Raw genomic sequence first — 57,671 nt, 5'->3', positions numbered from 1 at the left:
GAGAGTCACTCCACCCCTTTACGGGAAACCAGCCTAACATGGAAGCGAAAAGATACTGACCCACGATGATATAGACCAAGAGACTAATAGACATCATCACGGTGCTGATCACCATTAAGGATTGATCGATGAATGAGCCTCTTAACACCGACACCAATAAAGCCAAACATACGGCAGTAAGAGTTTCGATAATCATCATGGGAATGAGCAGAATCAAGGAGGGCGTGAGACGAGTTTTAAAGATGTGGGCAACACTTTCATGGGTAGCCCAACTGTCGCCAAAGTTACCGGTAACGATTTGCCGTATAAAAATCTCTAACTGAATATATACAGGTTGATCTGTACCCAATTGATGGCGAATGTTGGCAATATCCTCAGCACTGGCCATCTTACCGGCGAGGATATAGGCAGGATCTCCTCCCACCGCATTAAATAGAAAAAAAACTAGCAGTATGACTCCCAACAAAGTGGGAATCATTTGCAGTACCCGTCGGACTATAAAGCCAGCCATTAGTGATGATCCCCTTGGCTATTGATATCCAAATAGGACCACGTGGAAGGCAATATGGGGTGAGCCTTGTAGCCCAGGACCCAAGGTTGAATAAGCACATTGCGAATATGGCTGGTACTCACTTTGGTGACACCATTAATTTCCAATAAACGGGCAAGTTGTCGATAAAGTTGGTCACGTTCAGGGGAATTAGGTAAAGCCTCGCTTTTCTCATAGATTTTATCCCACTCACTATCCTGGTAACAGGAAGCATTGTTTTCATGAGTATGTGGACCGTACCAAAGCTGCATAAAATTGTCACCATCCGGATAATCAGCAATCCAAGCCGATAAACGCATAGCCACCCGACAGGATCGCTCGGCCCGAATAATTTCAGGGAACTTAAGTTTCTCACTGACAAAACGAATACCGATTCGATCTAAGGATTTCTTCATGATCTCTTCAAGATCGCGATCTTGCGATGTGAGACTCGTGGTGTATTTCACGTAGAGAGGGCTACCATCAACTTCTAGACGATAACCATCCTTATCTTTTCTAAAGCCCATTTTATCCAATAAATCGTTCGCTTCTCGGGGATTATAATTAATCAAGCTTTGATAAGTGGCATCGTGCCCCGCCACCCCTTCAGGAATGGGGAACGCTTCTCTAAAGGCTTGCCCCTTGTAAATGACACGGATCATTTCATCGTCATTCAACGCCATTAAAATAGCACGTCTTAAGGCTATGCGCGATAAAGACATCCCGCCTAGCATAGGGTCTTGCACATTAATAAAATAATAAGCAATGGAAGGATCCACCAAACGCTGCAATAGAATACCTTGGCGCTTGAGTTGCGGTTTTAATTGATCACCCGACAGTACCTTAGGGGCAAATTGGCCGGGTACACCCAACACATCAAGCTCCCCCTTTAAAAAACTCAAATAAGCGGATTGTGACTCCTCAACAATTTGAATATCAATTTTATCAATTTGCGGAATAGGTTTTCCGGTCATTTCTTTGATTAAGGGTTGATCCAAAGGATCTTGGGAGGTGAAGTGCCATAGCTCATGTCTGTAATTGGGGTTTTTGACGAGGGTCATGGAAGCTGAACGAATCCACTCGCCTAACATATAAGGGCCTGTACCAACGGGATGAGAGGCGCTATCACCGTGATAGGCCTCAATCACTTCACGGGCCACAATACCAAACATAGGCTGCGCCATGGCATGACCAAAATTGTAATCCGTACCGGTTAAATGGATTCTGATTTGATAAGGCCCCACTATTTCTAAGCCAGCCACTGGGGCATCATAATCAAAATGACCTGTTTTTTTCGCTGCATCAGCTAAGGCATTTAAGCCAACAATTTTATGGTCCACCAAAAACTTATAGGGCGATCGATTTTTAGGGTCCATAAAACGTTTAATGGTATAGGCCACGTCCGCCGCATTGACTTCACGCCTGTGGTTCTTAAACACTGGGTCCGGCGCAAAGATGACGCCTTTTTTAAGGGTAAACAACCAAGTTTTACCCTGATTGGTAATTTGCGGCATTTGCGCGGCCAGTCGTGGCACGAGTTTAACAGGCCGAGCTAAATAATCATAGGTTAAGAGCGATTCAAAAATTTGTTCTTCAATGGCTGCCGTATTAAGGTCAGAGGTCATGACTGGATCAAAACCGGTTTCTGCCGCTGACATGGAGAGATGAAATACCTTCAAGTGAGCTGGGTAAGCGTTGATGTATAGAGCTATACCTAGGAAGAAAAAACTGCTCTTAGTAACTAATTGTCTTAAATGGTTTATCATAGCCTCTATTTTACAAGGAGGTTACATGGGATTTCTACAAAATAAAAAAGTTTTAATCACCGGTTTATTAAGTAATCGCTCCATCGCCTGGGGCATCGCTAAGGCCATGCAACGGGAGGGCGCTGACATTGCCTTAACCTATCAAGGGGATGCCGTCCGTGAGCGCGTTGAAAAGCTTGCTAAAGAGTTAAACATCACAATGGTACTTCCCTGTGATGTAGCTCAAGATCAAGACATAGACAACATGTTTAGCGCCCTAGGAGAGCATTGGGACGGACTCGATGTGATTGTCCACTCCATTGCTTTTGCACCGCGGGAATCTTTATCCGGTAATTACTTAGAGAACGTCAACCGTGAAAGTTTCCGTATTGCCCATGATATTAGCTCCTACAGTTTCGCCGCCTTAGCCAAAGCGGGCTTACCGCTCATGAAAAATCGGCAAGGATCACTCGTGACCCTCTCCTACCTTGGTGCTGAAAAGTCTATTACTAACTATAATGTGATGGGACTTGCTAAAGCCAGTCTTGAGGCCAATGTGCGCTATATGGCGCAAAGCCTTGGCCCCCAGGGAATTCGTGTTAACGCAATTTCAGCCGGTCCCATTAAAACACTGGCCGCAGCCGGTATTGGGGACTTTAATAAAATATTGAATTTTGTAGAAGCCCATGCACCCATGAGACGCAATGTGACCATTGAAGATGTGGGCAATACCGCTGCTTTTTTAAGTAGTGATCTTGCCCTTGGCATTACCGGCGAAGTGATTCACGTGGATGCTGGGTTCTTCTCAACCATACCGGGTATGGTTGAATAACAAAATGTCTTAGGAGGGATTCGACTGTGTATTCAAAATCGATTGATTAAGAATACGCAGTGGTTTCTTACTTTCAACCCCGTCTATAAATGACTCAACAATTCCTTGTGCATAATTTTTATCCAGAGCAGCACTGATTTGTTGCGTTTTTTCGTTGCTAAAATTGTCATGGTATTGCACACCATTTAACTGCAACAATGTATAGCCCTGATCTGTTAGGACACCAAGGTAATAGGGGAAATGATTAATGGGCGCTGAGTAAAGGGCTCTGACTACCGCTTGCGGTAAGTGATTGATCGCCTCAGAACGACTTTGCGACAGCTCTTTAGACCAATTAACTTCAACTTCTTGCCCTTTCCCTTTATTGAGTAGAGTCACCGAGTGTTGTCCTAGCTCAGTTAAGGCTTTGTCTTGAGCCTCGCGTTCCAACATAGTTTGAATGGTGGTTTTAAGATCACTTAAGGGCCGATCATGGGCGCTTTGATGACTGATAACACGTGCCGCAATCAACACATTGGGAGCCACCTCTATGGCTTGGGTATTTCGCCCATCCTTAATGCTCTCTGCGTTAAAAATAGCTTTTAAGAATTTAGGTTGGTTAAGGTAGGCTGAAGCATCCTTAGATCCAAAGGGCGTCAGCCAAGGAGAGGTTTCTAAGGTGAGTTTAAATTTATCGACCACGGGGTTAAGGGAGGTGGACTGCTCATAAACCATATTACTGAACTGATCTGCGATCTCTGCAAAATGTTTTTGTGCATGTTCTTTTTTCAGCTCGGCCGTAATAACTGGGGTAACCTCCTCTAAAGACTTAATTTTACCCGGTTTAATGGCTGTTACCAGGAGGATATGATAACCATAGGGCGTTTCAATAGGGTCTGAAACTTGATTGAGGGCTAAGGCAAAAGCGGCACGGTCAAATTGTGCCACCATAGTTCCTTGCGTAAAGAAACCAAGATCCCCCCCCTGTTTAGCAGAAACGCTGTCATCAGACTCTTTCTTGGCAACCTGAGCAAACTCTTTGATGTGAGCTCTTAAATAGATGGCGGTTTTTTTAGCTTTTTCCAGCTGTGTTTCTTTGATCTGTTGACTGGCATGGCTTGGTACGCTAAAGAGAATGTGGCTCACTCGTCGACTTTCTTTAGTTTGCCAGCGCTGGGCATTAGCTGGATCCTTGTAAAAGCGCTCGATTTCCTCTTTAGTGACCGGACTCTGATTAACGATGTCCGCCATGGATAGCACCACATAATTCAGTTTCACCTGTTCAGGCACTTGGAATTGCTCTTTGTGCGATTGGTAATACGCGCTCACCTCTTTATCGCTCACACTGGGCATTTGCGCTAAATCTTTAACCGTTAACTGAGCCGTTGCATAGCTTCTTTGTTGCCCAGTGAGCCGCATAAAAGCCAGCACAGAAGTATTGGGAACCCATTGGGTGGCGCTAAAGGTATCTCTCACTAAACCCACTGCCAAGTCTGCTCGCACAGCGTTTTCAAACCTAACGGGCGTCATGCCCCGATCCCGTAATAGCGCTTCATATTTCTTTGGTGAAAACTGTCCGTTATCCATGAAATAGGGTATCTGTGCAATGTCACTGGCTAATAATTGGTTGGGCACCTGTAAATGAATATCCTCAGCATAGCCTTGCATCACATGACGAATAGAGAGGGCCTGCAATACGGAAAATCGCAACTGTTGAGAGTCTGTAACGGATGAATTGTCTGGGCTTTGTTCAAGTTGGCTTTTTAAAGTTTGATTAAACTCAGAGAGAGTAATAGATTGTCCGGCAACCTTAGCAACCACATCAGCCCCTGAAGAACCTTGATTAAAATAATAGTTAATCCCAAACAAGGCAAAGGGAACCATGATCAGAACCAGTAATAATTTAGCTACCCAAGTTTGAGACAAATCTCTGAATTTTTCCAACAACATGACGTACCTAACCTAATAATTAATGATCAAAATTTACTCTGTCAGTATAACGGTTGCCACAGGGAGTCGCAATGAATCGCTGTTTTTATCGATCCTATACTCGCTGACGCAGAAGAACCAGAGAATACTTACCCATACTAGGGATCTATACAAAAAAAAACCCCACTTTCGTGAGGCTTTTTTGAATCACAACATGTTTTTCAACATTTGGTAATTCGTGGCGGAGTGGACGGGACTCGAACCCGCGACCCCCGGCGTGACAGGCCGGTATTCTAACCAACTGAACTACCACTCCTAATAAAATTGCTGGTGGGTGCTGAGGGGCTCGAACCCCCGACATTCGCCTTGTAAGGGCGACGCTCTACCAACTGAGCTAAGCACCCAGCAAAGTCTGCTAGTTTAACGCATCTTTAAGCGCTTTACCAGCCCTAAACTTAGGAACTTTTGCTGCTTTAATTTTAATGGCATCACCGGTGCGGGGATTACGTCCAGTACGTGCAGCACGTTTACCAACATAAAAGGTTCCAAAACCCACTAAAGTCACCTGACCACCTTTTTTCAAGGATGTTCTGATAGCTGCAATAGCCCCATCTAGAGCGCGTCCGGCGGCAGCTTTTGAGATATCTGCAGCATCAGCAATATGATCGATTAATTCTGTCTTATTCACCTGGTGTCCCCTTCTTATTTAAAAATTCAGAGATAAATATAAAAACTTCGCCAATTAATTATTCAAGTGCATAAAAAAAAGCACAAGATACTTTATAGAAGGGTATTGAATGATTGTCAAATGAAATTTTTTAAAACCCTCTTAAAATACGTATGAATCCTTATTTTCACAAATAACATATAGTATTTATACACCAAATACCACAATTTATCCTTAAAAGACCCTACAACCCTAGAGAAAGGAGTTCTACTTATACAAAATATAAAATTCTTGAGGGTAATACTGATGATAAATTTTACAAGTAATGGGTCAGCAACCCATCACCTCAATTACCCAAAGGAGTCATTGAATCACTCCGCGATAATAACAATTATTTTTGCACAGGCATAGCATTGAGCCAAGCAAGCCACAACTCATGCCCCTTTAACGAGAAGGAACTCACTTGTGCCACTTGAGGCGTATCAAGACCGGATACTTCCTTAACATCAATGGACATCATAAAACTCAATAACATGACCATATACAACGAATAAACAAAAGATTTTTTAGCCCAGCTGCGATGAGGTAATTCATCTCGCTTTAAAATACTAGCCCGCATCCAAAGAGTCGACATCAGAAGAATACTGAATAAATAAAACAGTCCTACACGGTGTATAAAGAACAAGGAAATACTCAGTAAACATAACCCTAATACGTACCAAGGAGTCATAGACTTAATATGTGCAATACCTGACTCACCAGGGGATACTACGGGAATATTGGCTCGCCTGTAATCATTCAAATGCATAATTCCTAAGGCTTGTGCATGAGGGATTTGCCACAAACAGTACATTAAGAACAACAGCAGCGCAGTAACATCCAAATGGTGGGTAGCACAAGTATAGGCAATTAAAGGAGGCATGGCTCCAGAAATACTTCCTCCCCAAGTCCCCCAGCATGTTCTCTTAAGCCATAAACTATAAAACACCACGTAAGAAAACAAACCAAAAATAGCCAGAATAAGACCCAGAGTATCCCCCACGTTATACAACAAAAATAAGCCAAGGAGACTTAATAAGGTCGCTAAAGCCAGGGCCCAAACTATAGAAATTCTGCCCTGTACCAAGGGACGCGATTGGGTTCTTTGCATCAATCCATCAATGTCTCTGTCTATACAATTGTTATAAACACATCCACCAGCTATAAGACAAGACAACCCGATTAAAGTGATGACAAAAGCCAAGGGATGGAGTGCACCCCCTGTTCCCAGAAAGAAAGCCCCTGAAGCAGATACAAGATTACCCAGGATGATGCCAGGCTTGGTGAGGCTAATGAGATCTTTGAGTATCACTGTTTTCCTTTACGCACCAGGCATCATGAGTTTATGCATGTTGTACATAATCCATAATGAACCCACCACAAGTAAGGCAATGACAACCACTGTATAAGCAAAGGACATAACATTCCAGCGTTGTTCTGAACTGCCATCTAAGTGCAAGAAATAACGCAGTTGCACATAAATTTGTATGACCGCACAAATAATCACCGCAATAATCTCAGGTATTCCCTTAAGTAGCCCTGACATCACTGCACCAAAGGCTAGCACTGTCAGCAACAGGGATAGAGAAAAACCGACCACATAAGACTTTGCTGACAGTGGATGTACATCATGTTGTAAATCGCTATGAGACATTTCACGCTACTCCCATTAAATAAACAATGGTAAATACACCAATCCATACCACATCAAGAAAGTGCCAAAACAAACTCAAACGCAACAGTCGTGATCTCACGCCAGGTGTAATACCCTTTTGTAATAGCTGAACAACCATAACGGTCATCCAAATGAGACCCACTGATACATGTAAACCATGGGTACCCACTAAGCCAAAGAATCCTGACAAAAAGCCGCTTCGGTCAGGACCATTGCCCTCAATAATTAAACGGCTAAACTCATTGATTTCCATGAGAATAAAGCCCAAACCAAAGATCATAGTAGGGATCAACCACAATACCGTTTCTTTCACTTTGTTACGGGACAGATTAATCATGGCAAAACCGTTAAAGAAACTAGAGAACAATAGCAACATGGTCTCAAGAAACACATAACGCAACTCAAAAATCTCATGCCCCGTAGGGCCACCTGCGTTGTTATTTTTTAACACCGCATAGGTGGCAAATAGGGAGGCAAACAAAACACAGTCGGTCATGAGATATAACCAAAAACCAAACAACTGATTATCTAACGCACTATGGGTGTGTTCTGCGTGTCCGTGCTCATCCATTACAGTAGTGTCTGACATAACTTCTATCCTTGTGTGGCTAAATCATGTTGAGTCCGTTGATCCACTGCTTGCCCAGTCATTTTTTGATAAGCTTCCGCCTCAAACAGTGCGACCTGTTGTGGTGATAGCTCATAATCCACATGGTCATCACTGGAACGCATGACTAGCAAGGATAAGATGGCGAATAATGAACCTACCACTAACCACCACATGTGCCAGACCAGACCAAAACCTAGGGTAAAGGTGAATAGACCTATAAATACCCCAATTGATGAATTACGTGGCATATGAATCGGAGCAAAGGGAGCTGTAGCTCTTGGGTTTATGCCATTTTCTTTCATATAGGTAAAGGCATACAAATCTTCCACCACAGGTGTCTTAGCAAAATTATAGAAGGGAGGGGGCGAGGGAATAGACCACTCTAAGGAATGACTACCCCATATATCACCAGTGGTATCACGCAAAGCCTGTCTTTGACGAATACTGACAGCTAATTGCATAATCTGGCTAAAAATACCAAAGGCAATCAGGAACGTACCCAACAGGGCCACTAGCAAATAAGGCTGCCAGTAAGGATTATCATAATGCGACATACGCCGTGGCATACCCATAAAACCTAAAGCATATAAAGGCATAAAGGCTAAATAGAAACCGGCAATCCAAGACCAGAAAGAACGTTTACCCCATTTTTCATCCAACCGGAAACCAAACATTTTGGGAAACCAATAGTTGTAACCGGCAAAATAACCAAACAAGGCACCCGGGATCAACATGTTGTGAAAATGAGCCACAAGGAATTCACTATTGTGTAACATGAAGTCAGCGCCTGGTACAGCCAATAAAACACCGGTCATGCCACCCACAGCGAAGGTAATAATAAAACCAATACTCCACATCATGGCAGTGGTAAATTCAATGCGGCCACGATACATGGTGAACAGCCAGTTAAATACTTTCACTCCAGTTGGTACAGCAATAATCATGGTAGCAATACCAAAGAAAGCATTCACGTTGGCGCCAGAACCCATGGTGAAGAAATGGTGCAACCAGACCACAAAAGAAAGTATGGCAATGGCGATGGTAGCGTAAACCATTGATGCGTAACCAAATAATCGTTTGTGTGAGAAAGTAGAAACCACCTCGGAGAAAATACCAAAGGCAGGCAGTACAACGATGTACACCTCAGGGTGACCCCAAATCCAGAAGAGATTGGCAAACATCATCTGATTGCCACCCAAATCATTGGTGAAAAAATGCATATCTAAGTAACGATCCATAGCTAATAGAGCCAAGGTTACTGTGAGCACTGGGAAAGAAAAAATAATTAGCACAGTGGTCACTAAAATCGTCCAGGTAAAGATTGGCATTTTCATGAGCGACATGCCAGGTGCACGCATGCGTAGTATGGTTACGAAGAAGTTAATCCCAGTAACCAAGGTACCAATACCACCTAATTGCAGACTCCACATCCAATAATCCACCCCAGTGGAAGGACTAAATTTAAGTTCTGAATAGGGAGGATAACCCGTCCAACCTGCTTGTGAGAAATCTCCTACCGCCAAGGACACCATGACAAGTAGTCCACTGGCAACAGTTAGCCAAAAACTAACTGAATTCAAGAAAGGATAAGCCACATCTCTGGCACCAATTTGTAAGGGCACTACATAATTCATTAGCCCAATAAAAAAAGGCATCGCCACAAAGATAATCATAATAGTACCGTGAGCACTGAAGATTTGATCATAGTGTTCCGGGGGTAAATAACCTTGCCCCAAACCTTGAGCAAGGGCTTGATGAGTTCTCATCATTATGGCATCGGCAAAACCACGTAACATCATAATGACTGAGAAAATGATATACATAATACCGATGCGTTTATGATCCACACTGGTGAACCACTCATTCCATAAATATGCCCAGCGACGCTGGTAAGTAAGCCAAGCCACCAGCAACATACCAAGCACCGAAACAGTACCCACCGTGGCCATAATAATGGGATTTTGATAAGGAATTGCCTCAAATGTTAAACGTCCAAATAAAACAGATGTTGTAGTCATAATTATTTTCCTCTAGTGACCTTGTGCTAAATTCACCAACCGGTTTGGTGAGCAGTAACTTGCCATAGCTTTTAGTGTGGAGGCGTCATTTCCCATGTATTTCATGATGACACTCTCAAAAAGATAAGGGGTTACGGTTGCAAAATACATTGGTTTAACGTGATCGCTCGGCACCTCAAGGGCACGCAACTGAGTCACGTTAAGATCTGTTTTTTCTGAATGCACTTGGTTAACCCAAGCATCAAATTGGTTATTACTGGCCACTTTTACGGGGAAACTCATAGCTGAAAACCCTTCACCGTTGTACATGGCATCCATACCGCGATAAACACCTTCTTCATTAGCCAGTAGGTTTAAGTTAGTTTGCATCCCCGCCATGGCATAGATTTGACCGCCTAACTGAGGAATAAAGAAAGAATTCATCACCGCATCGGAGGTGATTTTAAAGTGAACTGGAGTATTGGCTGGAATAACCAATTCATTAACCGAAGCGATTCCTTGTTGTGGATAAATGAATAACCATTTCCAATCCATGGACACCACTTCAACCTCAAGGGTTTTGTTAGCACTAACAAGGGGTTTTTCAGGACTTAATTCATGACTAGTCCGCCAGACAAGGGTCCCCAAAATTAAAACTATGACAGCAGGAACGCTCCACACTACCCATTCAACGGTATGGGAGTTATCCCATTTGGGTTCGTATTTGGCATTTTTATTGGAAGCCCTGAAACGCCAAGCGAAGGCAATAGTCATTACAATCACCGGAATGACCACTAACAGCATCAGACCAAAGGCCGTCAATATCAAGTGTTTTTCTGCGGCGGCAACCGGTCCCTTAGGATCTAATACAGCCCAATTACTGCCCCATACGCCCGAGTCAGCGGCAAAACTAGAGACGTTATATAAGCTAACACTCGCACCCACCATCCAAGGAATCAATTTCTTCATGTTTTTTACACATCCTTCAGGCAAAATTAAAACTATTCTAATACTGCGGCGCAAAATAATGGGTAATTATTTATGAATAAATATTCTTTTTTTATTAAGAAATTCTTATACATCGTATTCTTTCATCGCCTCAGCCAATAAAAAAGGGGCAGTTAAACCACCCCCTTAAAAATACTACCTAACCATTTATTGTTATTATTATTTGCAAAACTTATTTAATTTACACAGTGCCTATCGCATCCTGTCACACCCACCACATCCTCAAGATTAAATGGTGAAGAATGAGGAAGTAAATGATAAGCAGGCATACTATTTTTCCAAAAAGCAGTTATTTTATGTTGCTGCGCAACATCAAGATCCCCCATAAATAATTGAGTTCTGGCTAACGCATAATGCGCTCTTCTTTCAAAATCATCCATCACATCAAGCTGGGTTTGAATAAGATGTTTATCATCTAATTTCAACTTGCTATCCTGATAGACCTGAGGAACTTGGCTTAGTTCAATCATGCTTTGTGACCATACATCCCACATTGCATATTGATAGGGTCTAAGGTGTAAATCATTTTTTAAATGATTAATGGCACCCTCTAGTGAATCGGGATTTGTTGGCTGACTAAAAATGGATTGATTAACTGTTTCTGCCCGTGCGGAAAAACTTAAAGCTAAAAATAGTGATACTAAAAGAGAAGTAATTATTTTATACATGATTATTAACCTCAATAGATTAAACTCATTCTAATAGATCAATTAATTTAATTTTTGTTCCTGAGTTTCAAGATTAAATTGAATATTTATTTCGTTTTTAACCTGCAGGGCTCCCCCTAAAACGGCAAATGGTTTGATGCCAAACTGAGTCTGAGAAAGGGTAGTCTGTCCTGTTATAAAAGTATGGTGAGAATCCTGCCTAATATGGTAAGAAATGATCTTGCGACGGGTAACGCCATGCAGGGTAATCAATAGACCCACATAACCTTTTTGGCCAGTCAATGTTTGAACATGTATTTTTACATAGGGGTATTGATCGGCAAACAACACTTTATTTAACATATTATTTCGTGTCCCCTCAATGGCTAACTGAGAAATCCCCAAAGGTAAATGCATCCTCGCTCTATAGACATCTTCATCCACGGCCATTTTTTTTAAACTAAAACCAAAGTCACCTACCCCCTTAGTCTCATTGATGGCCCCTGCCAAGTCGTGAACCACCACTACGTGATCGTGCCCTAAACGAGCAAGAGCGCCTTCTTTGAAGACACTCACTACTATAAAGGAGTGCTGGGTATTGACCCATAACACTTTATCCCCTGCCCTTTGCCATTGCTGGTAAGGTACAGAATTAAAAGCGTTCAGCGAACTCCTATTAGCCAGTTGTTGCTCTGAAACACTGTGCTGCGACAGTGAAGAACAGGCAGTCAGAAATAATGTACTAAGCAGCATCAAATAGCGCATCAATGTTCTCCAAAAATTTAGCGTATGATATAAAAGTTACCACATAACTTACAGAAAAGATGCCCAATACCATGCATGACAACAACCATTACGAAGAAAAGCTGCAAGCCTTACAGATTGAATTGGTTAAATTTCAACGTCATCTCATCAAAAGTAATGAAAAAATATTGGTTATCCTTGAGGGGCGAGATGCCGCCGGTAAAGATGGGGCCATCAAACGAATCACTGAACACTTAAGTCCGCGTGATACCCGAGTAGTGGCTCTATCTAAGCCCTCTGATCGGGAAGAAAAACAGTGGTATTTTCAGCGTTACGTAACCCACCTTCCAGGCCCTGCGGAGTTTGTTCTCTTTAATCGAAGTTGGTATAACCGCGCTGGAGTTGAACCTGTCATGGGTTTTTGTACCCATCACCAACATGAGGAGTTTCTCAATACGGTACCAGCCTTTGAAGATATGCTAGTTCGCTCAGGTATATGCTTATTAAAGTACTATCTTAATATTTCAAGGGATGAACAGCAACGCAGAATGCTCGAGCGCCACAATAATCCTCTCAAGCAATGGAAGGTGAGCTCCATCGACGAGACGGCAGTGAGCAAATGGAAAGAATACAGTGAAGCCCGAGATAGTATGCTTGCTCGTACCCATCATCAATCAGCCCCTTGGACGGTAATTGACTCTGATGACAAAAAAAGTGCCCGTCTAAACCTCATTCGCCACATTCTAAAGAACTTAGACTACCCTGAAAAAAAACACCACTTACTCTTAACTGATCCCTTAATTGTCCGTGAGTGGGCTATTGGAGAGAGCTTACAGCTAAAAAGTTAACCGGCTTTTTCTTGATTGCGCGAGGTCAACCAACCAATAAATGAAAGCAATGATAAGCCTCCACCAATTAAAAGAATGCCTATAATTTCAAGATATTTAAAGGTTTCATTTAAAATCAAACGGGAAGACAAAATAGCAATGACAGGCGTACCCAGTACAGACAAACTTGCCTCCCAAGCTGGAACACGATCTAAAATATAAATCCATAGCCACCAACATAATCCTGTACTGGTCACGGACATAAAAACCAGCAGATAAATATAGTGAAAGGACCATTGCGTAGTCCCCTCAGGCACCCATAACGCAAGCATGGTGAGAGGTAAGGCACCCACCACCATTTGCCAAGTGGTTAAATTTACCAAGTCAACCCGACTTTTCTGGCGCAATAATTTAACCTGTATCGTGCCCACTGACCAGCACATAGCGGCCACTATGCCCAATACCTTACTCAAGGCCGAAGCTTGCATATTCCACGGCTCAATAATAAAAAGGAGTCCCACTAGGGTGAGAATGGCAGCTAGCCATTGTGCACCTTTGATCATTTCACCTAAAAAAATACGCGCCAACACCAAAGTCCAAATGGGCATGGTAAAAATTAACACTGAGGTTTTTCCCGGTCCTCCCTCAACCAAAGCCCAAGTTTGAAAGGCCATAAAGCCCGCCACTTGTACCAAACCAATGAGAATTGTCGCTCGCGGTTCAGCGCAGCCGATTGGACGGCCAGTTAATTTTAATAAAACAAATAAAGCCAATGCCCCACCAATACAGCGTTGTGCAGCAAAAGCGAAGGGAGGAGCCATACTCAAGGCTTCCTTAGCGAGTACCCAAGTGTAACCCCAGATACTAGACAGGACTATTAACGCCACAATGGGAAACCAAGAACGCTGAGTCATTATTAATCGCTTTAAAAAATCAATGATTTTAACATCTTTCCCCCAATGTAATGTCATCAAGCTGTAACAATACTTTGGAATTATAGTAAAAATTATTAGAGAAAATTATGCCTACACAAGCACCCATATTAAATGGCTTTGAAAGCCAAACCACCACTCTTAACCCTGACATCGCCCCTAATGGGGAGCGCTATGACACGGATGATGACTCCCTTGATGATATGTACGCTATTCCCGATACGGAGATAGATGATTTTTCACGCGGCGGCAAGTAATTGCTTTTTTTACATCTGGAGCCGTAGTGTAAACTTTTCTTCATACATGCTGGGCAACGATAAGTACCCACCCTCTTCAATCCTACTACAAATATACTGCGACATACACGGCAACTCTGTCCCTTAATTTGTTCTGAATCAATGAGTTTAATTAACCACCAAGCTCGGTCAAAGCTTAAGGTCTTTTTTAAACCAGTGCTGTTCCAATTTGAGTACCATAATTGGTAAGCCAATAATAAAGTCGCAGCACGCACAGGTTGATGATGTTCATTAACACTCATGTAGTACTGTAAAAAAAGTGAAGACTGTAAATGATTGAGACCAATGAGATACCATTCAACAGAGGAAGGAATGGGACCGCGCGCCGGAGCCTCTCCGGTACTGTCTACATAAAATTTACGTAACAGCCATGGTGAGAGCTGAGTTAATTCACTCACAATAGGAACTCGCGCTCCCACTAAAAACAACTGCTGGGCAGAATGATACCGTTCCAACTCTGTATGTAACTCGCGACTAGTAGCCATTGCGCATTTCCTTCTCGCCAATTAACATGGCTTGAGCTAGAGCCACCTGTTCACCACTGGCATAATGACTTAATTCCTGCCATACGCGGGGATTTCGCCAACGAAGCCCTACCAATAATACGGGGGTTGACACTAATTGACGTATTTCTTTAACCGATAGTGTTAATAGAGTTTGAGCCACCGCCTTTTGAATACCCAGTTCATACAACGCCCGATTATAATTATCTCTTAGCATTTCACGAGCAAGACCTAACATTTCTGAATTTAAATCAACCATCGAACGCTCATAACCATCCATCATTCTCTCCCTCAAATATTTATGGTCAAAAGACTATAACAACAGATATTTAGGAAGAGAAGGTCTTAAAAAAACCTTAATAAATAGAATAACTGCAACAGATGATGCCTAGGGGAAAGCCGAGGATATCCTAGGAACAATGTCACTAAAAGTGACGACAATGATCCTAGGGTTAGTGAGACACATTATGACAAATTAAATCTTTGGTAAGGTTACTCCTCGCTGACCTTGGTACTTCCCACCTCGATCTTTGTAGGAGGTTTCACATACTTCATCTGATTCAAAAAAGAGTACCTGAGCCACGCCCTCATTAGCATAAATTTTAGCGGGCAATGGGGTCGTATTAGAAAACTCAAGTGTCACATAGCCCTCCCACTCCGGCTCAAAGGGCGTTACATTCACAATAATGCCGCATCGCGCATAAGTGGATTTACCTAGACATACCGTGAGAACATTACGCGGAATTCTAAAATACTCAACCGTTCTGGCAAGGGCAAAAGAATTAGGTGGAATAATACAAACCGGCGCTTTCACATCCACAAAAGAATTGGCATCAAAGTTTTTAGGATCAACAATAGTAGAATTAATATTGGTGAACAGCTTAAACTCATCGGAGCAGCGAATATCGTAGCCATAGCTTGAGGTACCATAAGATACAATTCTCTGGCCATTATGTTCTTTCACCTGGGCGGGTTCAAAAGGCTCAATCATGCCATACTCGCTCGCCATACGTTTAATCCAACGATCTGATTTTATACTCATCTCGCAATACTCGCCTTAGGTCTTTTGAATCACGATTTTAGGAAACCTGGTTGTCCTGTCCTCAGTTTTTTGCGCTATTTTAATAGCTACTTTTCTGGCAATAGCACGATAGTGGTTAGCAATATCGCCCTCAGGATCTGCCACCATAGAGGGTTTTCCCGCATCGGTTTGCTGACGAATACGAATATCTAAGGGTAAAGCGCCCAACAATTCAGTACCAAAATCTTTCACCATTTTAGCTGCTCCCCCCGCACCAAAAATGGATTCCTCATGACCGCATTGACTGCAGCGATGAGTACTCATGTTCTCCACCACACCAAAGATAGGGACGCCCACCTTTTCAAACATCCGGTAACCCTTGCGTGCATCCAGTAGTGCGATATCCTGCGGCGTGGTAACAATCACCGCACCGGTCACCGGTACCTTTTGAGCTAAGGTGAGTTGTACATCACCTGTACCAGGTGGCATATCCACAATTAAATAATCCACATTATTCCAAGCCGTATCGCGAATTAATTGCTCTAGGGCTTGGGTGACCATAGGGCCACGCCACACCATGGGTTGATCAGGGTCGATCAAATAGCCCACTGACATGGTCTGCAGTCCATAATTCATCAATGGACGCATACGCCGACCATCCTCGCTGGTGGTGGGCTTGTCATCAATACCTAGCATGGTAGGCTGCGATGGGCCATAAATATCCGCATCCAATATAGCTACCTGCGCCCCTTCATCTTGCAAAGCCAGTGCCAAGTTCACTGCTGTAGTGGATTTTCCCACGCCACCTTTACCTGAAGCGATAGCAATAATATTTTTAATTCCCTCCAAGGGCTTTAATGCTCCTTGCACAGTATGGGTAGCAATCTTCCAAGTTACCGTCACGGCTGGGGTGGGCAACGATTCCAGGGTTCTCAATGCCCCGACTACCAATTGGGTGAGCTCCTTGGACAAATGTTTTGCTGGATAACCTACTTCTAAGTGAACAGTCAGCGTACCCTCACCGAAGTTAACACTTTTTAAAGCTTTTTCTTGGCCAAAAGTTTTTAATGTAAAGGGATCTGTTAAACCATTTAATAATGCTTCAATACGTTGCGTATCCATAGAGCCATACCTAAAATTCATTAATAAAAAAAACTATTATAGTCCCTATATGGAAAATGGTCAGGACCTTGTTACACTATAGGATTAATTATCTGCAAGAGTTGATATTTTATGCCAAGAACAATGATTGTAACCAGCGCTCTTCCCTATGCTAATGGCAGCATTCATCTAGGCCATATGGTGGAGCATATACAAACGGATATATGGGTGCGCCATCAGCGCATGAATGGTCATACCGTTCATTATCTTTGCGCCGATGATACCCACGGCACTCCGGTGATGCTGGCGGCCAATCAACTAGGCATTTCTCCAGAGCAAATGATTGAGAAAGCTCGGCAAGAACACATGAAAGACTTTACTGGTTTTTTAATCGATCATGACTTGTATTACAGCACCCATACCCCAGAAACCGAAGCTTTTGCAAAGGATATTTATTTAACCTTGAAACAAGCAGGACTTATTGATGTTAAGCCTATTGAGCAACTCTTTGATCCTGAAAAGGAAATGTTTTTGCCCGATCGCTTTATTAAAGGCGAATGCCCACGTTGTCATGCCAAAGACCAATATGGAGACAATTGTGAAGTCTGTGGCGCTTCCTACAGCCCCACGGAATTAATTCAACCTGTATCCGCCATTTCAGGGGCCACCCCCATTAAAAAAACATCGGAGCATTATTTCTTTAAACTCAAGGAATGCGAGAGCTTTCTCAGACAATGGACGCGCTCTGGCACCATCCCAGAGGAAGCCGCTAACAAACTCGAGGAGTGGTTTAAGAGCGGGCTCACTGATTGGGATATTTCGCGAGACAAGCCCTATTTTGGCTTTGAAATCCCCGATGCACCCGGTAAATATTTTTATGTGTGGTTAGATGCTCCCATTGGTTATATTGGTACGTTTAAAAAATTTGCCGATACCAAAGGGTTGCCCTTTTGGGATTATTGGAAGGCAGACTCCACCACCGAGCTCTATCATTTTATTGGTAAAGATATCCTCTACTTTCACTCTCTGTTTTGGCCGGCCATGCTCTATGCTGCCAATCTGCGCACTCCCACGCGCTTATTTGTGCACGGTTTTCTCACGGTCAATGGACAAAAAATGTCTAAAAGTCGTGGTTCCTTCATTACTGCTCAAAGCTATTTAAAACATTTAAACCCCGAGTCTTTACGCTACTATTTTGCCGCCAAAATGAACAGTTCCATGGACGATATCGATCTGAATTTAGACGACTTCACGAACCGAGTAAACAGTGATCTGGTTGGTAAGTTTATTAATATTGCTAGTCGTACATCTGGTTTTATCACCAAACGCTTTAATGGTAAATTAGCCACTGGTTTTGATGAATTAGCACTGCCCATTATTGATCGTTTTTATACAGAAGCCTTAACGATTAAGACATTATTCGAAGAGCGTGAATTCGCTAAAGCTATCAGAGAAATTATGGCCTTGGCAGACCTTGCCAATCAATACATTGACCAACAAAAGCCCTGGGAATTAGCTAAGGATCAAAAACATCTTAATCTACTGCATCAAGTTTGCACCTCATGCCTCGAAATGTTTCGTTGCTTAAGTATTTATTTAAAACCCGTACTGCCAAAACTCACTCAGCAGGTGGAAACTTTTCTGAAACTTTCACCGCTTATGTGGAAGCATTTGGATAAAAAATATGCCATCAATGCCTGTGATATTTTGCCTTACCATCATTTAATTTCTCGCATTGAAACAAAACAAATCGAAGAGTTACAAAGTGAAAGTAAAAGCAGTTTAATCGACAAAACCAATCAAGATCATCACTTTCCTCCTTTGTCGGAAACCATTGGTATCGATGACTTTAGTAAGATTGATTTACGGGTTGCTAAAATCATTGATGCTGTCACAATCCCTGAGGCCGATAAATTATTAAAACTAACTTTGGATTTAGGTTTTGAGCAACGTACGGTTTTCGCCGGCATCAAAAGTCAATATCAAAGTGAACAATTAGTGGGCAGACTAACAGTGATGGTGGCAAATTTGAGCCCCAGAAAAATGCGTTTTGGTGAATCTCAAGGCATGGTGCTGGCTGCTGGCGATGGCAATACCATTTATCTCTTGAGTCCTGACAGTGGCGCTAAGCCTGGTATGAAAATCAAATAAGTCATTTATAGCGAATCACTAAGCGCCCTTCATTTAATGGACGTGCTAGGTGACTTAGACAAGTCTCTGATAAGGTGATTGATGGGAGACGGATCTCAGCACTAGCTAGTGGGTTGTTATAGCGCACTAAAACAGGCGTAGGACCTGGCTCAGATTCGCTTCTTAAGACTTTAATTAACTCTATGTCTTGACTCTCTGTGATTGTTATAATGAGTTCTTTGGCATAGAGTTGCCTTGCCTCGCTGACGGTATACACGGATTCAGCGGTAAGTCTTATACTCTGTGTGAAACCATCAAGAGTGGGTTTTCCGTGGATAATCAGAACCTGATCTTCCTTAAGAAGTGGCCGTGCCTCTTCGAAAATCTCATTGAAAAAAGTCACTTCCACACGGGCTGAAGCATCATCTAAGACCACAATCCCCATGCGTCCCCGACGGGTTTGCTGGATACGTGTACTCACTACAATTCCAGCCACTTTAACAAGTTCATTATGGGGTACAAGATCACTCAGTGAACGATCCACAAGTTGCGAGAGCTCTTGGCGATAAGAGCTAAAGGGATGGGCACTAAAATAAAAACCCAAGACGGCTTTCTCATAAGACAGTTGTTGATTGACAGGCCAAGGGGCGGACGCTTCTACAGCTAAGGAGTCCACGATCACACTTTCGTCCACCGCGCCAAATAAAGCACCTTGATGGCTATTGTTGGCCGCCTGTTCAGCCAGCTCAAAGGCAGGTTCAATGGCCTTAGATAAAGTAGAGCGCTCCTCCTTGGTGAAATCAAAGGCACCTGCTTTCACCAAGGCTTCCACTACACGGCGGTTCACTATACGTTTATCAGTTCTTAAACAAAAATCCAGCAGACTCGTGAAGACCCCTCCCTCATGTCTAGCGCGTTCAATTTCAATGGCTGCAGACTCTCCAGTCCCCTTGATGGAACCCAAACCATAGCGTATCTGTTTTTTGTTGATGGGGATAAAACGATAGACAGAATGGTTTACATCAGGCGGCAATATGTCCAAGGAATTAGCCTTGGCATCCTCCACAAAGACGGAAACTTTATCCGTATCATCCAAGTCGCCGGAGAGTGTTGCCGCCATGAATGCTGCAGTATGATGAGCCTTTAACCAGGCTGTCTGATAGGAAATCAAAGCATAGGCAGCAGAGTGCGATTTATTAAAACCGTATTCTGCAAACTTTTCCATTAAGTCAAACAGTTGTGTGGCAAGCTTAATGGAAATACCCCGAACACTGGCTCCTTCAATAAACTGGCTGCGTTGTTTTGCCATCTCCTCCGGCAACTTTTTACCCATTGCACGGCGTAATAAATCCGCCGCACCCAGAGTATAACCAGCGAGAACCTGAGCTATTTGCATCACCTGCTCTTGGTAAACAATGACCCCATAGGTGGGGGTTAGAACGGGCTCGAGCAGTTGATGGAAATAATCCACCTTAGCCTTACCTTGTTTACGATTAATAAAGTCATCCACCATACCTGATTGAAGGGGCCCGGGACGGTTGAGCGCCATCAAGGCAATAATGTCCTCAAACTGATCTGGTTGCAGACGTTTTTCTAAGTCCTTTGCAGTTCTAGATTCCTGCTGAAATACCGCTGTAGTGTTGCCTGAGCCAAAGAGTTGATAGGTAGCTGGATCGTCTAAAGGAATTTGATCGATCTTAAGATGCTTTTCTTCATCATTCTCTGCTATAAGATGAATAAAGCGCTCTGCCCAATCTAAAATAGTTAAGGTACGCAAACCCAAAAAGTCAAATTTAACCAGACCGACTTTTTCCACATCATCCTTATCAAACTGACTGACCACAGCCTGTGAGCCCTCCGCCGCATAGAGCGGAGTGAAGTCAGTCAGTTTGCCTGGAGCAATTAATACTCCCCCAGCATGCATCCCTACATTACGAGTAATTCCCTCAAGGATGCCTCCTAAGGTTAATACCTCGGCCACTTCCTCTTCCTCTTTAGCTCTTTGTAACAACTGTGGTTCTTGGACTTTGGCTTTCTCTAGGGTCATACCAATTTCAAAAGGAATCAATTTGGCCAATTGATCCACAAAGCCGTAGGGTAAATCCAATACTCGGCCCACATCCCTGATCACAGCCTTAGCTGCCATGGTTCCGAAAGTGACAATTTGTGAGACGCATTGAGGGCCATACTTATGCCGTACATATTCAATCACCCGATCTCGTCCATCTTGACAAAAGTCCACATCAAAATCCGGCATAGAAACCCGTTCTGGATTTAAGAAGCGCTCAAACAGAAGGTCATAACGCAAGGGATCCAAGTCGGTAATACTTAAACAATAGGCCACTAGTGAGCCTGCCCCAGAGCCGCGCCCTGGACCAACTGGCACACCATTATTTTTTGCCCAATTAATAAAATCAGCCACAATCAAGAAGTAACCGGAGAACCCCATTTGGATAATGGTATTTAGCTCAAACTCCAGACGTGCTTGATAGGTAGCATATTCTTTATCGCGCAGTACAACGTCTGGATAGAGTTTTTCTAATCGCAAGGCTAAACCTTGTTGGGATAGGGTGATCAAATACTCATCTAAAGTCATGCCAGGCGGCGCAGGGAAATCTGGTAGTTTGGGTTTCCCAAGGGTCAACTCTAAGTTACAACGCTTAGCAATTTCAACACTGTTAATGAGTGCTTGGGGAACATCACTAAATAATGCGTTCATTTGCGCTTGAGTTTTAAAGTGTTGCTCACGAGTAAATTCATTGGGACGCTTGGGATCTGCTAGCAGATATCCTCCAGCAATGCATACCCTGGCTTCATGGGCCTTATAATCCTCAGGCATTAAAAACTGAATCGTTTGGGTGGCCACCAGGGCCACTTCCAATATAATAGCCAAATCAATAGTCTGCTCTACCCAAAGCTTTTCTTGCGATCGCCCTACTCGGCTAATTTCTAAATAGAAATTATCACCAAAGTATTTTTGCCAACGCCGTACACGCTCCGCGGCAAGGGTATTGTTTCCTTGTAATAAGGCCTGACCAATATCCCCCTTCTCGCCCCCTGACAAAATAATGAGGCCTTCACTCTCTTGCTCAAGCCATGAGCGCTCAATGAGGGCCACACCCTGCTCTTGGCCGTTTAAATAAGAACGGGTTAAGAGCTCGCAGAGTGTATGGTAGCCTTGGTGGTTTTTAACTAATACCACCACTTTAAAAGGTTGATCATTCTCTTCATCAGAGCGAATAGTGATCTCACAGCCAATAATGGGTTTAATGCCCTTTGCTCGAGCCTGCGTATAGAACTTGATGAGTCCAAATAAATTATTATTGTCCGTAATGGCCATGGCCACCATTTGATCATCCACCGCCGCCTTTAATATATCGCTGATGCGCACAATACCATCGGTAATCGAGTACTCGCTATGGAGCCGAAGATGCACAAAAGGAAGAAGAGAATGGCTATCAGACATAGGGACTATGACTAACCCCGTTTGTCATGAAAAAAAGATTTTAATAACTGGCTTGCCTCCGCCGCCATCACTCCCCCTTGACACAGCGTGTGATGATTAAGTTTTGGCTGAGCAAAGAGATTGACCACTCCTCCACAGGCGCCTGTTTTAGGGTCCGTGGCAGCAAACACTACACGAGGTAAACGAGCTTGAAGAATAGCTCCTGCACACATGCTGCAAGGCTCTAAGGTCACATATAAAGTGCAATCAATTAGGCGATAATTTTTAAGTAGGGCACCGCCCTGACGTAAAACTTGAATCTCAGCATGGGCACTGGGGTCGTGAAAAGCAATTGGCTGATTGTACCCTTGAGTAATGATGGTGTTATCGCGCACCAGTACGGCTCCCACAGGCACTTCACCCTGTTCTTTCGCTAACCGCGCTTGATAAAGAGCATGGTTCATAAAAAACATATCTTGAGTAGTACCGTGCTCAGTCATGAATGGAGGGAGTTTGAACTAAACTTTATTTATTAATTAACTTTTTAAGTTTAACATGCCCTATGCACTCCTAAATACACTCAAGCACAAAATTTTTTTAATTTATTAAACATCAATGGCTTGTTGTGAACCTATTTTTTTTCTCAATTCATACTTTTGTATTTTACCCGTTGAGGTTTTGGGAATAATATCAAAAATGATGGTTTTGGGTACTTTAAAACCAGCGAGATGCTGACGGCAATGATGCATTAACTCCTCAGGGGAGATTCCCACTCCGGCTTTCACCTCCACAAATGCACAGGGTACCTCCCCCCACTTTTGATCAGGCTTCGCCACCACAGCCGCTGCCAATACGGCAGGATGGCGATAAAGTACATCCTCAATTTCTATGGAGGAAATATTTTCCCCGCCTGAAATAATAATATCTTTGCTACGGTCTTTAATTTTAACGTACCCATCAGGATTAACCACAGCCAAATCACCCGTATGAAACCATCCTCCAGCGAAGGAGGCTTGTGTGACCTGTTGGTTTTTAAGATAACCCTTCATAGTAATGTTGCCACGAAACATAATCTCACCCATGGTCTCCCCATCATGAGGAACGGCTATTAAGGTAACAGGATCTAGTACTTGAATGGCCTCTTGAAGATGGTAACGCACTCCCTGCCGGGCGTTTTTTGCCGCTCTCTCGCCCACAGGCAAACTTTGCCAATGCTGATGCTTAACACATACCGCCGCGGGACCATAGGTTTCTGTTAACCCATATACATGGGTTAAATCTATCCCCATGGCCTCCATCCCTTCAATCATCGAAGCCGGTGGCGCAGCGCCGGCTACCATGGCCTTTATATAATTTGGTAATTCCTCTTTTAATCGTGAATCTGCATTAATTAGCATACTGTGCACAATGGGAGCAGCACAATAGTGGGTGACCTTCTCAGTTTTCATGAGGCGCAATATCTCACTGGCCTCTATACGTCGCAAACAAACATTCACTCCAGCCCGCGCAGCCAGGGTCCAAGGAAAACACCAGCCGTTACAGTGAAACATGGGGAGCGTCCACAGATAGATGGGATGCTTGGGCATATCCCATTCCAAAATATTTGACACAGCGTTAAGCGCTGCACCACGATGGTGATAAACCACCCCTTTAGGATTACCGGTGGTGCCGGAGGTATAATTCAAACAAATAGCATCCCACTCGTCCCCTGGCAGTTGCCAATCAAATTGAGGGTCTCCTAAGGCTAAAAAATCCTCATATTCAACGGCTCCTAAACCTCTCTTATCCCCAGTAAAGGCATTGTCCGCCACATCAATAATAATCAGCTTTTCGCTTGCAAAACCATACTTTTGTTGAGCTATCTCTAAGGCTTCTGTTACTGTGTTGGCATATTCATGATCTAGAAATAAAAGCTTAGCCTGTCCATGTTGTAAAATAAAAGCGATGGTCTCAGGCTCAAGTCGTGTATTAATGGTATTTAATACAGCCCCAGCCATGGGAACACCAAAATGAGCTTCCACCATAGCCGGAATATTAGGCAGCAGTGCAGCCACCGTGTCTCCCTGTTGAACCCCATAACCAATTAGGGCGCTGGCCAGCGCTCTTGTACGTTGGTAGGTTTCTCTCCAAGTACGCCTCATCTCACCATAAACAATTGCCTCTTGCTGAGGATAAATCTCTGCGCTACGTTCGATAAAGGATAAGGGTGACAAAGGGACGAAATTCGCTTGGTTTTTCTCCAGCCCGTGCGTGTACATGATGGATCCTCCCAACACTTTATTAATTTTTTATTACTATATATTTTTTTACTCTATTCTATAATTAATTATCAATCTGTTAACGGAGTTTTCTAAAAAACACCTATGTATAATTGGTTTACCGAAGGAGCCCAAGATTACGCCGCCTATCGCCCTCATTACCCAGAGCCAGTAGCACAATATTTAGCCTCCCTCCCTGCACAAAGATTTGTCGCAGTGGATGTAGGTTGCGGTAGCGGTCAATTTACCCAGCACTTAAAACAATACTTTGCTCTGACATTGGGTCTTGACCCCAGTTTTGAGCAACTTCAGGAAGCCTTTAAAACAAAGGGGATTTTTTATCATAATGCCCGAGCGGAACAATTACCCCTTAAGAATCAATCCGTGGATTTAATCAGTGCAGCTCAAGCGGCTCATTGGTTTGATTTAGATGTCTTTTACAAAGAGGTTAAGCGTGTACTAAAACCTGAAGCGGTGATTGCACTCATCAGTTATGGTGTACTAGAAATTAATTCGTCCGAGATCAATCAACGTGTTAAAGACTTTTATTATCATGACATGTCTTCCTATTGGCCAGCACAAAGAAAGCTTGTTGCTGAAGGGTATCAAACTATTCCCTTCCCCTTCAATGAAGTTAAAACGCCCTACTTTACGATGACTCTACAATGGGATTTGAACCAATTAATTGGCTATATTTTAACTTGGTCAGCCTGTAAACAGGCCCGTCTTCACCAACACAATGGGCTCCACCACTTTTTTCAAGAACTCACAGAGCTTTGGATTGACCCATCAGTACAATACTCAATTAGTTGGCCAGTACGTATTCGAGCAGGAAGGTTAATTGAATAAGATTCAACACAATACTCATCAATCACCAAATAGGTAATGATCACCGTTAAGTTGACAATATCGTCATAAGCCTTAATCCACGAAATTTTCAGATTCGTTTAAACGGATACTTATCATCGCAAGGAATAAGGTCTGTAACCTGAGGTTTAGGCGTGTGCTTGCGGTGTTTGGTCAGACTGCACCGCTAGGCGCAGGCCCATTGCTTTGAGAATGGCAGACAGGCTGCTAAGTACAGGATTCCCTTCTGGTGACAAGGTGCGGTAAAGTTGTGTCGTGCTCAAGTGAGCAGTTCCAGCTACGGTTTCCACCCCGCCAAAGGTTTTCGTCATTTTCTGGATCTTAATCGCAACCTTTTCCACTATCCCTGAGACACTAATCTTCAAAGTCTGAGGTATCACGTACCGCACCCTTATCAGCAGAAGTCGCAAATTTGGCATACACTTTGAGAGCAGTAGAGACTTTACGAGGTCTAGGTTTCACTGGCTTCCATCCCAACTGATTTTGTTCAATACGGCGTTGGTTTAATTCATCATCACTTACTAAAACATGAATACTACGCTGAGGGATATCGATACGAATTCGATCGCCATTTCTAACCAAACCAATTGCTCCACCTGCGGCTGCCTCAGGGGAACAATGTCCAATAGACAATCCTGATGTACCTCCGGAAAAACGTCCGTCGGTAAGTAATGCGCAGGCTTTACCTAATCCTTTTGATTTTATATAACTTGTTGGGTAAAGCATCTCTTGCATGCCAGGCCCACCCTTGGGTCCTTCATAACGAACCACCACAACATCACCTGCTTTCACTTTATCATTTAAAATATTTTCAACTGCCTCTTCTTGCGATTCCACAACATGTGCAGGGCCTTCAAATACGAGCAAACTGTCATCAACACCAGCGGTTTTTACTACACAGCCATCAAGAGCAATATTGCCACTTAATACCGCCAATCCCCCTTCACTACTAAAAGCATGCTCAACAGAACGGATACATCCTTGAGCACGATCGGTATCAAGAACAGGCCAGCGAGTATTTTGACTAAAAGCAACTTGACTTGGGATGCCAGCAGGTCCAGCTTTATAAAAGGTTTGTACTGCCTCTGATACATGCCCCATGATATCCCACTCTTTTAATGCTTCCCCCATGGTTGTTGCATGGATCGTTGGCACATCAGTATGTAATTTTCCGGCACGGTTGAGTTCAGCCAATATAGCCATAATCCCACCTGCTCGATGTACATCTTCTATGTGGTATTTATTGGTATTAGGCGCCACCTTACAAAGTTGTGGGACCACTCTAGACATACGATCAATATCTGCCATGGTAAATGGAATTTGTGCTTCTTGAGCAATGGCCAGCAAATGTAAAATGGTATTAGTAGAACCACCCATAGCGATATCTAGTGCAATAGCGTTTTCAAACGCCTTAAATCCAATTGATCGTGGAAGAACTGTATTATCTTCTTGTTCATAGTAACGCTTAGCGAGTTCTACAATATGCTGCCCCGCTCTATTGAAAAGTTGTTCACGGTCAGCATGGGTAGCAACCACCGTCCCATTTCCAGGGAAAGATAATCCCAACGCTTCTGTGAGACAGTTCATTGAATTAGCAGTGAACATACCAGAACATGATCCACAAGTTGGACAGGCAGAGCGTTCCACCTCAGCCAATTGTGCATCAGAGACTTGACTGTCAGCGGCCATCACCATAGCGTCTATTAAATCAAGTTTTTTGATTTCAACGGTATTGGTCGTTGGATTGGCAAGACGTACTCGCCCTGCTTCCATTGGACCACCTGATACAAAAATTACAGGGATGTTAAGGCGCATAGCAGCCATTAACATGCCCGGTGTAATTTTGTCGCAATTCGAAATACACACGAGAGCATCAGCACAGTGGGCGTTCACCATATATTCAACACTGTCAGCGATAAGTTCTCGACTGGGTAGACTATAGAGCATGCCATCATGGCCCATGGCAATACCATCATCCACGGCGATCGTGTTAAATTCCTTAGCCACCCCTCCTGAGCGCTCAATTTCGCGCGCCACCAATTGACCTAAATCTTTTAAATGCACATGCCCTGGGACAAATTGTGTAAAGGAGTTTGCAATGGCGATTATGGGTTTATCAAAGTCACCGTCTTTCATGCCTGTAGCGCGCCAAAGTGAACGGGCTCCAGCCATATTGCGACCATGAGTTGATGTATGGGAACGGTATTTTGGCATGGGTCTGTACTCAATTCTTAGAAATATTCAACCCTAAAAGATATCACGAAAAGTACTTCTATTGAGCATATTATTGCGAATTAGATTACTCTAGACATTGATAAGTTTAAAAGGGCCCCGGAGCTTAAATATAAAGATCTTGACCTTATTGAGTACGACCAAATAGATGGCCACGATGATCAGTAAGCCTATCACCATCAATGGGTTTACAGGTGCCATCAAAATACCCCGAGTAGATAACATCATGACGATCACTAAGTCTGTCAGTGTGCCCCAAAGCATCCAGCGTCTAGGACTTGAAGCCCAACAATGACCGCGCTCGCGAATTAAATAAAAATTACCCTGCCCTGTAGCCACCAACATCACAAAAACCAATGTTTGTAATTGTGGTAATGGCAGAGCGAAAAAGTTTTTCCCCAAAAAACAAGGTAAAAAAGAGTAACAATACAAAGCCAGCCATCATACCGCCCGTCAACATTAAATGACGAACGTTCCAGCGCTCTATTGACTTGACATAGCCCACATAATCCGTAGCGATGGACATGGTCACAAAATCATTTATAAAAAGAAATAGCATCACGAGTAATGGAGTAATAATAAAGGCCTTAATGAGAATCACTCCAATGGTCAAAAACAAAGAGATTTCTAAGGTTTTCATAATCTTATTGATCGTATAAGTGAGCATCCGCTGATATATGCGGCGACTGATTATGACGGCGTTCAGAACATCAGGTAAACCTGGGGCCGTTAACACCACTCCTGCCGAGGCACGCGCCACATCGATCGCCCCTCTCACTGCAATCCCCACATCAGCCTGACGCAGTGCCGGGGCATCATTGACGCCATCGCCGGTCATCCCCACTACGTGACCACCTTGTTGCAATAAACGAACTAAAGCGATTTTATCTTGTGGAAAAAACTGCGCGTGAATAGCAAAGTCAAGGGCCTGTTGGGGCGTCATGTTATTAATTTCACCCTGTGGCGCAAGCATAGCTGAGATACCCACTTGTTGGGCTATATATTGCGCGGTATCGGCATTGTCCCCTGTTATCATGACAACCTGAATGCCTAAACGGTGAAGCCCTGCAATTAACTGAGCAGAATCGTCACGGGGGGGATCTTGTAGCGCCACGAGTCCCACTAGGGTTAATTGATCTCGATGAGCGCCCATTGCCACAGCCAATAGGCGAGCCCCCGTTTGACCTAACTCATGAATCCACTGATCGAGGTTATCTGGCATTTCATCCAATAAGCCTGAAACAGCCTGAGGAGCGCCTTTGGCAACCCACTTTTCCTCTCTACCCCCAACGATAGCCTGCCAAACTATAGCGAGTAGAGGGTGGCCAAATCAGAGGCCATGGCGGCCCAATTAATCAATTGCGGGGAGGAAATATCGGAAAGTGTTTTCACTGTACCCAAAGTTAAATGATTTTGCGTAAGGGGATGACACGCTAGGCTCCAGCGCGTCGCACTCTCGCATTGGGGGTGATGCGAATTTCAATAAGCACTTTTTTGTGCAGGTTTACGTGCAACTGTAAAACCTGCGCCCAATAAAATCAACAACTTATTTTGTCGTGTGTCACTTTTGTGAAAGTTGCAAACCTATATAAATCAACAACTTATGCTAAAAAAACTACTCCCACTCGATTATCAACGGGCTCTGAAAACCCGTATGGATACTTGGTTTCAGATCTAAATGAATACAGTTTACCGTCTCTTTTACCGTCAAAAAAAGAGGGCTACACGTGAACTTGGCCGTTGCCCTATCTTCTACGCTGCATTTCGCCGCACTACTCATGTCAAGCGCCCTCTCCGCTCTGTTCCAGCAAGCTACGCAAGTTGCTCCGGACCGTCGTCGCGAACGTCGACGCCGACATAGCATGTAGGCGGCTCAGCGCTTCTACAACTACAGCCACATCGGCCGGCTTCGAAGGCCGCCCCGCTGTCTTGGTGAACGGACCATCCGTCTCAGTCAGCAGCCTGTCGAGCGGAATGGCGGCAACCATCGCTACATGTCGCTCATTATCCAACATAGAGGCGTTGATAGAGAAGTAGCAACCCATCTCGACAGCACGCTTCGCTTCTGCCTTGCTGCCGGTGAACCAGTGCAACACGACCCTGCCCTGACTCGGTGGCAGGTATGCCTCGATGTGATCCAGCACTGCCTTTGCCGCTCGGATGCTATGCACAGTGATGACCTTGTTACCCGCCTTGGCACAGCAACGCAGCACATGCTCGAAGACTTGCTTTTGCAGATCGAACGACTTGTAGAAACGCGGCCCCGCGTCCAATCCCACCTCGCCAACATAACGCGTCTCGGTGAGATGCGCTTCCCACAGCGGAAGCTCGCTCGCCCGTTCGGTGACAAGCTGTGGATGCAATCCGAGTGCGGCGCGCACATGTCGCGTCGCCTGAGCGAGTTCCTGGTTGCGTGACCAAGCTCTGGGCGTTGTTGTCACAGCAAGCGTGAAGACTCCTGCCTCCTCGGACTCTCGTACGATCGCCTGATGATCGGGGTACAGATCAAGATGGCAGTGGAAGTCGACGAGGCCACTTGTCGCAATCACGGATGCTCCGACATTAGCTTGGCCTCGTTTCCACGCCGTCGATAAGCTGCGCGACTTCTTTGAGACCGCGCCGATAGACATCGGCCAATTGGTCAAGCCGTGAGATCTCATCGGTCAGAGGTCCAGGTTTGTGAATGAGCAGCCTTGCCAAATCAGGTCTTCCACGCAGACGCTCGATCGCAACCTGAAACGAGCGCACCTGTTTGCCGATCGATTCACGTGTGTCTAGAGAATGAGCGCGGAGATCGGGCACGGTGTAGACAGTGGAATCACGCCCAGTTCCCCAAGCCGCGTCGAGCGCTGCGCGACGGATCAAACACGGAAGACAGTAGCCACAGTGCTCGATGCCGTGTCCTTGCCACCGGCCTTTGGAAGGTGATGAACATGACAAAGAGTCAGCAGCAAGCGTCTCTAACAGAGGGCCGTTTGCGCATGCGGACGCCATCTCGCCTTTGGTCCTATCCCAGTATGGGTTTTCGACGCGACCATCGATGCCCAGCTCGATCAGCAAGTCGTTCCATCTCGTCATGTAGAACGGGTGAGTCGTCCTCGTACTATTCGAACCCAGGCGCAAAGGGTCCAATGGGACATTGAGTGCGATCAGCCCGTTCTCCGGCACGCGCAACGCGAAATTTGAGCCAAGGCCGGTGCCAGCAAAGACCCCGAGCGCGAAGAACAGAAACGACCGACCGCGCGTCGTGCTCTCAGAACCAACGTCCTTTACCAAGCCATCCGGAAAGGCCATCCAAACCCGCAGCCGGTCAAAAGATGATCCGCTATAGTGATGTTTCAACTTGCCAAACAGTGAGTTCTGCGCATCGCTGGTTGCCCCCTCGCCCGCGTGGCTAACCAGGAGCGGCGTGCGACCGCTCTCTAAAAGATCGATGGCGCCAATCAAGCTGTCCAGTCCGCCGGAAAAGAGGCTTACCGCGTCGAAGGGCGGCGGAAGCAGCGTAGCCGGCGGCGTGGCGAGGCTGGCAAACCGTTCGGGCCGAGGTCGGAATCCCACCGTCCAACGATCCCCGGTCAAGAACCCCAATGTCCGCGTCAGCGTGAGAGCGGCAGCTTGCCAGCGATCGGGATCGCTGACCGGCACTACCAGCCTGATCTCACGCGTCCACGAATCCTGCGATTGTTCAGTTCGTGAGATTCGCGTATCGGCGGCGTGAACATGCGCCGCGAGAACGAGCAGATCAAGGCCGATCTCGGAAGGAAAAACTCCCAACGCTTTCAGGCTCGTCAGCGCGCCGCCGATGCCATGATCAAGGGACTTCTCACCGGCGACAAGCTGTAGATGCGTCACCTGTTCGTCGTCGGAGGTCGTAATCTCAATCTGATCGTCCGGGCCAAAACGGCCCGCGAGGAGTTGACGTTTCATTGGTCGGCCTCCGCATCACCAAGTGCCTGGAGGATGCCGAAGGCACGCTCATAGACTGTGTCGACGAACGATTGCACGCGATCCTGAGTCAGTGTCGGCGTCTCGGCGCGAGCTGAGGTCAGCGCATCACTCACGCCGTTGCGAATGAAATCGCGCAACTGATCCTGGACGCGAAGCGCCGCCTGCGCATCCGTGGGTGCGGTGACGAGCTTGGTCCCAATGTCGTTGCACAGACGCGCTTCGATCGCATGGGTCGCATACAGCTCGAAGACCGTCTGCATCTGGTCGGGCGTGAGCGCATCAAGGTCGGTCACACCGAGCGTGGTCAGCTCGATAATCGTCTCAATGAAGGCCTCCCTGGCGATGCCTGCATCAACAGTACCTTCACTCGGACAGATGTAGTCAGCCAACCCGACGAACACCTCATCGATTGGACGCCCCGCCAATCCATCCAGATTCAAGGAGCGCAGCGCTTCTGTAGCACCTCGTGCCTGTGCATCTGCAAGAAATCCCAGCAGCCGCGCTCCGGCTCCCCGCGATGCGCCCATGCGCTGGGCGGCATGGCGCGCACCTCCAGAAGAGGTGGAAACGTATCCCGAGACCGCACGGCCCAAGCTGGCACGATCAGTGCCCCCGGAATGTGCAAAGCGAGTGAAGTTGCCGCGTGCGGCAGTGAACCGGTTGGCATCCGCTGGCGCGGGTATTGCTGGTCGATTGGGCGGTGCCGCGGGGATGGGTGCGGGTGCTGCGGGATCGCCAGTCGGTACGCCATCGGGCGCAGGGGGTGCGGCGGGCGTAACGCCGGTGCCGTCTGCCCCGAGCCACGATGGAACCAGTGGCGTGCCTCCGCCGGGCCCTCCGTATGCAGACGATGTGCCCACTATCGGCCTCCCTTCGGCGTCTTGATCGCCGCCTCGGCGGCGACCCTCAGCATCTGGTTGTCCGTCACCTTGGACCAACCATCGAGCAGCCGACCCATGCGCGCGACCGCGTCCGCATCCTTGAGTGCACTTTGCCAACCGCCCAGAACCCACGGCCCGCACCGACTGCTGGGAAGCGCACGAAGGAAATCGATCAAGCTGCCTTGCAAGCTCGGCTGCGCTTTCACCAGCACGACCATGCCTTCGATCCCGGCGGGTTGTCTATCGAAGGCATCTCCACTCATGATCTTGGTTCGCACTGCCTCGAATAACTTCTCCGCCTCGGGCTGAGCAAGTTGTTTCAGCTCAGGCTCCAACGCCTGGACGGAGAGTTTGGGTCCGAATAGCTTCTCGGCAACCACAGCGAGATGGCCCAGCACCGACGCCGGGCCGAAGTAGTCCTTCTTGTCCTTTGTTGCGAACAGATAGGGGCGAAGATCGATCTCCGCCACCGGCGGCTGCACGCGCGCCCAAGCTAGAATGAACTGGGACGACTTCCATTCCGTGAGAATGGCACTCTCTTGGATCACTGCGGCAGCCGCCGTGACTTTGGGTTCTTTCCCGTCAGCCGCTTTCGTTTTCGTACTCGGGCTGGGTGGTGGGTTGGCGCCGTCCGCCGCACCGACCTTCTCCAACGCAGCCAAGTCCGTGCAGCGTCCCTTTGGATGCGTCACAGCAACAGTTGCGATCTGGTCAAACAGACTGGGTAAGAAGCGTTCGGCAAGCATCAGCTTCGCCAGTACCGGCAACTTGATCTCATCGCCGAAGCCGCGCGCATCTGCCGTCTTTTGCCTCAGCAGCAGCGTGTTGAGGAACCGCTTGATCTGCCGTGGGTTGCCCTTTGCGCCGCTCGCCAGAATGGGACCGATCTGATCACTGAGCATCAAGGCGTTGTGCGCCTTGCTGGCGTTTTCACCGAGCGCTGTATTCACTGCGGCGGCGTCCAATGGTGCGCTTTCCCATGGTCGCTTCAGCCGCGTCCGTGCCGCCTTAATCAGCTCCCCATACCCTGCGTCGTCCTCTCCCAGCTCCGCGCCGGCCAGCAGAAGCGTCACATAGATGCGGGTCTCGGTCTCACCCAGCGCCGGAATTCGAAACGGTATCTGGATCAGCTTCTCCAGATAGTTTCGCGCGTAGTCGCGTGGACCCGTTGTCTCCGGCAGGTCGGGGAAGTGTTTCCGCACCGCGTACTCGATCATTGCCTCGTCGGCGGCTACGACAAACGCCGTGCGTGCGGTGAACACAAACAGCCGTATCGCTTCGAGGGTCTCAATGGCCGTGTCCGGCAAACACCGATCGAGGTCGTCGATCAACACAACGAGTTGCTCAACGCCGGCATCTTTGAGCAGCTTGTCGAATGCCTTTCGAAACGCCTCCACCTCCTCCGGCACGTTCTTGGTTTCGGAAGGCTTCAAGATCGCCTTCACACCGTCGATCGCGGAGGACAGATTCTCCTTGGTGGCGATTTGGCCGGGGTTTGCGAGCACCCCTTCAAGGGTGCTCACGATAGCGCCGATCTGGTCCGGCGTCGGAATGCCTGTGAATGCGGTCAACGCGAGACCGCCCGCATTCTTCGCGACCTTCAGCCAGTCGATGCACGCGAAGACATCCTTCACCGCGCCTGCGGCTTTGGTTAGTGACGGCCGTTTCTCGACTAGGCCCGTGACTATGCCCTCGATCAGCGCGATCTTGGCATCTTCGAAACCTTGAAAGCGCCAACCATTGAACTTGAGACAGAGAACTTCGTCCTTCCCGGAAAGCCCGCCTTCGATCATCTCCAGCACACTGGATTTACCAGCACCCCAGTCGCCATGCACACCGATGGTGACGGGTCGATCAGGACGCTCACGCAGCAGGCCGATGATCGTTGTGGCGATCGCCTCGTTGTTCAGAAGATCTACCTTGGTTTCGTGGTCTGTCAGGATCATTGGCCCCCCCCTCCCTCGCATGAACGTTTCGGCAAAGCCAATAACACCGAGCGGATGGCAGCAGAGAGCGCATCACGCGGGCCTTGAAGCCTTAAAGACATCGTCATCTCGATCTGCACACCGATTCCCCGTCTACCGCGATTGCAAATATTCTTGGGATCGGTCGCCGGAAACGGGTGATCTACCAACAGCGTTTCGACACCGAAGGCCGCCATCGACTGTGCCACGACTGCCTTCAGCTCCTCGTCGAGTCCACCGATGAGCGCCTGTTGTGCCTCACCACCACAACCATGAATCGCCACAATATGGTCGCAGTTGGACAGCAACTCCAAACATCGCGGCTCGTCAAACCAGTGACTGGTCAGATGGAGCGCTGCATAGTTTCCAGAATGGCGGATACCCTCGAATAAATAGAGATTGAAATCCTCGCCGGCGATCGCACGCGCGATATCGGATGTGTACTGCTCGATGTGGCCGCCGTGCGGCACGATCACCGCCACCAATGAATCTGCCTTCGTGCGCACATAGACTCTGTAATCGGCTCCCTCAACTTGTGCTTTCGCGAGGTCGACGTAGCTCCTATAGTTGGCAGCGGAACCATTCATGTCGGCTTGATGCCCCATTTGACGAGAAAGTCGGCATCGCTAGAGATCGGCTTTGGTGCTGCCTCAGGCGTGGCAATAACAATTGGCAGCGGAGACGCGCCACCCAGGAGGATGGCCTGTCCACGAGGCAGACCAGGTAGGAATTTCAATATGTAGCCACCGCCGTGCTCCGTAGCGCTGGCTATCGATCGCTGATCCTGCTCATTTGTCAGCCTGAACACGCACCAGGTCCCGCATTGCGCCAGAACTGTGGGAGACAACTCCGATGGGCGCTGCGTGCTGACCAGCAGTGACAAGCCGAATTTTCGTCCCTCTTTCGCAAGTCGCTCGTATGCCAAGGCGTGCTGCCCTGTTTCGCTATCACCTGGCAACTGGCGCAAGTAGTGGTGAGCTTCTTCGAGAACCAGGAATGTGGGATGGGACTTGCCTGGCCCACGCTTGAACAACTCTGACGCGAAAAGCTCAAGCAACGATCCAAGCACAAATGGCATCAGATCCTGGGCGACATTGCTCATGTCGATGACATGCACTTTGAATGCCTTGTCGTCTTCAGGCGAACCAAACAACTTGTTGATCAATGTGGTGGCTTCATCGTCCAAGTTGAGCCCCGCGTTGCTTGGGGCACCACCCTCGATATCGACCACAGTCCGAAAGCGTTCGTCGTCAATTAAGCTCCGGATGCGGTTAACCAGCGACTGAATATGCCCGAATAAAAAGCTGGAGCGCTCGTAGCCACTTTTAGTCTTCTGGATCGCGTACCAATCGGATGCAAGGCACGACAGCGCACGCATGTGCGGCCATGCCTTTGCTTCGGTAAGCTTGGCCGGATCGCGCAGCCTAGAAATAACGTCCGTTGCATCCGACGCGTCGCCCCCACGGCAATCGTCGAACAGACTGATCTTTTCGCCGATGAGCCCGGCTCCTTCTGCATCCGTTTGAAGATATTTGAGTCGATCGATGGAGAACCGCAGTGCTGGCATTTGTGTCTTCTCGCTTGGCAGGAGAAGGCGTCCGAGCCCATGGCGACCAAGCGCGAAATACGGGATTCGCAAGAACTCCGCCTTCCCGTCATAGTCGTTATTAGCCTTTTCCTTCGTGCCGACTACCGAAATACGAAGCCCATCGTCCTGTATGTGCGAGAACGCATTCGCGTATTCGCCATTGATGTCGAAGATCACGATGCGGGGGTGCGTCAGCCTGTTGAGCAAGGTCTGCGTCAGTGACGCAACGAAGTTTGTCTTCCCTTGGCCAGTCGATCCCAACACGGCCAAGTGCCGCCCCAACAGCGTGGAAAGAGGGACTTCCACAGGAACCATGCCGGTGCGTGCATCATGTCCCAGCAGAATGGCCGCCTCCCCTTCAGGAACGGCAACGGTCGCGAGCTGCTCGACGCGGGTCAGCGGGAACGCGGCCGCTCCGAGCGCAGGGAGTCGCCATTCATGCGCTGAAAATGACATCCTCGCTGCGTCTCTGCTGAGGTATCCGACGCTACGCGCGCTGATCTGACGCAATGGCTCTTCGTAACCGTACATCCCTCCGACGCCAGCACTGTGTGCATGTTTCGGCTCCGCATACTGAATGGATGTAATGCGTGCCACGATCACGTCGGAGCCCGCGTCGATGCCGATAAAATCGCTGGGTTGCCCGATGAACGAAATTCCATCTGCATGCGCGGCAACTTGGCCACGATGATCGTCGTTAATATTCAACGTGATCTCGGTGCCGTTTACAGCCACCACATAGCCGATGGGAAGCCTACTAGTCAGCATGGCGATTTCTCAAACGGCGCCGGCCGCACTCGGCGGCGGCACTGCGGGCACCACGCCACTGTGGGCAACTTCCTCGAACAATCGCATGAGCTTTCGCGCCTGTTCAGTGCGATCATCCAGCAACGCTGGTGCGGGAATGTCCTCAACGAGCTTGTCAAAGTATGCGTCCTTGTCAGACCCAACCAGCGTCACTTGCGGCAGCGCCAGTTCATGCAATCGCCGTACAAACTCGTGCCCTGCTGTCGTCGGTGTTGCCAGTGCAGCCTCTAATTCTGGTAAATACACGATCATGTGTAGCGTTGGGTTCTGCAATGCAGAAAGTAGCACCCTGTTTAGGTGCTCGTCGCCAAACGAATAGCCGGACACCATGATGCATGTCTGGTTGCGTGACAGAAACTCGCTGAACTTCCGGATCAACTCGGCATATACGTAGCCGGTCGTGTGGACATATTTCGCCGCGCTCGGATAGATCATCAATCCAGGGGATTCCAGCGGCTTGGTGGACTTTAGGAACTCATCAATGCGCAATTTTGCGTAGTCCGCTGGAATCTCCCTGACGCGCTGCGCGCCCTCCGACAACCATGTCAGCGAGCCGTGCAGCTTGACTAGGTAGCAGTTGTAGACGCCGAATCGCGCTTCGCCGCGCCCGAGATTGTTTCGAAAACCAAGGTCGAAGTTATGCGCCGCGAAGGTGCGGTTGTGGAGCCCGGAAAACCCGTTGAGTACGAGCAGCCCAAGCGATTCGGCCGCCCACTCGATAGCCAAATCGTAATTTGTGGTGAACAGCCACGGAGCACCTTGCCCAGGCTGACGATTTCCGACCAACTTGATCAGTAACCGACGGTGATCGATTAGTTTGCTATCGTACATTGGTGCATCGGGTGACTTCCAGAAGTCTTCCGACAACTTCACGCCGTTGAGTACCGCGCGATACAAATTGTGTTGATGCTCCTTCAGTGAATCGATTTCAGCCTGAACACGTTTTCCCCGCTTCCATTCGATCAGCGCTGTTTCGATCGAATCGAACTTGTATTCAATATTGACTTTAGCCGCATCCGCATCCTCTTCTGGCGTGATGAAATAATTTGCTAGGAAATACGCGTAGGAATCAGTGTAGTCAGATTTGAAGGATTCCCATATGGCCTTGACCATCTTTCCGCCGGCGGACAACGAGCAGCCAGAACCGAGAAAGACGCCGACATTCTCCAAGCGTGCCGCACTGGCAATGTGCGCCTTCAACTCTTTGATGTCAGTAATTTCCTTCCCACCGCGGTACGCCTTCATATTTCCTCCTTATTGCGTATTATCTGATTTTGCTCGCACGCGAGTTTTTTTGGCTAAGCCTTCTTTTCTGCACCTGAGATCGGATGCACGTAGATGAGGCCCTTTGTTTGCGCCGCTTTCACCTTGCGATCTATCATGTCGCGAAGGTTCAAGTGTCCTTCCAACACCAAGATCAAATCTTCACCATCGACGAAGAGTGTCTGGATTTCTTTTCCCAGAATGAGGCTGCGGACGACTTCAGCACTGAAACCGTTGACAGAAATGAACAAACCACGCCCATAGAGCTTGCCGGCCACCTTGCCAGCGAACTGGTACACCGGTTCATTGCTTGCTGACTTGTCCTGCCATTTGGCTTCGATGAGGTAGTGCTCTCCATCGAACTTCACGGCACCATCGATCTGTTCACCAGCCACGCGAAATGCCTCTGTCGTCTCTAGACGGGAAAGCCGAGCAAGTTCGGCCAGAATGCGCTCCAACGCATAACCGCGCTGTTGTCGCGAAGTCTTGTTAGCCAGCAGGTCAAGATATTCAGTCCGTAGTTCATCCAGTGTGGCTGTCGCCTGTTGGCGCGCTGCGTCGTTAGTCGCTCGGCGCTCTCGATCCGCCTTGATCTTTGCGTCGCGGATTTCCTGCAACTGCCGTAAGTGCTCAAGATTTTTATTCGCTGCCGCGCGGTCTAACTTGCGAAGTTTGTCGAAGTAATACGGGTCGAAGTGCGACCATGCCAGCAGCGACTGCAGCATGGCGCGAAACGGCCCAAGCCCGTTGTCGGGACGCGCGTTCAGCGTATCGAAGAGCACGTCAATGATCTCGTGCCGCTTGAGGCCACTCTCACCTTCGATTTGCAGGCTACTCACTTCGGCCTTCGTGCATCCGTGCTTCTCAAAAAAGCCGACGATGTCCTTGCGCGGCCAGAACAAGGACAAGATGCAGTCTTTCATGCACCCCTTGATGTCGGCAGGGAAACCCGTCTCGTTCCCCCTCATCAGCCAATCCTACCAAGGAGTTGGTCGATCACGTCGCTTGCTTGGCGCTGACGCAGCGCTCTTGCCTCGCGCTGCTCGGGTTCGTCGCTCTCGCCAAGTTCGAACTTGGCGACCGACACTGGGCCATCCTTGCGATAGCCCTCAGTCTTGTCGTCCTGTGCGAAGCGATTGCGCAGGATCGCCAGCGCGGCCTGAATCACGGCACCATGCTTGCCGCCACGCTCCTTGCGGAAGCTTTCGGCGACCGCGCCCATGCCCTCGGGCGCATGTTCGATGCAATAGATCAGGTCGTGTGCATCCTTGCGTTCGAAGCGCTGGTCAAACGCAAACGACTTCAAGCAAGTGAAGCTGACCAGATTGGCGTGCTTGATCTTCTCGGTCGCGACGCCGTTTCCGCCCAGCAGCTCGGCTTGAATCTCGGTGACCTGGTGGAGGTCAAAGACGATGGACGAGTGCGGGATGTTGAGCGCCGAGATCGTGCCCTCTGTCGGTAGCGGCTGTACCTTGCCGCCGGCGATGTCCGGCGCGTCGGCGAGCAGTTCGAGCACCATCAGTGCGCCGTGTTCGGTGCGGGTCTGCCAACGCCACGAGAGTTTTTGCTTCTTTTCGTTCTCAGCGCGCTCGAAACCCATTTTCTTGAGGTTGTCCTCCAGCGTGTGATACGCCTCGGTGTCGGCCAGGATTTGCAGGTCGATCACGATGTCAACGTCCAGAGTGCCCGCGTGTGCGGGCACGATGGGCGGTCGTGCGGCCACCAGATACCTTGGTGTAAGGCCGCCGACCAAATACACGGAGTCCTTCCACGGACCCAACCCGCGCAACAGCGTCACCAGGACGCGTTCGCAATCGATCGTGTACTGGTCGCTGTAGCCGTCGAAGGTTGCGGGCTTGGCCATTAGAAACCGATCCTTTCTTTGCGCAGATGCTCGGCCATTTCCTTGGTGCGGCCTTCGCCACGCAGCAGATCGAGGTAGACTTGGATAGGGCTGGCCAGCCAGATACCGCCAACTCGCTCGCGGAACAGCAGCTCGCCAGGGGACTTCGCTTCGATGATCGCGAGATTTGCACCTTCATTGACCACACGTGCGCCGAGTTCGCCGATGGCGGCATCGGCGGCAGTGCCGACCAGCACGCGGCAGCGCACTTGGGACACACTGGAAAGGAACGGTGCGTATCGCTGTGCAGCAGCTTCGTGGCTGATCGCGTACCCGACCTCATGGGTGGCGAAGACCTGCTCGATGTGCTCCAGCAGGGTGTCCGCTTTCATGGAGGGGACGTAGTAGCGGCGCAGCGCGGGGGGGCGAATGGAAGCGAGCTGCTTCACCCAAGCATCCAGTAGCGCCGCAGGCTCTCTGAGGTGACGCTCTTTGCTGGGGCCTTGCCCACGCGACACCAACCAGTCGAAGCGCTCCAGTTCCGTCAGCACCTGCGAGGCAGTTGCCGGCGACACCAAAGCTTGCTCGGCGAGTTCCTTGCCGCCGAACCAATCCTGATGACGCATCAGCAGGGTGTGCAGCACCTGCGCGCGCCGCCCGGAAAACAGGGATCGCACTGACTTTGACAGGGTCTTGGGTGGCGGCTTGTCGATGTAGAGAAAGGCGCCCGGCGCAGGCAGATACAAGCTGCCGCCGCTGTCGTAGTAGCCGACGCGTTCATCCCTGAGCAGTTCCTTGGCGCCCGGAGAGATCGACTCGGCGATCAGAAGCGATAGCGCCTCGTCGCCACTCTGCCCTTTGGGCCTGTTGTGACTGATTTCCCTGAATTGCCACAGAACCTGACGTACATCTCTCGGGTAGACGGCTTTTTTCGCTTCGATCAGCAAGATGAAGGGCTTGCCGGCGACCCTCAGGTCGATCTGGGCGTCGTGTCTGCTGTCACTAGCTAATCCGGCAGGCTCCCGGTGATCCAGTTCGGCGTGCACATCCGGCAGTGCCCGAAGGGTGTCGAGGAACTGTTCAATCAACTGTCGTTCGGTTGTAAGCGATTCAGGCATCATGGCTTATGTGGTTCTTTACTGTGCAGTGAATATTGACATTCTAGCGAATATTCAATTGAACAGCAATATTTACTGTGCAGTGAATATTGTTAGCTAGTTCCAGACGTCCCGGCGTTCCGCCGTCGGGCTCGCGGGCGGTTGCCCCACGCCTCGTGCCGAGTCGCGGCCATGTGGCTTTGATCTCTGACGCCTCCGCCCCTTCGGGCCTGCGCGCTGCGCTTGCCATGTTGGCAGTGGAGTGTGTGGGAGGCGGCCTTGCTGTTCCCTTTAACGTACCACGTCGTTCTCGCCGTCAAGGGCTACGCGCTTAGGCGCTTGCGTCCTGGCGGCCGTCTGCGACCCCTGACTGCTGCGCTGCGTCGTGTTTCGCCGGTTCCGGGCAATTCCGCCCGATTCGGACAGGAGCACGATCATGTCGCAACTTTCTCTTTCTCTCGATTCCTCCCTTCTCGTTCGCGATGTCGCGGGCGTCTACCGTCCGGCCAATGCCGACGAGGTGTTGCAAGCTGCGCGGCGTGTACTCGCCGGGCAGATGCGCGGCTGCGAAGCGCTGACCTCGCCGCAGGTGGTGCGCGACTTCCTGCGGGTCAAGCTGGGGGCGCTGGAACACGAGGTGTTCGCCGTCATCCATCTGGATGCGCAGAACCGGGTCATCGACTACGTCGAGATGTTTCGCGGCACGGTGAGCCAGACATCGGTGTATCCGCGTGAGGTGGTCAAGGAGGCACTGGCCAGGAACAGCGCTGCGTTACTGCTGGTGCATAACCACCCGTCGGGTGCAGCCGAACCCTCGCGGGCCGATGAGCTGCTGACGCAGACGCTCAAATCGGCGCTGGCGCTGGTGGACGTGCGGGTGCTGGATCACCTGATCGTCGCCGGTAGCGCCATCCTGTCGTTTGCCGAACGCGGGCTGTTGTAGCCCGAGGGGGCTTTGCCCCCTTTTTTTGCTGTGTCCTTGGTTTGGCGAAAAAGCTGCGCGCTGCGCTTGCCTCCAGGGGTCGGCTGACGCCCACCCCGCCGCGCAGGCTTGGCGCCCCGCAAGACCGCCGAACAGGCTGCGCCTGATCGGCCTGCGCACATTGCTGTTTTCGCGCTGCGCGCTTTGTCCACTCCCATCAAGGCGTGCCTGCGGCACGCAGCAGCGCTCGCCGCGCGGCGTTGGTCCGTCGATCATCTGGCCGTAAGCCGGTCATCCGTCTTTCCCTCTCCTTCATCACCAATCCCGCGACCGTAGCCAGCGGTGCCTGTCCGTCAAGGCGCGCAGGACCGTGTCCTCGCTGCGCTGCGGGCCGCACCACCCTGCGCTTTCCTCCTTGACCGCCAGACCCTCGCTGACCCGGTTGTTCGCGGGCGATGAACTCAGGAAAGACGGCGGCAACGGCGACCAGCCCAGGTCACTGCGCCGAACCCACCAAAGCCAACACCGGGCTCCGAATCTTGGAATCCGGTCAGCTTTGAAACCACAACCTGTAACCACTGGAGAAATACCATGCAACTCAGTTCCCGTTTCGCAAACGCTACACCCATCTTACGCGCCGACCATCCGTTATCGGATGATCAGATTCGCAGCGTAGCCCCTTCCATCTTCGCGGAGGAAAAGCACCAGAGCCGATCCGACCGCTACACCTACATCCCGACCGGAGAGGTATTGGGTGCCCTGCGAAAGGAAGGCTTCCAGCCGTTCATGGTTTGCCAGACGCGCGTACGCGATACCGGCAAGCGTGAACACACCAAGCACATGCTGCGGCTACGCCACGCAGCGCAGATCAACGGCGCGGAGGCCAACGAAATCATTCTGCTGAACTCGCACGACGGCACCAGCAGTTATCAGATGCTGGCGGGAATGTTCCGTTTCGTTTGCAGCAATGGGCTGGTATGCGGCGACACCATGGCCGACCTGCGCATCCCGCACAAGGGCGACGTGATCGGCCAGGTGATCGAAGGTGCCTACGATGTACTGGATGGGTTCGAGCTGGTGCGCGAACGTCAGGAAGGGATGGCCGCCATCACGCTGGACCACGGCGAATCGGAGGTATTTGCCCGCGCCGCGTTGTCGCTGAAATACGATGACCCGGTCAAGCCTGCGCCCATCACGGAAACACAATTGCTGCAGCCTCGACGCCGGGACGACGACCGGCCCGACCTGTGGAGCACGTTCAACCGCGTGCAGGAAAATCTGGTTCAAGGTGGGCTGTCTGCACGCACGGCCAACGGACGCAGGAACCGCACCCGCGCCATTCAGGGCATTGATCAGAACGTCAAGGTCAACCGGGCGCTGTGGATACTGGCCGAAGAGATGAAACGGCTCAAAGGCTGACATCCGAGGGGGCTTTGCCCCCTCACTTGGGCGCAACGCAACGGCGGAGGCATACAACGCCGCCGCGCCGCCCGGCCTTGTCAATCCGGGCGGCGCGGCAACAGTCGGAAAGCGACTGCCCGATGGCGAAATGACTTTCGCCATCCCTGTTTTTGTTCATCCGTCGAATGAGTTCGCCATGCTTTTGGTTGGGCATCCGATCCCAAAAAACGCGCCCCGCCGCTTGGGCGGGGCGCTGAGGACGACAGGCGTTGCCGCGCCGGGCTGTGCAATCACGCGCCTTACCCGACGCTGGCGGGCAGACTGCCATAAACGACGGCGGCTCACCGACAAGCCGTCCACCATGCCGAGACCTAACCACGCCGTGACCACTCAAATCCGCACCGATGAGAGAGGCGTTCATCCTTGTTCATCCGGAACTTACCTTGCCTGCGATGAGGTGCGTGCCGGCAACGCTTCTGTGCAGGGATGCCGGAGCCATGCTGCCTTTCGGTGAGGATCACACCCAACGGCGGCCTTGGCTTGTCGTGAATCCTGGCGAGGCAGCGGCTGCGCCTCGGGCTTCATGGCTGCAACCGTCCGGCCCAACAAATTTCCCCGGCACTGCGTGCCTTCCTCGCGAAGCAAATTTCTTGTTCCTCCCAGTCCTCCACTACGTTGCGGCCGCTGCGCGATGCAACCCGCCCGTACCTCGCCCTTTGGATCACCGACAAGGCCGCGATGGGCGCGACCTTGCACCACCAAAAGGAGATTCATCATGGCAAACATCGGCACCTTCACCGCACAGAACGACAGCTTCACCGGCACGGTTCGCACCCTGACGCTCAACGTCAAGGTCAAAATCGTTCCGAACGCCAAGGAAAGCGAGAACGCCCCGGACTACCGCATCGTCGCCGGCAACTTCGAGATCGGCGCGGCGTGGAAGAAAATCAGCAAGGCAGAGCGGCCCTACCTGTCGGCGACCCTCGACGATCCGTCGTTCCCGGCGACCATCTACGCTCGTCTGGTCGAAGGCGAGGACGGCGCGCACAACCTGATCTGGTCGCGCAGCAAGGGCGACTGATTGTCGCCCTCAGCGCCCCGCCCAAGTGGCGGGGCGCTTTCGAGTTCAGCGTCCGCGTTGGACGCATTTCCGTAAAAGCGCCATTACGGCTTCGTGCATCGGCGGCAAGCCGCTTTCACGAATTTGCGATTCCGTGGAACTCAGTCAATGCGCGGAGCCGGCTTCGTGCATCCGTTGTTTTTACAGGAAAGCGGTTTCGATATTTTCAGGGATCGAGAAACTCCGTGCGTCCACCGGCTGATGCCGGGGCGCGCTGTCGTGCTGCGCATCGAGCCACCCTTGGCGTCTCGCCCCTTCGGCTTCCATCACTGACGCCTGCGCGCTTCGCTTGCTGTAACTGTCAACGGTGGGGGCTGGCTTGCTGTTCCCTTCACCTTACCACGGCGTTCTCGCCGTCAAGGTCTGCGCGTGCCTTGCACGCTAAGGTCTGCGCGTGCCTTGCACGCTGGCGTCCTGCGGCCGTCTGCGAACCCTGACTGCTGTGCTGCGCCGTGCCTCTCGCGGTCTCGGGCAATCCCGCCCGGAATCCTTCCAAGGAGAAGACCATGACGAAGCTCATCACCGACGAACAACGCGCACAACTGCTAGCCAACGGCAGGCAGTCCCTCGAAAACGAAAACTTCGACCCACCACCCGTGGTCAAGCTGTTCACCCCTGACGCGGGCGCGACCTGGCTGCTCACCGAGATCGACCCGGACGATCACGACCATGTTTTCGGACTTTGCGATCTGGGGCAAGGTTTTCCGGAATTGGGCTATGTAAGCCTGGCCGAGCTGCAATCGGTGCGTGGCCGACTTGGCCTTCCGGTCGAGCGGGATCTGCACTTCATAGCGACGAAGGCGATCAGTGCCTATGCGCGTGAAGCGCGGCTCGCGGAGCGCATCGTGACGTAGCCGTCACGCGGGCGCTGCCGCTGGGCAACGCTCTTTTCTCGCCTACTTGCCCTTCTGGGCCTGGATGGCGGCCAGCTCGCGCCGCACGCGCTCGATGACTTCGCTCACCCCCTTGCTGTCGCCGCCATAGGCCAGCGTCAGCAGTGTGAGCGGATGCACGTCCATGACCTCGCACAGCTCGGCGACCTTGCTCAAGGTCGGGCTTTTCAGGCCACGTTCGAGCGAACTCATGTACGTGCGGCTCGACACGTCCGAGAAAGCTTCCTGGCTGAGGCCACGGGCTTTTCTGACTGTCTTGAGCGCCGCAGGGAATGAGTTCTTCGATGTCATCAAATCGTTTCATGCAAAACAACGATGACACCTGATCGCGCCCTATAGGACTACAATCTATAGTGTTCATTTGAAGTCTTCCCTGCTTGAATTTGTTGCGGGCGTGTCTATGCTGAAAGCCGCTTTTACTGACATCATGGCTTCCGTACTTACGCAATCGCCGATTCGTGTACCCACGGATTCGGTGGAATCCGCTTTGGCAATTTGGCGCAGAAGCGCACTTGTACATTCAAGTTTTGACTCATCGACACGTTTGCGCAAAACTGACACCGCGTTGATCGTAACCCCTTGCGCGCAGCAACCATGAAACCACTCATCAACGACGATCACCGCAACCAACTGCTGGACAACGGTGCTGCCGCCGCGCGCGGCGAGAAGCGCGACCCGCTGCCGGTCGTCAAGCTGTTCACCCTGGACGCACACGCGACCTGGCTGTTGACCGAACTCGATCCAGACGACGGCGATACCGCGTTCGGCCTGCTCGACCTCGGCATGGGCAAGCCGGAACTCGGTTATGTGAGGTTGTCCGTCCTGGAAGGCATTCGCGGGCCGCGGAACCTGGCCGTTGTACGTGATCTGCATTTCACGCCAAAGCGACGACTGTCTGAGTACGTCCGGCTGGCGCGAACCGATGGATCAATCAACGATTGATCGATTCCTGTTGGCCTGCTGGTGGCGGGCCACTCCATGCGATGACATAAAGGCTCGCATTGCGTCTTCTTGGGTCTGAGTCCAGACATTGTTTGTATTGATCGTTACTCAGTCCTGCAGCGGCGCAACGCGGTCGCAAATAGTGCGAATGTCCGGCCCGTTGTTGGCCACCTTGCCGACGCAGACTGATGATGGAACTTTACTACCCCATCGTCATCAACTTATAACCTTGCGTTTATTGTGATTAACTCATAACAGTCGAAGACCGAGGCGGTCTTGCCCACCGTGTCCCCCGTGGCGATTGGTTTCTTTCTAACCGAGAGGAGGTTTCGCCATGGCAGATTCGAGCGCCGTTCACTGGCATCCCAGCGCTGCATACCTGTACGTCCTGCATCTGGACGGCCCCGCGCTGGCTTGGGAATACCTGCGGCGCAACCCGGAATACAGGCTCGCCTGGCAACACCACCGGCACCGTCCGCAACACGAAGCGCAACGCTGGGGCTTGCGCCTGCTGGAAGACCCCACGCGCGATGCACGCGACGCGCACCCCGACTGGTTCCCTGATCCTTCTTCGGTAGTCCAGGTCTATCCCGATGCCGATCCCACAGCCGATGCGCTGCCGTTCCAGCTCTGGTGCTTCCCCGGCCGCAAGCACCTGACGCACGACGGCAAGCGCTTGGTGCTGACCACCCAGCTCGTCGACCACATGCTGCGCATGGCAATATCGCCCGCACTGGAAGACGGCATGGCTTACGCCTATGCCGTCCGCGCCGGTTGCCAGCTCCGCGAGCGCTGGCGCGCAATCGAAGCCGAGCTGGCGGTGCTCGACGCCGCCAACGCACGCCGCGCCGCGATAACAACGAACAGGCCAAGCCGCGCGGCTATGCTCCACATGCGCACCCTGCAGGCGCTCGACGGCACGCTGGCGGGTGCCTCTCAGCGCGGCGTGGCCGAAGTGTTGTTCGGCATCACCGCCGTCGCCGAGCGCTGGTATGACGACAGCGATCTGCGCGCCCAGGTTCGCCGCTTGATCCGGCGCGGGCAGACGCTCATGGCTGGTGGATACCACCGCCTACTCTAACTCGGCAGGGCCGCACAGGGACGTTAGCGCAGCAACGCAAAACGTCCCTGCGCAGAACGCCTGACTTTCCCGAGACTGCTTCCATCCGGCGGCGATTGCTTCGTCGGCGATCTTGACCGATGGAGGCCCATGCCATGAGACCCGCACCGTTACGGCAGTATCCCGTACCCGCTGCTACCCAGCAGCCTACCCTGACCACGCAGTCTGTGCGCTACCTGACTAACAACGAAGCCGCTGAGTTCCTGCGGCTGTCGCCGCGCACGCTGGAGAAACAGCGCGTCATCGGCGGCGGGCCGCGCTTTCGCAAATTCGGCCGGCGCGTGATGTACGCCGTCGCCGACCTCGAAGCGTGGGCCGATGCACGCAGCTTCGAGATGACTTCCGACCCCCAATACACCGAACAACACGCCGCGCGCCGTTCCGGCTCGCGCTGATCGGCGATGGACACCTTTGTCGATGGCCATCGGGCGCGACCCGCAGCGCGAGCAGCTCGAACTGTTCCATGCTTTCTCGGGCGAACTGCCGGCGCGCGATGCGCAAGACCTGATGGCGTACCCGTTCTTTTCGCTGGCCAAGAGCAAGCGCACGGTGCCGATCGACTTTCGCACCAGCAGCGTGACGGTGCGGGTCGAAGGCACCGCCGAGCATGGCCTGGCGACGATCTGGGATGCCGACATCCTGATCTGGGCCGCCAGCCAGATCGTCGAGGCACGCGATGCGGGCATCCGCTCGTCGCGGCTGATGGCGGCCACACCCTACGAAATCCTGCGCTTCATCGGTCGCGGCACGTCGCTGCGCGACTACCAGCGCCTCAAAGCTGCGCTGGATCGCTTGCAGTCCACCAGTGTTGCCACGTCGATCCGTCAGCACAATGCACGGCGCCTGCACCGCTTCTCGTGGATCAACGAGTGGAAGGAGCGCGCGGACGGCCAGGGCCGGCCGCTGGGCATCGAGCTGATCCTGCCGGACTGGTTCTACGCCGGTGTGCTCGAAGAGAGCCTGGTATTGACCATCGACGCCAACTACTTCCGCTTGACCGGCGGCATCGAGCGCTGGCTGTACCGCCTGGTGCGCAAGCACGGCGGCTGGCAGCGCGACGGCTGGCGCTTCGATTTTCCGCAGCTGCACCGAAAATCCGGCAGCCTGGCGCGCTTCACCGACTTCGCCTACGACCTGCGCCGCATCGTGGCGCGTCAGCCTTTGCCGGGCTACACGCTTGCCATCCTGCGGCCGAGGCATGGGCCGGAAGTGTTGACCTTCCGCGCCGTGCCGTCCACGGCACCGCTGCGACCCGGTGGCAGCTTTGGTGCCGGCCAGGGTGTCATCAGCGTGCCTGTGGAAAAGCGGTGAATCCGCTCGTGCTATCGGGAGTAGAAATCCTCGTGCTATCAGGCGCAGCGCTGTCGTGCTATCAGGAGTACGAACAGGCCGCAAAGTGTTGTGTGGCGCGGGTCTCTGCGCCTCTTAACTTAGTTTCTAACTTTGAATCTATAAAACTAACGATAAGAAGAGCCCGCGCGCTGTGGATAAACCGGTTCGCCGGAGGCCACGCATCATGATCATCGCGCTGCTCAACCAGAAAGGCGGGGTCGGCAAAACGACACTCGCCACGCACATTGCTGGCGAGCTGTCCTTGCAAGGCAGCTCAGTGATCCTGCTCGATGCCGATCCGCAAGGTTCGGCACTCGATTGGACCCAGCGCCGTAGCCAGAATGGTTTGCCAAGATTGTTCAGCGCTGTCGGTCTGGCAAGGGAAACCCTGCATCAGGAAGCGCCAGAACTCGCCAGGCGCTGCGATCACATTGTCATCGATGGCCCACCCCGAATTGCCGCCCTCGCGCGCTCCGCGTTGCTCGCGGCGGACCTGGTGCTGATTCCCGTTCAGCCCAGTCCCTACGACGTATGGGCCAGCGCCGAGATGGTGTCGCTGATTCGCGAAGCGCAGGTGTTCCGGCCAACGCTACGCGCGGCCTTCGTCATCAACCGGCGGGTCAGCACCACGGTGATCGGGCGCGAGGCACGTAATGCGCTCACCGATCAACCGTTGCCATCGCTGTTGTCGGAAGTTCGCCAGCGCATCGTGTTCGCCGACAGCGTGGCCAGGGGTCAACTCGCCCACGAACTCGACGCAGACAGCAATGCCGCACGCGAGATCGCGGCGCTCGCTGCTGAAGTGTTGAGGATGGCGCCATGAAGAATGGGAAACGGGTTGCCATCGGTGCACGCCCACCTGCCAATCCACACGCTGATGCCTGGGTGCGCCAGGGTGATGGTGCAGACATCGGAAAAACCGATCTCTACACCGCCCGGTTGACCCTCGATGTGACGCCGGCGCTGCGCGCCCGCATCAAGATTGAAGCCTTCACAAGCGGCATCACGGTCGCCGAGATGCTGCGTGCGCTGCTGGAACATGAATTCCCGGAGAAACAGCCATGAGTGCGCTGCCGCAGGCGGCCAGCAACGTACCACCAACACCACGTCCCGTGCTATCAAGCGTTACGAACAACACGCCGCTGACGCGCGTGTCGCTGGCGTTCGTCGAACGTCGGATCAACCTCTACCTGCGCTTCGGCCATCCGGTGCGCGAACTGCGGCTGGACCGCTGGCGGCACAGCGCGATCTTCACACCGGCGGCAGTGTTCTGCCGGGTGCGCTGGGAATCCAACGACTACGGTACGACGCGCTGGCAGCTCATGATTTTGCAGGCCTGCTCACCGCTCGATGACATTCAGCGCATCGCCGGCATCCGACCGGGCGCGCGTCTGCTGCTGCGCGCCGAGGGCGAACAGCAAGTGCAGTCAGTGCTGCCACATATCGACGCCATCGAAACGCTCGGCATCGATCCGGTGGCGGTGTCACCCGCGTACTGGCGCACGCTGGGTAATCGACTGTCTGCGCGTTTGCCGCTGCCGGCTTACACGGTCGAACGGCATGCCGCTTACCTCGCGGGCGAGGTGTTGCGATGAACACCCGCGTCCATCGCTGGGCCGTCGTACTGTTCACCGTCCTCGGCATCGCTGCGCTCGCCTGGCCGTTGGTTCATACACCTGTTGCGCGCCTCGTCTATAACCCGAGTGACAGCGTGCCACGCGGCTGGTATCGCATCGGCCTACCTGACTCGCTGCACGTCGGCAGTATCGTGCTCGCCCGGCTTCCGGCTGACGCCGCCGCACTGGCTGCACGGCGTGGCTACCTGCCTGTGCACATCCCGCTACTCAAGCGCGTCGGCGCTATGTCACCGCAACAGGTGTGCATCAAGAAGCACATCGTTCGCATCGACGGCGTGGCGGAAGCTGTCGCCCGCACAGTCGATGGTCGTGGCCGTCCACTGTCGGCCTGGCAGCAATGTCGGCGGCTTCATGATGGCGAGTTGTTCCTGCTCAGTGCGACGAATCCGGCGTCATTCGACAGCCGGTACTTCGGTCCCATTGCTGTCTCCGCCGTGATCGGCAGCGCGCAGCCCTTATGGACGTGGGGCACGCCATGAACGTGCAGCCCCACTGCATATCGCTTGCACCACAACCTGCGGTTGCGGTGCTTCACCCGTGCAGACAATCGCAGCCTGACCGTCTGGGCCGGTCGCGTCAGCGATCGGAAAAGACGGAGGGCAAGATAAAAGGACGCGGCACTTCGTCGCGTCGAAAGCCTTGTCTGCACGTGGGTTGGCGCGGCACGCGCTTTGTGTGGCAATGTGCCGTGTGCGGCACGAAGTCCGCGCCAGCACTGATCGAATGGCGTGCTTTGTCCGCTGGGCTTGGCAGTGCTGCGCTGGAGTTCATGCCATGAGCAAGCAGGACGATGACCGTTTCCGCGTCCGCCCCAGCGCTCCCAAGAACCGACAACAGAAGTTCGTCTCGCAGGTTTTGAAGGAGGTCAGCAAGGCTGGCGGCAAGTCGGTGCGCAAGTCGGGAACCCGGCCCGGCGCACGCCTTGGTCGCGGGCATGTAGCCGCCAGTTTCACCGGCCGCTCCGCGCAGCCTGGCTCACGGCGCGTCACCATCAAGACCCGGCTGGTGAACCTCAAACAGGCCGGGGCACGCTCGACTACCACGCATCTGCGCTACATCGAGCGGGAGGGCGTGGGCCGCGATGGCGAACCGGGCCAGGCCTATGGATCAACAACGGACAACGCCGACCTGGTCTCCTTCGAGGAACGCGGACGGGAGGATCGGCACCAGTTCCGCTTCATTGTCTCGCCCGAGGACGCCGAGCAGCTCGACGAGCTTCGCACCTACACCCGTCACTTGATGAGCCGCATGGAAACCGATCTGGGAACGAACCTGGACTGGGTGGCGGTGAACCACTGGAACACCGACAACCCGCACACCCACATCGTGCTGCGCGGCAAGGACGATACGGGCAAGGATTTGATCATTTCCCGCGACTACATCGCGCAAGGGATGCGCGAGTGCGCCGCCGAACTGGCGACCGAATGGCTGGGGCCGCGCACCGATCTGGAGATCCAGCAGAGCCTGCGGCGGGAGGTCGATCAGGAACGCTGGACCAATTTGGATCGCACGCTGCAACGTGAAGCGCAAGGCGGGCTGATTCACATGAATCAACCTGCCAGCGATCCATCGCACAGGCAGCAACGCGTGCTGCTGATCGGCCGACTGCAACGCTTGCAGCACATGGGGCTGGCGCACGAGTCATCGCCCGGCGTGTGGGCCGTCCACGCCGATGCCGAACAGGTTCTGCGGGCGATGGGCGAGCGTGGCGACATCGTGCGCACGATGCAGCGGGCCATGAGCGGTGTGCCGCGCGACTTGGCAGTGTTCGAGCCGGGCGATAACGCACGCTCTGTGGTCGGCCGGGTGGCGGCCAAGGGTATGGCGGACGAGTTGTACGACCGTGGCTATCTGGTGGTCGATGGCACTGATGGCAAGGCCCACTACGTCACCCTGAATGCCAAGGTGGAGCTGGAGCAGTATCCGGTGGGGGCGATGGTCGAAGCACGCGGTTCAGCCGAGTTCCGGGCGGCCGACAAGAATATCACCGCGCTCGCGGTCGATGGCCTGTACCGCACCGACCATCACCTGACGATGGCCACGGTCCAGGCCACGCCTACGCGCGACCCCAAGGAGGTGGTTGATGCCCATGTGCGCCGACTGGAAGCGCTGCGCCGGGCGGGCATTGTCGAGCGCGTAGCCGAAGGGGTCTGGCGGGTGCCGACGGACCTGCCCGAGCGAGGTCGGCAATACGATGTGCAGCGGCTGGGCGGCGTGTCGGTGGAACTGCGTTCGCACCTACCCATTGAGCGGCAAGTCCGCGTGATCGGCGCAACTTGGCTGGATCAGCAGTTGATCGGTGGCGCCAGCGGTATCGCCGACAACGGCTTCGGCGGCGAGGTGCGCGAAGCGCTGCGGCAGCGGTCGGATTTCCTGGTCGAACAGGGCTTGGCCGAGCGGCGCGGACAACGCGTGATTCTGGCGCGCAATCTGCTGGGGACGTTGCGTGGACGCGAGATAAATGGTGCAGCCAAAACTATCGCTGCGGAAACCGGCCTCACACATCGCCCCGTTGCCGATGGGGGGCGCGTGACCGGCACCTATCGCCGCGATGTGCAACTCGCCAGCGGGCGCTTTGCGATGCTCGACGACGGCATCGGTTTCAGCCTGGTGCCGTGGAGACCAGTGGTGGAACAGAGGCTGGGGCAGACCATAACTGCTGTCGTCCGTGGGTCATCGGTCACCTGGGATATGGGGCGACGGCAGCTTGGCCGGTAGGCGTAGGGCGAATTGGAAAATGGTGGCCGCCGTTGCCAACAATGCATGTGCACAGCTAACAGTTGGGGGCTTCAATATTGGTGGTGGAACAAAAAAAACCGAACCCGCGTCCGCATCCTGAACAGAATGCAACGTTTCGGCCTTGAGGACACGGTTTCGATGATTTGTCCAGGCTGATTGCTTGCTCGGAATAAAGCGGTGGCGCATAATATCACTCAACTTTAGACATTCAGCATCAAAATAACGGCCACTAAGGCGGTAGCAAAGCATTAATTTTGGACGTAAAAATATTCACGAAATGAGCAAAAAACACTTGACAGAAGGAACGATTCGCGCGGTCGCCGCCCTGCACGCGAGGGTTTTTGTCGTGTGCAGGGCGGCGACCAATGAGGCGTTTTTTACCCCTCGTTTTGTGTCCCATGACCTACGCTCAAACTGCCCGTCTCTGCTTGTCAAGTTGGATTACCCATCTGCTCACTGCCGTACCACCCCGTTCACGCGCCACTTTTATCGAGCTGCTGTGCGGCTGCCTGATTTCTCCGGAAGGATGGGTGACACGCGCGATCAGCGCCATTACCCGACGACGTCATTGGACAACCTATTACAAGCTGCTGGAGCGCGGCAGCCTGAGGACGCTGCGTCTGGCGCGAGCCTTGTTCGAGTTGGTAGCCGAGACGCTGCCCGAGGCAATACTCAATCTGGTGATCGACGACACGCTGATTCTGCGTCAGTCCAAAACAGCGCCGGGCAGTGCCATTCGGCACGACCATGCCAAAAAAACCAATCAAACACAATTCGTACAGGCGCAATGCTGGGTGACCTTGGGCATCAGCGTTCTGGGTGGTGCGGGTCGGAAGTATGTACTGCCGATAGTGTCCCGTTTAGTGCCCGCCACTGGCAATCGGAACAAGCTGACCATTGCGTTGTCCCTGGTGCGCGGCCTGGCTCCGGTGATGAAGGGCAAGCCTGTCCGGATACTGTTCGACGCCTGGTTTATGCGGGCGCGACTGGTGTTGCCGCTGCTATCTCGAAAGATGAGAGTGATCGGTCAAGCGCGGCGCGACACTGCGCTATTTCTGCCGCCCGTCTTATTGAAAAAACGTGGGCGAGGACAGCCAAGAAAATACGGCGTAAAAATGACACCGGAAGCGATCCTGGCTTTGCCAGTATCCGAAGTAAAATTGACGTTGTATGGCAAGGAACAGTTGATACGCCTGCGCTCAGTGATGGCGATGGCACGCTTTCTCAAAGGCACGTCGGTACGCGCAGTATGGTGCGAATTTTACGATGTGGACAAGCAGAGTTGGTCAAAGGCGCGACTGTTGTTGGCGACCGAAACGGAGCTGAGTGCCGAGGAAATCTTGCGCCTGTATGCCCGTCGCTGGGGTATCGAACCGTTGTTCCACAACCTGAAACGCTGGTGGGGCGTCAACAATCTGTGGCAGCAAAAACGCATCGTACTGGAACTGTGGATGCAGATTCGATCCACCGCATGGACACTGGTTCAGCTACTGAGTTTGGTGGTGGAAGAAAGCTTCCCTATCGGTGCCGTCGCCCCTTGGCGAGACAAGCAACCGCTGACCGGCGGTTTGGTGGCGCAGTGGCTGCGCATGGAATTTACCGGACTTGCGTTTCGGGACGGTTTCAACCGGAAGTCCGCGATATTCACCTTTCCGGAACAGCGCGGCGACCCAAGATTGCGAGTGTAGTACCGCCATCAGCAGCACTCAGTATGCGTTTTAATCGTTTCGGACTCAATTGTGTCACCGCTCCGGTGACGCAAGGATGAGGACTGAATGTCTAAAGTTGAGTAATATCATCAATTTGATGATATAGACAGCCTCACCATGAGCAACAAATCCGTGTCTTTCGGTCTAACCGTCGTTTCTTGTGGATGAGGAGCGCGGTTATGCACCCCCAACGCGTTGAGAGCTTGAGCCACGCCCAGCGGGAGCGGTTGGCCTATATCGACTTCCGTCTGTACTTCATGGGTGAGGTTGGGCGACCTGACTTGGCTAACCGCTTCGGCGTGGCACCTGCGGCGGCTACTCGGGACTTGGCACTGTATCGAGAGGTGGCGCCACAGAACATTGAGTTCGATGGCAGCAACAAGATCTACCGAATTGGCAAAGCGTTCGCGCCCTTGTTCGATCATGCCCCGCAGCGGGTGCTGTCAGCGCTTTCGCTTGGATTTGGTGATGGTGTGAATGGCGAGTCACAGCCAATGCTCCCCTGCGAGTCACCGGCTGCGCTGAGCAGCCCTCGCATGGATGTACTTGCTCCAATTTGCCGTGCGATCCATGCTAAGCGTCCGGTCGCCATTCGCTACCATTCGGTGAACAGTGGAGAGTCCAAAAGGGTAATTGTTCCCTTCGCTCTCGTCGACAGCGGACTGCGTTGGCACGTCCGAGCGTTCGACCGCAAGACCGGAGAGTTCCGCGACTTCGTGATCACCCGGATCGAAGCGCCCAGGATGCTCGACGAGGACCCCAAAGTTGGCGAACGTCCAGACGACGACATCCAGTGGACACGGATTGTCGAGATCGAACTGGTTCCGCATCCAGATCAGCCTAGACCTGAAATCACTGCACGCGACTACAGCTTCACTAGCGGCGTGCTGGCGCTGAAGCTCCGGGCTGCCATTGCGGGATACATGCTCCGGCGCTGGAGCGTCGATTGCTCCCCCGACCACCGTCTGCGTGGCCCCGAATACCGCCTGTGGCTCAAAGACCATCTGGCACTTTACGGCGTGAAGAACGCGCTGCTTGCTCCTGGCTACGCCACGTCTCCAAAGGCGGATTCTTGATGGAACTCATCGACAACATCAACCGCTTGCTCGGCGACGACCTCAAACAGACGCTCAAGCCCGGTTCCCGCCTGAAGATCGCGGCCTCCTGCTTTTCGATGTACGCGTTCGAAGCACTGAAAGCAGAGCTGGAAAAGATCGACGAACTGAACTTCATCTTCACCTCGCCAACCTTCATCGCCAACGAGGTCACCGACAAGATTCGCAAGGAGCGCAAAGAGTTCCACATCCCGAAGATTGACCGCGAACGAAGCCTGTACGGGAGTGAGTTCGAGATTCAGCTCCGCAACAAGCTGACCCAACGCGCGATTGCAAAAGAATGCGCCGACTGGATGCGACGCAAGGCGACCTTCAAATCCAATCGCAGCAAGGCTCCTATGCAACAGTTCGCCTGTGTGCAGGCCGCCGACACGGACGCGGCCTACATGCCATTGCATGGCTTCACGGCCGTTGATCTTGGCTACCAACAAGGCAACGCTGTCTCCAATCTTGTCAACAAGATGGACGAGCCGACTTTCACGGCTACCTACCTCAGCCTGTTCGACCAAATCTGGAAAGACCCGACCAAGCTGGAGGACGTCACCGCTCAGGTTTGCGACCACATTGCGTCGGTGTATCAGGAGAACTCTCCCGAGAGCATCTATTTTCTGATGCTCTACAACATCTTCAATGAGTTCCTGGATGACATCGATGAAGACGTTCTGCCTAATGACCGCACAGGTTATCAAGACACCCTGATTTGGAACAAGCTCTTCAACTTTCAGAAGGATGCGGCCACTGGGATCATCAACAAGCTCGAAACGTACAGCGGCTGCATCCTGGCGGACAGCGTCGGCTTGGGGAAGACGTTCACGGCCTTGGCCGTGGTCAAGTACTACGAATTGCGCAACCGCTCCGTATTAGTGCTCTGTCCCAAGAAGCTGGCGGACAACTGGCTGAACTACAACCGCAATCTCAAGACCAACATCTTTGCCCGCGATCGGTTTAATTACGATGTGCTGTGCCATACCGACCTCAGCCGCACCAGCGGCGATTCATTTGGCACGCCGCTCAACCGTATCAACTGGGGAAATTACGATCTTGTCGTCATCGACGAATCTCACAATTTTCGCAATAACGATGCCTTCAAAGAAAAGGAAACCCGCTACCAGAAGTTGATGAATCAGGTCATCAGGCAGGGCGTAAAAACCAAAGTGCTGATGCTCTCAGCAACCCCGGTCAACAACCGCTTCAATGATCTGCGCAACCAGCTGGCGCTGGCCTACGAAGGCGATTCGGAAAACCTGAACAAAAAGCTCCGAACCAGCAAGACTGTTGAAGAAGTCTTCCGGAATGCGCAGGCAAGTTTTAACGCGTGGGCGAAGTTACCGATCGAA

At 51.4% G+C, this 57,671-nt stretch carries 55 protein-coding genes, 2 tRNA genes and 1 pseudogene (2 of these 58 cut by a window edge); 23 read left to right on the top strand and 35 right to left on the bottom strand.

What is annotated here, in order from left to right:
- Positions 1–511, bottom strand: partial view of an ABC transporter permease gene (locus FERRO_RS07290; protein ID WP_056930216.1) — the 5' portion only. Its footprint begins 428 nt before the window's first position; only the first 511 of its 939 coding nucleotides appear in the window; its start codon is at positions 509–511; its stop codon lies beyond the left edge, outside the window.
- Entirely contained in the window at positions 511–2,295 is a 1,785-nt protein-coding gene (locus tag FERRO_RS07285; RefSeq protein WP_082601237.1) for an ABC transporter substrate-binding protein, read from the bottom strand. Before FERRO_RS07285 ends, FERRO_RS07290 begins: the two co-directional genes overlap by 1 nt.
- A gap of 25 nt (positions 2,296–2,320) precedes the next feature.
- Here FERRO_RS07285 and FERRO_RS07280 point away from each other — a divergent pair, with 25 nt between their 5' ends.
- The gene (locus FERRO_RS07280; RefSeq protein ID WP_056930214.1) at positions 2,321–3,106 is read left to right on the top strand and encodes an enoyl-ACP reductase FabI; all 786 of its coding nucleotides are present in this window, start codon (positions 2,321–2,323) and stop codon (positions 3,104–3,106) included.
- 9 nt (positions 3,107–3,115) lie between these two features.
- On the opposite strand, the gene FERRO_RS07275 is transcribed toward FERRO_RS07280, so the two are convergent.
- From FERRO_RS07275 to FERRO_RS07225, 11 genes are all read right to left on the bottom strand, one after another.
- Positions 3,116–5,035 carry a SurA N-terminal domain-containing protein gene (locus FERRO_RS07275; protein WP_056930213.1) on the bottom strand — a complete coding sequence of 640 codons (1,920 nt, stop codon included), beginning with the start codon at positions 5,033–5,035 and terminating at the stop codon, positions 3,116–3,118.
- Positions 5,036–5,253: 218 nt separating this feature from the next.
- Positions 5,254–5,330, bottom strand: a tRNA-Asp gene (locus tag FERRO_RS07270).
- A 12-nt stretch (positions 5,331–5,342) separates the two neighbouring features.
- A tRNA-Val gene (locus FERRO_RS07265) sits at positions 5,343–5,418 on the bottom strand.
- Between the two features lie 11 nt (positions 5,419–5,429).
- Entirely contained in the window at positions 5,430–5,702 is a 273-nt protein-coding gene (locus tag FERRO_RS07260) for an HU family DNA-binding protein (RefSeq protein WP_056930212.1), read from the bottom strand.
- Positions 5,703–6,072: 370 nt separating this feature from the next.
- Complete coding sequence (gene cyoE / locus FERRO_RS07255; protein ID WP_056930211.1) at positions 6,073–7,032, bottom strand: heme o synthase; 960 nt, start codon at positions 7,030–7,032, stop codon at positions 6,073–6,075.
- Positions 7,033–7,041: 9 nt separating this feature from the next.
- The gene (gene cyoD / locus FERRO_RS07250; protein ID WP_056930210.1) at positions 7,042–7,374 is read right to left on the bottom strand and encodes a cytochrome o ubiquinol oxidase subunit IV; all 333 of its coding nucleotides are present in this window, start codon (positions 7,372–7,374) and stop codon (positions 7,042–7,044) included.
- Between the two features lies 1 nt (position 7,375).
- Entirely contained in the window at positions 7,376–7,984 is a 609-nt protein-coding gene (gene cyoC, locus FERRO_RS07245; RefSeq protein ID WP_056930209.1) for a cytochrome o ubiquinol oxidase subunit III, read from the bottom strand.
- Positions 7,985–7,989: 5 nt separating this feature from the next.
- Entirely contained in the window at positions 7,990–10,023 is a 2,034-nt protein-coding gene (gene cyoB, locus FERRO_RS07240) for a cytochrome o ubiquinol oxidase subunit I (protein WP_056930208.1), read from the bottom strand.
- A gap of 12 nt (positions 10,024–10,035) precedes the next feature.
- Positions 10,036–10,971, bottom strand: a complete 936-nt coding sequence (gene cyoA / locus FERRO_RS07235) for a ubiquinol oxidase subunit II (RefSeq protein ID WP_152975727.1) — start codon at positions 10,969–10,971, stop codon at positions 10,036–10,038.
- A 215-nt stretch (positions 10,972–11,186) separates the two neighbouring features.
- A complete protein-coding gene (locus FERRO_RS07230) occupies positions 11,187–11,678 on the bottom strand; it encodes a hypothetical protein (protein ID WP_056930207.1) in 492 nt (163 codons plus the stop codon).
- Between the two features lie 42 nt (positions 11,679–11,720).
- Positions 11,721–12,422, bottom strand: coding sequence for a YceI family protein (locus tag FERRO_RS07225; RefSeq protein ID WP_056930206.1), 702 nt, complete (start codon positions 12,420–12,422; stop codon positions 11,721–11,723).
- A 71-nt stretch (positions 12,423–12,493) separates the two neighbouring features.
- Between FERRO_RS07225 and ppk2 the strand changes: the two genes are divergently transcribed.
- A complete protein-coding gene (gene ppk2, locus FERRO_RS07220) occupies positions 12,494–13,249 on the top strand; it encodes a polyphosphate kinase 2 (RefSeq protein WP_239683493.1) in 756 nt (251 codons plus the stop codon).
- On the opposite strand, the gene FERRO_RS07215 is transcribed toward ppk2, so the two are convergent.
- On the bottom strand, positions 13,246–14,142 hold the full coding sequence (locus FERRO_RS07215) for a DMT family transporter (protein ID WP_056930635.1): 897 nt from the start codon (positions 14,140–14,142) through the stop codon (positions 13,246–13,248). The two genes, ppk2 and FERRO_RS07215, sit on opposite strands and share 4 nt — an antisense overlap.
- A gap of 107 nt (positions 14,143–14,249) precedes the next feature.
- Between FERRO_RS07215 and FERRO_RS10450 the strand changes: the two genes are divergently transcribed.
- Entirely contained in the window at positions 14,250–14,417 is a 168-nt protein-coding gene (locus tag FERRO_RS10450) for a hypothetical protein (RefSeq protein WP_239683492.1), read from the top strand.
- A gap of 47 nt (positions 14,418–14,464) precedes the next feature.
- Here the strand turns inward: FERRO_RS10450 and FERRO_RS10675 are convergent.
- The 4 genes and pseudogenes from FERRO_RS10675 to apbC all read right to left on the bottom strand — a co-directional run.
- A pseudogene (locus tag FERRO_RS10675) lies at positions 14,465–14,941 on the bottom strand (FlhC family transcriptional regulator); the annotation flags it as partial.
- Positions 14,931–15,218 carry a flagellar transcriptional regulator FlhD gene (locus FERRO_RS07205; RefSeq protein ID WP_160318120.1) on the bottom strand — a complete coding sequence of 96 codons (288 nt, stop codon included), beginning with the start codon at positions 15,216–15,218 and terminating at the stop codon, positions 14,931–14,933. The pseudogene FERRO_RS10675 and the gene FERRO_RS07205, both read right to left, overlap by 11 nt.
- Positions 15,219–15,434: 216 nt before the next feature.
- Positions 15,435–16,001, bottom strand: coding sequence for a dCTP deaminase (dcd, locus tag FERRO_RS07200; protein ID WP_056930202.1), 567 nt, complete (start codon positions 15,999–16,001; stop codon positions 15,435–15,437).
- Positions 16,002–16,016: 15 nt separating this feature from the next.
- On the bottom strand, positions 16,017–17,102 hold the full coding sequence (apbC, locus tag FERRO_RS07195; protein WP_204374795.1) for an iron-sulfur cluster carrier protein ApbC: 1,086 nt from the start codon (positions 17,100–17,102) through the stop codon (positions 16,017–16,019).
- Between the two features lie 111 nt (positions 17,103–17,213).
- Here apbC and metG point away from each other — a divergent pair, with 111 nt between their 5' ends.
- The gene (gene metG / locus FERRO_RS07190) at positions 17,214–19,232 is read left to right on the top strand and encodes a methionine--tRNA ligase (protein WP_056930200.1); all 2,019 of its coding nucleotides are present in this window, start codon (positions 17,214–17,216) and stop codon (positions 19,230–19,232) included.
- A gap of 1 nt (position 19,233) precedes the next feature.
- On the opposite strand, the gene dnaE is transcribed toward metG, so the two are convergent.
- From dnaE to FERRO_RS07175, 3 genes are all read right to left on the bottom strand, one after another.
- Positions 19,234–22,677, bottom strand: a complete 3,444-nt coding sequence (gene dnaE, locus FERRO_RS07185) for a DNA polymerase III subunit alpha (RefSeq protein WP_056930199.1) — start codon at positions 22,675–22,677, stop codon at positions 19,234–19,236.
- 11 nt (positions 22,678–22,688) lie between these two features.
- Complete coding sequence (tadA, locus tag FERRO_RS07180; protein ID WP_056930198.1) at positions 22,689–23,156, bottom strand: tRNA adenosine(34) deaminase TadA; 468 nt, start codon at positions 23,154–23,156, stop codon at positions 22,689–22,691.
- 105 nt (positions 23,157–23,261) lie between these two features.
- Positions 23,262–24,914, bottom strand: a complete 1,653-nt coding sequence (locus FERRO_RS07175) for an acyl-CoA synthetase (protein ID WP_056930197.1) — start codon at positions 24,912–24,914, stop codon at positions 23,262–23,264.
- A 105-nt stretch (positions 24,915–25,019) separates the two neighbouring features.
- On the opposite strand from FERRO_RS07175, the gene FERRO_RS07170 reads away from it, so the two are divergent.
- Entirely contained in the window at positions 25,020–25,763 is a 744-nt protein-coding gene (locus FERRO_RS07170; protein WP_056930196.1) for a class I SAM-dependent methyltransferase, read from the top strand.
- A gap of 146 nt (positions 25,764–25,909) precedes the next feature.
- Here FERRO_RS07170 and FERRO_RS07165 read toward each other — a convergent pair whose 3' ends face one another.
- Positions 25,910–26,161 carry a helix-turn-helix domain-containing transcriptional regulator gene (locus tag FERRO_RS07165; RefSeq protein ID WP_204374794.1) on the bottom strand — a complete coding sequence of 84 codons (252 nt, stop codon included), beginning with the start codon at positions 26,159–26,161 and terminating at the stop codon, positions 25,910–25,912.
- Positions 26,136–27,995 (bottom strand): dihydroxy-acid dehydratase, encoded by a 1,860-nt coding sequence (gene ilvD, locus FERRO_RS07160; protein WP_056930194.1) that lies wholly within the window; start codon positions 27,993–27,995, stop codon positions 26,136–26,138. Before ilvD ends, FERRO_RS07165 begins: the two co-directional genes overlap by 26 nt.
- A gap of 166 nt (positions 27,996–28,161) precedes the next feature.
- On the opposite strand from ilvD, the gene FERRO_RS10200 reads away from it, so the two are divergent.
- The gene (locus FERRO_RS10200) at positions 28,162–28,308 is read left to right on the top strand and encodes a hypothetical protein (RefSeq protein WP_160318119.1); all 147 of its coding nucleotides are present in this window, start codon (positions 28,162–28,164) and stop codon (positions 28,306–28,308) included.
- 24 nt (positions 28,309–28,332) lie between these two features.
- Here the strand turns inward: FERRO_RS10200 and FERRO_RS07150 are convergent, their stop codons facing one another.
- The 11 genes from FERRO_RS07150 to FERRO_RS07100 all read right to left on the bottom strand — a co-directional run bounded on the left by FERRO_RS07150 (position 28,333) and on the right by FERRO_RS07100 (position 41,428).
- Complete coding sequence (locus tag FERRO_RS07150) at positions 28,333–29,307, bottom strand: HAD-IC family P-type ATPase (protein ID WP_275044312.1); 975 nt, start codon at positions 29,305–29,307, stop codon at positions 28,333–28,335.
- A gap of 487 nt (positions 29,308–29,794) precedes the next feature.
- Positions 29,795–30,562, bottom strand: coding sequence for a Qat anti-phage system TatD family nuclease QatD (gene qatD / locus FERRO_RS07145; protein WP_056930191.1), 768 nt, complete (start codon positions 30,560–30,562; stop codon positions 29,795–29,797).
- Positions 30,563–30,575: 13 nt separating this feature from the next.
- Positions 30,576–31,940 (bottom strand): Qat anti-phage system QueC-like protein QatC, encoded by a 1,365-nt coding sequence (gene qatC, locus FERRO_RS07140; RefSeq protein WP_056930190.1) that lies wholly within the window; start codon positions 31,938–31,940, stop codon positions 30,576–30,578.
- On the bottom strand, positions 31,937–32,821 hold the full coding sequence (gene qatB, locus FERRO_RS10560) for a Qat anti-phage system associated protein QatB (protein WP_056930189.1): 885 nt from the start codon (positions 32,819–32,821) through the stop codon (positions 31,937–31,939). The genes qatC and qatB overlap by 4 nt, the downstream gene beginning before the upstream one ends.
- Entirely contained in the window at positions 32,821–34,788 is a 1,968-nt protein-coding gene (gene qatA / locus FERRO_RS07130; protein WP_056930188.1) for a Qat anti-phage system ATPase QatA, read from the bottom strand. The genes qatB and qatA overlap by 1 nt, the downstream gene beginning before the upstream one ends.
- Positions 34,785–35,393, bottom strand: a complete 609-nt coding sequence (locus FERRO_RS07125) for a poly-gamma-glutamate hydrolase family protein (RefSeq protein ID WP_056930187.1) — start codon at positions 35,391–35,393, stop codon at positions 34,785–34,787. The genes qatA and FERRO_RS07125 overlap by 4 nt, the downstream gene beginning before the upstream one ends.
- A complete protein-coding gene (locus FERRO_RS07120; RefSeq protein ID WP_056930186.1) occupies positions 35,390–37,162 on the bottom strand; it encodes an ATP-binding protein in 1,773 nt (590 codons plus the stop codon). Before FERRO_RS07120 ends, FERRO_RS07125 begins: the two co-directional genes overlap by 4 nt.
- Positions 37,163–37,171: 9 nt before the next feature.
- The gene (locus FERRO_RS07115) at positions 37,172–38,446 is read right to left on the bottom strand and encodes an SIR2 family anti-phage-associated protein (protein WP_056930185.1); all 1,275 of its coding nucleotides are present in this window, start codon (positions 38,444–38,446) and stop codon (positions 37,172–37,174) included.
- Between the two features lie 53 nt (positions 38,447–38,499).
- Entirely contained in the window at positions 38,500–39,432 is a 933-nt protein-coding gene (locus FERRO_RS07110; protein WP_056930184.1) for a restriction endonuclease, read from the bottom strand.
- On the bottom strand, positions 39,432–40,328 hold the full coding sequence (locus tag FERRO_RS07105; RefSeq protein WP_056930183.1) for a hypothetical protein: 897 nt from the start codon (positions 40,326–40,328) through the stop codon (positions 39,432–39,434). Before FERRO_RS07105 ends, FERRO_RS07110 begins: the two co-directional genes overlap by 1 nt.
- Positions 40,328–41,428, bottom strand: coding sequence for a type IV toxin-antitoxin system AbiEi family antitoxin (locus FERRO_RS07100; RefSeq protein WP_239683489.1), 1,101 nt, complete (start codon positions 41,426–41,428; stop codon positions 40,328–40,330). Before FERRO_RS07100 ends, FERRO_RS07105 begins: the two co-directional genes overlap by 1 nt.
- A gap of 86 nt (positions 41,429–41,514) precedes the next feature.
- Here FERRO_RS07100 and FERRO_RS10195 point away from each other — a divergent pair, with 86 nt between their 5' ends.
- The 5 genes from FERRO_RS10195 to FERRO_RS07070 all read left to right on the top strand — a co-directional run bounded on the left by FERRO_RS10195 (position 41,515) and on the right by FERRO_RS07070 (position 45,701).
- On the top strand, positions 41,515–41,739 hold the full coding sequence (locus FERRO_RS10195; RefSeq protein ID WP_160318117.1) for a hypothetical protein: 225 nt from the start codon (positions 41,515–41,517) through the stop codon (positions 41,737–41,739).
- Positions 41,740–41,840: 101 nt separating this feature from the next.
- Positions 41,841–42,347, top strand: a complete 507-nt coding sequence (gene radC / locus FERRO_RS07095; protein WP_056930182.1) for a RadC family protein — start codon at positions 41,841–41,843, stop codon at positions 42,345–42,347.
- Positions 42,348–42,917: 570 nt separating this feature from the next.
- Positions 42,918–43,745 carry a DUF932 domain-containing protein gene (locus FERRO_RS07085; protein WP_056930180.1) on the top strand — a complete coding sequence of 276 codons (828 nt, stop codon included), beginning with the start codon at positions 42,918–42,920 and terminating at the stop codon, positions 43,743–43,745.
- 757 nt (positions 43,746–44,502) lie between these two features.
- Entirely contained in the window at positions 44,503–44,808 is a 306-nt protein-coding gene (locus FERRO_RS07075; protein WP_056930178.1) for a DUF736 domain-containing protein, read from the top strand.
- Positions 44,809–45,353: 545 nt separating this feature from the next.
- A complete protein-coding gene (locus FERRO_RS07070; protein WP_056930177.1) occupies positions 45,354–45,701 on the top strand; it encodes a DUF2958 domain-containing protein in 348 nt (115 codons plus the stop codon).
- A 42-nt stretch (positions 45,702–45,743) separates the two neighbouring features.
- Here the strand turns inward: FERRO_RS07070 and FERRO_RS07065 are convergent, their stop codons facing one another.
- Positions 45,744–46,031: a helix-turn-helix domain-containing protein gene (locus FERRO_RS07065; RefSeq protein ID WP_056930176.1), complete on the bottom strand. Its 288-nt coding sequence runs from the start codon at positions 46,029–46,031 to the stop codon at positions 45,744–45,746.
- 303 nt (positions 46,032–46,334) lie between these two features.
- Between FERRO_RS07065 and FERRO_RS09975 the strand changes: the two genes are divergently transcribed.
- The 12 genes from FERRO_RS09975 to FERRO_RS07000 all read left to right on the top strand — a co-directional run.
- A complete protein-coding gene (locus tag FERRO_RS09975; RefSeq protein ID WP_082601233.1) occupies positions 46,335–46,682 on the top strand; it encodes a DUF2958 domain-containing protein in 348 nt (115 codons plus the stop codon).
- Positions 46,683–47,016: 334 nt separating this feature from the next.
- Entirely contained in the window at positions 47,017–47,763 is a 747-nt protein-coding gene (locus FERRO_RS07055; protein ID WP_056930174.1) for a DUF2285 domain-containing protein, read from the top strand.
- 134 nt (positions 47,764–47,897) lie between these two features.
- On the top strand, positions 47,898–48,197 hold the full coding sequence (locus tag FERRO_RS07050; RefSeq protein WP_056930173.1) for a helix-turn-helix transcriptional regulator: 300 nt from the start codon (positions 47,898–47,900) through the stop codon (positions 48,195–48,197).
- 22 nt (positions 48,198–48,219) lie between these two features.
- Positions 48,220–49,113 carry a replication initiator protein A gene (locus FERRO_RS07045; RefSeq protein WP_056930172.1) on the top strand — a complete coding sequence of 298 codons (894 nt, stop codon included), beginning with the start codon at positions 48,220–48,222 and terminating at the stop codon, positions 49,111–49,113.
- Between the two features lie 205 nt (positions 49,114–49,318).
- Entirely contained in the window at positions 49,319–49,957 is a 639-nt protein-coding gene (gene parA, locus FERRO_RS07040) for a ParA family partition ATPase (protein WP_056930171.1), read from the top strand.
- Positions 49,954–50,199: a hypothetical protein gene (locus FERRO_RS07035; protein ID WP_056930170.1), complete on the top strand. Its 246-nt coding sequence runs from the start codon at positions 49,954–49,956 to the stop codon at positions 50,197–50,199. Before parA ends, FERRO_RS07035 begins: the two co-directional genes overlap by 4 nt.
- Positions 50,196–50,729 carry a DUF2840 domain-containing protein gene (locus tag FERRO_RS07030; protein WP_056930169.1) on the top strand — a complete coding sequence of 178 codons (534 nt, stop codon included), beginning with the start codon at positions 50,196–50,198 and terminating at the stop codon, positions 50,727–50,729. The genes FERRO_RS07035 and FERRO_RS07030 overlap by 4 nt, the downstream gene beginning before the upstream one ends.
- The gene (locus tag FERRO_RS07025) at positions 50,726–51,250 is read left to right on the top strand and encodes a S26 family signal peptidase (protein WP_056930168.1); all 525 of its coding nucleotides are present in this window, start codon (positions 50,726–50,728) and stop codon (positions 51,248–51,250) included. Before FERRO_RS07030 ends, FERRO_RS07025 begins: the two co-directional genes overlap by 4 nt.
- Before the next feature lie 295 nt (positions 51,251–51,545).
- Entirely contained in the window at positions 51,546–53,489 is a 1,944-nt protein-coding gene (locus tag FERRO_RS07015; RefSeq protein ID WP_056930166.1) for a relaxase/mobilization nuclease and DUF3363 domain-containing protein, read from the top strand.
- Positions 53,490–53,908: 419 nt separating this feature from the next.
- Positions 53,909–55,198, top strand: a complete 1,290-nt coding sequence (locus FERRO_RS07010) for an IS701 family transposase (protein WP_192839864.1) — start codon at positions 53,909–53,911, stop codon at positions 55,196–55,198.
- A gap of 200 nt (positions 55,199–55,398) precedes the next feature.
- A complete protein-coding gene (locus FERRO_RS07005; protein WP_056930164.1) occupies positions 55,399–56,295 on the top strand; it encodes a helix-turn-helix transcriptional regulator in 897 nt (298 codons plus the stop codon).
- Positions 56,295–57,671, top strand: partial view of an SNF2-related protein gene (locus FERRO_RS07000; protein ID WP_056930163.1) — the 5' portion only. Its footprint extends 1,896 nt past the window's final position; 1,377 of the gene's 3,273 nt are visible here — the first part of the coding sequence; its start codon is at positions 56,295–56,297; the stop codon falls past the right edge of the window. The genes FERRO_RS07005 and FERRO_RS07000 overlap by 1 nt, the downstream gene beginning before the upstream one ends.

The organism is Ferrovum sp. JA12 (genome assembly GCF_001431705.1).
GTDB lineage: Bacteria > Pseudomonadota > Gammaproteobacteria > Burkholderiales > Ferrovaceae > PN-J185.
Note: the sequence above shows the minus strand (reverse complement) of the source record. Positions and strands in the feature narration are given on the sequence as shown.

Excerpts from the sequence above, each read along its gene's own strand:
- FERRO_RS07230 (WP_056930207.1), bottom strand. The coding sequence starts at position 11,678 with ATGTATAAAATAATTACTTCTCTTTTAGTATCACTATTTTTAGCTTTA.
- dnaE (WP_056930199.1), bottom strand. The coding sequence starts at position 22,677 with ATGTCTGATAGCCATTCTCTTCTTCCTTTTGTGCATCTTCGGCTCCAT.
- FERRO_RS07055 (WP_056930174.1), top strand. The coding sequence starts at position 47,017 with ATGGCAGATTCGAGCGCCGTTCACTGGCATCCCAGCGCTGCATACCTG.
- cyoC (WP_056930209.1), bottom strand. The coding sequence starts at position 7,984 with ATGTCAGACACTACTGTAATGGATGAGCACGGACACGCAGAACACACC.
- FERRO_RS07280 (WP_056930214.1), top strand. The coding sequence starts at position 2,321 with ATGGGATTTCTACAAAATAAAAAAGTTTTAATCACCGGTTTATTAAGT.
- dcd (WP_056930202.1), bottom strand. The coding sequence starts at position 16,001 with ATGAGTATAAAATCAGATCGTTGGATTAAACGTATGGCGAGCGAGTAT.
- parA (WP_056930171.1), top strand. The coding sequence starts at position 49,319 with ATGATCATCGCGCTGCTCAACCAGAAAGGCGGGGTCGGCAAAACGACA.
- FERRO_RS07120 (WP_056930186.1), bottom strand. The coding sequence starts at position 37,162 with ATGCTGACTAGTAGGCTTCCCATCGGCTATGTGGTGGCTGTAAACGGC.
- FERRO_RS07205 (WP_160318120.1), bottom strand. The coding sequence starts at position 15,218 with ATGGTTGATTTAAATTCAGAAATGTTAGGTCTTGCTCGTGAAATGCTA.
- FERRO_RS07050 (WP_056930173.1), top strand. The coding sequence starts at position 47,898 with ATGAGACCCGCACCGTTACGGCAGTATCCCGTACCCGCTGCTACCCAG.
- FERRO_RS07225 (WP_056930206.1), bottom strand. The coding sequence starts at position 12,422 with ATGCGCTATTTGATGCTGCTTAGTACATTATTTCTGACTGCCTGTTCT.
- FERRO_RS07125 (WP_056930187.1), bottom strand. The coding sequence starts at position 35,393 with ATGAATGGTTCCGCTGCCAACTATAGGAGCTACGTCGACCTCGCGAAA.
- FERRO_RS07065 (WP_056930176.1), bottom strand. The coding sequence starts at position 46,031 with ATGACATCGAAGAACTCATTCCCTGCGGCGCTCAAGACAGTCAGAAAA.
- FERRO_RS07025 (WP_056930168.1), top strand. The coding sequence starts at position 50,726 with ATGAACACCCGCGTCCATCGCTGGGCCGTCGTACTGTTCACCGTCCTC.
- metG (WP_056930200.1), top strand. The coding sequence starts at position 17,214 with ATGCCAAGAACAATGATTGTAACCAGCGCTCTTCCCTATGCTAATGGC.
- FERRO_RS07015 (WP_056930166.1), top strand. The coding sequence starts at position 51,546 with ATGAGCAAGCAGGACGATGACCGTTTCCGCGTCCGCCCCAGCGCTCCC.
- apbC (WP_204374795.1), bottom strand. The coding sequence starts at position 17,102 with ATGGATACGCAACGTATTGAAGCATTATTAAATGGTTTAACAGATCCC.
- FERRO_RS07105 (WP_056930183.1), bottom strand. The coding sequence starts at position 40,328 with ATGGCCAAGCCCGCAACCTTCGACGGCTACAGCGACCAGTACACGATC.
- FERRO_RS10200 (WP_160318119.1), top strand. The coding sequence starts at position 28,162 with ATGGCCACGATGATCAGTAAGCCTATCACCATCAATGGGTTTACAGGT.
- FERRO_RS07085 (WP_056930180.1), top strand. The coding sequence starts at position 42,918 with ATGCAACTCAGTTCCCGTTTCGCAAACGCTACACCCATCTTACGCGCC.
- FERRO_RS07010 (WP_192839864.1), top strand. The coding sequence starts at position 53,909 with ATGACCTACGCTCAAACTGCCCGTCTCTGCTTGTCAAGTTGGATTACC.
- FERRO_RS07045 (WP_056930172.1), top strand. The coding sequence starts at position 48,220 with ATGGCCATCGGGCGCGACCCGCAGCGCGAGCAGCTCGAACTGTTCCAT.
- FERRO_RS07005 (WP_056930164.1), top strand. The coding sequence starts at position 55,399 with ATGCACCCCCAACGCGTTGAGAGCTTGAGCCACGCCCAGCGGGAGCGG.
- ppk2 (WP_239683493.1), top strand. The coding sequence starts at position 12,494 with ATGCATGACAACAACCATTACGAAGAAAAGCTGCAAGCCTTACAGATT.
- radC (WP_056930182.1), top strand. The coding sequence starts at position 41,841 with ATGTCGCAACTTTCTCTTTCTCTCGATTCCTCCCTTCTCGTTCGCGAT.
- FERRO_RS07030 (WP_056930169.1), top strand. The coding sequence starts at position 50,196 with ATGAGTGCGCTGCCGCAGGCGGCCAGCAACGTACCACCAACACCACGT.
- qatC (WP_056930190.1), bottom strand. The coding sequence starts at position 31,940 with ATGAAACGTCAACTCCTCGCGGGCCGTTTTGGCCCGGACGATCAGATT.
- cyoD (WP_056930210.1), bottom strand. The coding sequence starts at position 7,374 with ATGTCTCATAGCGATTTACAACATGATGTACATCCACTGTCAGCAAAG.
- FERRO_RS07100 (WP_239683489.1), bottom strand. The coding sequence starts at position 41,428 with ATGATGCCTGAATCGCTTACAACCGAACGACAGTTGATTGAACAGTTC.
- tadA (WP_056930198.1), bottom strand. The coding sequence starts at position 23,156 with ATGACTGAGCACGGTACTACTCAAGATATGTTTTTTATGAACCATGCT.
- FERRO_RS10450 (WP_239683492.1), top strand. The coding sequence starts at position 14,250 with ATGCCTACACAAGCACCCATATTAAATGGCTTTGAAAGCCAAACCACC.
- FERRO_RS07175 (WP_056930197.1), bottom strand. The coding sequence starts at position 24,914 with ATGTACACGCACGGGCTGGAGAAAAACCAAGCGAATTTCGTCCCTTTG.
- FERRO_RS07275 (WP_056930213.1), bottom strand. The coding sequence starts at position 5,035 with ATGTTGTTGGAAAAATTCAGAGATTTGTCTCAAACTTGGGTAGCTAAA.
- cyoB (WP_056930208.1), bottom strand. The coding sequence starts at position 10,023 with ATGACTACAACATCTGTTTTATTTGGACGTTTAACATTTGAGGCAATT.
- FERRO_RS07110 (WP_056930184.1), bottom strand. The coding sequence starts at position 39,432 with ATGAGGGGGAACGAGACGGGTTTCCCTGCCGACATCAAGGGGTGCATG.
- FERRO_RS07075 (WP_056930178.1), top strand. The coding sequence starts at position 44,503 with ATGGCAAACATCGGCACCTTCACCGCACAGAACGACAGCTTCACCGGC.
- FERRO_RS07285 (WP_082601237.1), bottom strand. The coding sequence starts at position 2,295 with ATGATAAACCATTTAAGACAATTAGTTACTAAGAGCAGTTTTTTCTTC.
- cyoA (WP_152975727.1), bottom strand. The coding sequence starts at position 10,971 with ATGAAGAAATTGATTCCTTGGATGGTGGGTGCGAGTGTTAGCTTATAT.
- FERRO_RS09975 (WP_082601233.1), top strand. The coding sequence starts at position 46,335 with ATGAAACCACTCATCAACGACGATCACCGCAACCAACTGCTGGACAAC.
- FERRO_RS07170 (WP_056930196.1), top strand. The coding sequence starts at position 25,020 with ATGTATAATTGGTTTACCGAAGGAGCCCAAGATTACGCCGCCTATCGC.
- FERRO_RS07215 (WP_056930635.1), bottom strand. The coding sequence starts at position 14,142 with ATGACTCAGCGTTCTTGGTTTCCCATTGTGGCGTTAATAGTCCTGTCT.
- FERRO_RS07035 (WP_056930170.1), top strand. The coding sequence starts at position 49,954 with ATGAAGAATGGGAAACGGGTTGCCATCGGTGCACGCCCACCTGCCAAT.
- qatA (WP_056930188.1), bottom strand. The coding sequence starts at position 34,788 with ATGATCCTGACAGACCACGAAACCAAGGTAGATCTTCTGAACAACGAG.
- FERRO_RS07070 (WP_056930177.1), top strand. The coding sequence starts at position 45,354 with ATGACGAAGCTCATCACCGACGAACAACGCGCACAACTGCTAGCCAAC.
- FERRO_RS07115 (WP_056930185.1), bottom strand. The coding sequence starts at position 38,446 with ATGAAGGCGTACCGCGGTGGGAAGGAAATTACTGACATCAAAGAGTTG.
- ilvD (WP_056930194.1), bottom strand. The coding sequence starts at position 27,995 with ATGCCAAAATACCGTTCCCATACATCAACTCATGGTCGCAATATGGCT.